The sequence below is a fragment of the Cohnella sp. 56 genome, from assembly GCF_037963805.1.
Lineage (GTDB): Bacteria > Bacillota > Bacilli > Paenibacillales > Paenibacillaceae > Cohnella.
The window spans coordinates 115,344-173,014 of sequence record NZ_JAZDQE010000006.1 but is presented as its reverse complement, the minus strand read 5'-3'; the positions used below and the strand labels follow the sequence as shown (position 1 = coordinate 173,014).

Sequence of the window (57,671 nt, the reverse complement as noted above, 5' to 3'; positions counted from 1 at the left end):
ACGTTTTTATTGCCTCGATCAAGGTAAGCCGGATAGCGCCAAAGTCAACAAAGCCGGATTCGGATGCCGAAGCTTGCCGCCCAGGTTTGTGCTTGGAGTTATACGATTGTTCAACCCTGTTTCTGCGGCGATCAAGGTACGTTTGCCTATGCCGGGCATAGGATGAGGTATCTGAGCGTGGAGGGATGAATTCTGATGCAAGCCCGGCCTCAAGCTTTTCCGAACCCAATGTATTCTCAATATGTATGGCAGCTGTACCAGCAGCAGCAACCGTATCGCAACTGCAGCTACCCTTATTACCAAACCCTGTATCCCCTCCCTTCCAGCTATGAGCGGTTCAGCTCGAAGCCCGATGCCGGGATGGCCATCAAGGATTATGGCAAACAACCGCTGGTCATCAACATCGAAAAGGCGGCGGAGCAGAACGACACGTTCCGTACCGCCATATGGACAGGGGAGCACTTCCAAGTCACCGTGATGAGCATTCCCGTCGGCGGCGATATCGGTCTGGAGGTGCATCCGCATACGGATCAATTCACCCGGATCGAAGAGGGACAGGGCCTGGTTCAGATGGGGAAAACGAGAGACGCGCTGGATTACGAGGTTAGTGCCGCTGCGGGCGACGCCATCATGACCCCTGCCGGCACATGGCACAATGTGACCAATACCGGCGATAAGCCGTTGAAAGTATATGTGATCTACGCGCCTCCCCAGCATCCGTTCGGTACGGTTCATCCGACGAAGGCGGCTGCGGAGGCGGCCGAGGGCAACTAAGCGTATCAACCTTACGAGACGGTACAAGAGAATCCCCTCACGCGGTATACGCCGTTTGAGGGGATTGTTGTTTTGGGAAATTGTTATTCGCGAGGTCGTCCTTGGTCAGAATGGGATACCCTCCTCCACGGCAAGGAGAGCAAGATCGTCTACCGCTCCAAAGGCGGCGATATCGAAGGGGATTACGAAGGTCTGCTGCCCAAGCTCACCCGTCTGTACTTGAAGCGGGACAGCAGCGAAATGTCGGATGCGAAGCGAGAGATGATTGACCTTTTTCTATCGTATCGTGCGTGCAGCCTGTGCGGAGGCAGCCGTCTGAATCAGGCGGCCCTGAACTGCCGGATTAACGGCTACAACATTGCGGAGTGCGCGGCGATGGAGATCGGCGAGCTCATCCGTATGCTCGAAGCGGTCCGGGATCCCGTGGCCGGGCCGATGCTTGACGGGCTCCTGCTCCGGTTGAACCATCTGGTCGAGATCGGGCTGACCTATCTGAGCCTGGATCGTCCCACCGCGACCTTGTCGGGCGGAGAGTCGCAGCGCATCAAGATGGTCCGGCATCTGAGCAGCAGTCTGACCGACATGATCTACATTTTCGACGAACCGAGCGTCGGGCTGCATCCGCGGGATGTCCATCGTCTGAACGGCATGCTGCGCCGGCTCAGGTACAAAGGGAACACCGTACTCGTCGTCGAGCATGACCGCGAGGTGGTGGAGATCGCCGATCATATCGTCGATGTCGGACCGCATGCGGGTACCCGCGGCGGTGAGATCGTGTATGAAGGCGACTATGCGGGCCTCCTTCACTCGGATACGTTGACAGGACGGTGCCTGAAGGAAAGTCTGTTTTTGAAGACGTCAACCCGGATACCCAAGGGCTGGATGACCGTAGCCGGCGCCAGTCTGCACAATCTAAAGGAGGTGACAGTCGATATCCCCGTCGGCGTGCTGACCGTGGTCACAGGCGTCGCCGGATCAGGCAAAAGTACGCTCATTAACGGCGCCTTCCTGCCGGCGCATCCGGAGGCGATCGTCATCGATCAGTCGGCCGTGGACACGTCCATTCGCTCGAATCCGGCGACCTATACAGGCATGATGGACGATCCGCCGGTTGTTCGCAGCCGCCAACAAGGTGAGCGCGTCCCTGTTCAGCTTCAACTCCAAGGGCGCTTGTCCCAACTGTCAAGGGACGGGGATGATCTACACGGATCTGGCCTTTCTCGAGCCGGTAAGGACGATCTGCGAGGTGTGCGGGGGCAAGCGGTTCAGTGACGAGGTGCTGCAATATAAGTGGAACGGAAAGTCCATCAGCGATGTCCTCGCGATGACGGTACGGGATGCTGCAGCGTTTTTCATCGGGAAGGAGCTGCTCCGTCAGATGCAGATGCTCGAAGATGTGGGACTCGGGTACGTGACGCTGGGCCAGCCTCTCAGCACCCAGTCGTGCGGCGAATGCCAGCGCATCAAGCTGGCCGGAGAGCTTCACAAGGAAGGCAGTTTCTATGTGATGAACGAACCGACGACCGGACTGTATATGTCCGATATCTCGCGTCTCATGCACATCATGAACCGCTTGGTCGACGGGGGCAACACCGTGGTCGTCATCGAACACAACCTGGACGTGATCAAGAGCGCCGACTGGATCATCTACATGGGCCCCGAGGGCGGTCACCGGGGCGGGTAGATCGTCTTCGAGGGCACACCGGTCCAGCTGGCAGCCGCCGAACACTCAATTACGGGTGCGTATTTGCGCAAGCTATAATATATGAATACAGGCGTTCAAAGAGAGGAGCAACAAGGATGACAAGAAGAATTATTTTAGATCTGGCCGTTACATTGGATGGGTATATCGAAGGGAAAAACGGAGAAACCGATTGGTGCATCATGGACCCCGAGATGGGCTTCAATCAATTCTTGGATCAGATTGATACGATTATATATGGAAGACAGAGCTATGATCAATGGGGACAATATGTGCCAGGGAACGATCAATCTTATGATGGAGCGAGTCTGATTACAAGCTTTATCAATGCAGGACTTGTCGATGAATTCAGGCTATCCGTTCACCCGGTTGTGTTGGGAGAAGGAAAGCCGCTGTTTATTGATATTAGGCAGAGATTGAATTTGGAATTGGTTCGTGCGAGAACGTTTTCTTCTGGGGTTGTGCAGGTTGTTTATCGTTATGATGAGATCGAAATAGTGAACTGAGGATAGAAACCTTAGGATGATCGCTGGTTCTTACTCCGACGAGCTCGCATTCGCCATATGCCTTCACATTTCATCATAGGGGATGTGCATGAAACTCTATGAGAAATATGGGTTCGAAATGAAGGAAATGATGGTGCGGCGTGCGGAGCAGTAATACAGGAGTAAATGCCTGGTAGGTGGAGTTGTAATGACTGTTCCTTAGGTTGTGCTAATAAATGCATCCCTTTGATTTCATCGGCAAACTGCCTGACTATCGGCTGCGGTGTGGCGAACAACAAAACCGAGACAAGCGTGGTTAGTCAGCTGATGTGAGCCGACACAAACCCTATTGGACGGATACGTCCGGCAGTTTGACGCCATCAGCCTCGGTCGCGGTGGGGACTTCTAACGCCGAATAAGAATGGTTGATCCCAAGGGCAGCTACAAATATATTTTGCGGTAAGGACATAAAGCCATACTAACAAATAAATATATTTTTTGAGACTCGCTTTCGATTAGGAGCGCTTCGATACTTACTTTGTTATTACTCCTTCTGAGGAAAGGGGTCAGTATCTAAAATATTGGCAGGAAACGTGGTCTATGATATATTTGATTAAAAGAACTGTTTTTTAAAAATGGTTGCTCGAGACCTCCATTTTTAAAAGCAGTTTCTTTTTGTTAGTGATTCTCCAATCAAATTCCCTTAAGGTGGTTTATTTTCAACAATCCATCAGTAGATCGTTCAAGTACAATAGTATCTCCTGCCCTTAGACCATACAAATTGAAGTATTCATTCATTGGTGTCAATCTATACTCATCTCTTGTTCCGCCGAAATACACATTATTATAGTAAATGAAATCAAAAGTCCACATCCTTCCGGACGCATCTTGGAAGGAATGGGTAGATCGTGGATTTAGTGTATCATATCCTAATCTGGGGAAAAAGGAGATTGACTTCTTAAGAATATACATACCTGCTTGATGGGCGTCGGTTTCACTAACATCGTTTTTACTTAAAGTTTTTCTTAGAGTGTTTAACATCTATTAGACCTCCTTATCTTTAATATATATCGGCAAGAGTGTTGAAATTGTTTATTATGGATGATTGCTTATTTTTTGGGAAGATGTATTTACTGTTTGCGAAAATATGTTCTTATATGCTATTCTTATGTCAAAAACGTTCCCCCGGGGAATGCTTTTGACATGGAGGCTTTTGAATGAGAATTTTTAAAGATACTCAATTTGCGTATTTAAGAGAAATAACAGGATATTCTGTAAAAGAGGTTGCAAATTTACTGGGTAAAAGCGAACGAACTATTTACCGTTGGGAACGTGGTGAGGCAATTCCGGATGAAGATGTACTTATGGAGCTCAAGTCAATATATAATGTCCGATCCGGGCAGGGGAATAGTAATTTTAGCTTTAAGTTTATAGATTTATTTGCTGGAATAGGTGGTTTGCGAAAAGCATTTGAGTCAATTGGTGGAAGATGTGTTTTTACAAGTGAATGGGATTTGGCCTGTAGAAAAACATACCAAGCAAACTTCGAATGTGATCATCCAGTGAATGGTGATATACGTGATGTAGATTTAGACAGTGTACCTGAATATGACGTTTTGATTGCTGGATTTCCTTGTCAGCCTTTCTCAATAGCTGGTGTATCTAAAAAGAACTCTTTAGGACGACCGCACGGCTTTCATGACGTAACCCAAGGGACACTTTTTTTTGATGTAGCACAAATGATTGAGCGACACCGACCTAAAGCATTTCTATTGGAAAATGTTAAAAATCTGATTAGTCATGACAAGGGAAATACTTTTAAAATAATTATTAAAACCCTATGTGAAGAGTTAGGGTATAAAGTTGATTTCCGTGTAATTGATGCAAAAAAATTTGTTCCGCAACATAGAGAACGTATTTTTATTGTGGGGTTTAGAGAAGATGTTGGCTTTTCATTTGATGACTTGATACTTCCCCAGGCAGGCCCCAATCTAGGTTCAATTTTACACAAATCTGACGGTACAGAAGCTATTGAGCCTCCATACACAAACGAACCAAGTGGACTAGTTTCTGAAAAGTATACTTTGAGTGATAGACTTTGGGAATACCTGCAAAACTACGCAGAGAAACATAGAGCAAAAGGTAATGGATTCGGATATGGTCTATTTGGGCCAGAGGATATAGCTAGGACATTATCTGCTCGTTACTATAAAGACGGCTCTGAAATTCTTATTGAGCAAAAGGGCAAAAACCCCAGACGTTTAACACCCCGTGAATGCGCCAGACTTATGGGTTTTGATAAACCTGGTGAGAATTCTTTTAGGATACCTGTATCTGACACTCAGGCATATAAACAATTCGGAAATTCCGTTGCTGTTCCTGTAGTTGAAGCTGTGGCAGCACATATGTTGCCTCATATATTTAGAGCTATGAGATCACATAGGGAATCTGATCAGATGAAATTTATGTTTGAACAGGTTGAATCCTATGTCTGATATCGTGTCGTCCGAAAAACGAAGTCGTATGATGTCAAATATACGAGCCAAAGATACCAAACCAGAATTAATTTTAAGAAAGGGTTTATATAGACTTGGATTCAGATATCGCATTCATGACAAAAAATTACCGGGAAAGCCCGACATTGTCTTTCCACGTTACAAAGCTGTAATCTTTGCAAATGGTTGTTTTTGGCATGGGCATTCTTGTCATTTATTTAAATGGCCTTCGTCTAATGAAGAATTCTGGCACAAAAAAATTAACCGTAATAAAGAGGTAGACAAAGCAAATATAGAGCAATTAAAAAAAATGGGTTGGAGAGTCGGTTTAGTATGGGAATGTTCATTAAAAGGAAAACATCGCCTCGATAGCGAAGAAGTAATTGAACTGTGCGCACAGTGGCTTCAGACAACGGACATGCTATCTATAGAAATCGGTGGACAGTGTTAAATAACATGTTGCGAGGTATCTATCACATGCGGAGAGGCTTTCTTTCGCAATACTTTGTCGATCTAGCGAATAAGCGACTTAGTGCGGTTGAAGTCGACAAATCAGTTTCAAATCAGCATGAGTTTAACGGCAGCAAGCCTCTTAGAAACTTGTTTGGAGATAATCGTACATCACATGAAGCTCGTTTTCTCTGGATGGCAGGAGAAAACGAGGGGCTTTCGTGCAAAGGACAATTAACTTGGTATGACGCTCGTGAAAATCATCCAACGCGTTCTGAGTACAGACTATATTTTAAAAGTAATCTAGTCATGGATCAAGCAAGGGAAGCTGATTTGCTTATTGTAGCCAAGCGACCCGACGAAGAGGTTTTTATGATAGTTGTGCCCTCTGGCAGTACAATGGAGAGTCAATTACTATGGCTATTTGGTATTGAGCATGATAGTTTTGAATTCAGTTTTCAGTCTATTGAAAATGACAATGACCATGAAGTAGACTTTGCAGTAAGATACATTCTTGAAGAAATGGGTATAGAAATCCAAGAGACTGACAGCGAATATCTTGACAGCATTCTTGCACCATTTTTAAATACTGGTTTCCCAAGTACTTCTGTATTTTCATCTTTGGCCAGAAGAACATTTCATGGGACGTCTCCCTATGAAGAGCCTGATCAAACGTTATTAGGGTGGATCGAACATGAAGAAAGGCTCTTCAAGCGTCTTGAGAGACACTTAGTGGCACAAAAGCTTGAAGAGGGATTCAAAGATGATGAGGCCACAGATGTTGAAGGGTTTATCCAATTCTCACTTAGTGTACATAATCGAAGAAAATCTCGAGTCGGTTATGCACTGGAAAATCATTTGGAAGAAATTTTTAAAGTCCAAGGTATCACCTATTCCCGTACACCTATGACAGAAAACAAGTCTAAACCTGACTTTGTATTTCCTCATATTTCGAATTATCGTGATTTGAGTTTCCCTACGTCAAAACTCACAATGTTAGGAGTAAAGTCAACTTGTAAGGATAGATGGCGTCAAGTTTTGTCTGAAGCACATCGGATTGAAAACAAGCATCTGCTCACATTAGAACCGGGTATTAGCGAAAATCAGACTGATGAAATGGAATCAAACAACCTTCAACTTGTTTTACCAAAGCGTATCCATGAAACTTATAGGCCTCGACAACAAAAATGGCTGATGGACTTAAATTCTTTTATTCTATTGACTAGAGAGAAGCAGTTGAATTAAACGGCAAATGAGCCAGCTAGCTTTTTTAGACTTAACTATTGCATTTACGAGATGAGAGTAAATGCCTCAACCACGATGATGTTATAAATTAATAAAGATCGGCCAACTCGGCTAAGAGGCCTCGGTTGGCGATCTTTTTATTTTGCTTGATTAGCATCATTCCAGAGAGGCTCTTCTATCTATACTTATTTGATGGGCCGCCTGCTTAATGAGCGCTTTTACAAGAAATGAATCCACTTTTCGCTGCCACTGCTGCAAATCACCGGGCTTGGTGGGCAAACGATATTACGCATTCACAGGCAAAGTCATGGCTGTTAGCCGAATGCGAAGTACATGCTGTGTCTCTTCCTTTGATAACGTTTAGAAAGATAAGTAATTGACGTAGTCGTTATTATACAATGCTGAGACGAATAAGTCGTTTCAGGATTAATTTTGTTTCTCTGCGTATTCCCCTTCAATCATTTTGAAAAAGTCGGATGGCCTAATTTTTAGCCCCTTGCAAAGATCGAATATTTTTGTGACTGAAGGCTCGTTTCTACCTACCTCAATCATGGATATATAGGAGCGATCCACATCACATTCCTGCGCTAAATCCTCTTGGCTCATGCCTTGCTTTATCCTGAGTGCTTTCACGGTCTTACCGATAATTTGCTTGATGATAACGGGCTGATCGTTCAAGGAAAATACTCCTTTTCTGTCCATTATCAATTTGCTATACTAACCACAACAGATAAAGTATTAAACAAAAAGTAATTAAATTACATTTATCAGAAATTGCATTCATTATCCGAACGGTAGGGAGGGCCAACCATGCTCCACTTACTCCATCAGTATGAGGAGGAAAAGCGAAAGTTAAACGAGCTGGGGCGCCGGTCTTTGGAGCAGGGGATACCGTTGTATAGGAATGAGGCGGTACAGGCGCAGAGTCGGAAGGTGGACGAGCTGGTCGTTCAGTTGCATAAGAGGAAGACCGGACGCAAAGAGCGGCTGCGCAAATAAATGGAGGCTCGGAAAGGAAGACGGGGATGGAGGTTCCGGCATGGTTCCGAAATGCCATGCAGCAGCGGCTCGATGAGGTCGCTGCCCGCAGCGATGCAGACCCTGAGCTGCAGCAGGCGCGCGCCGAGGAACAGCAGGCATTCGCGTCGCTCTACGGCGGCATGGATACGGTGCAGTTTGCCAGATACATGGCTTGGGAAGACAGGCATCTGTTCAGGCGGGCGCTTGAACATGAACGTCTGTATATGGAAGGCGTTAAGGACGGTATGCAGCTCGCGGCAGCGCTGATGATCGATCCCGACAAATTGAACGAGGCATGATTCGTGCCCAGCCGCTTCAAGCTCGCGCCTATGAATTCAATTGAGGCTGTCCGCTTCATTGCATATAATGAAGGTACCGCCCTTCGGGGAGATCTTTAAGGGAGGCCGCGATGAACGAGACCGCCGCATTTGACGAACCTTTATTTGCAAGCTTGAAGCCGGGCTTAACCTCGTTCTGTTACCGAATGCTAGGCTCCATGGACGATGCGGACGATGCTGTCCAGGAGACGAGTATTCGGGTCTGGCAGAGCGGGAGTACGTTCAGACAGGAGTCTTCGTTCAAAACTTGGGTCTATCGGATTGCGTCCAACCTGTGCCTGGACAAGCTGAGACAATCCAAGCGCCGCGCGCTTCCCGTCGACCTGTTCGATCCGGCTGCCGCCATCGTAGAGCCGCGCGACACGCAACCGGAATCCTCCTGGATCTGGCCGTCCCCCGACTTTGGGGGCAATCCGGAGGATCGGCTCGTCCGCAGAGATACGCTTCAACTGTGCTTCATCGCGCTTCTGCAGACCTTGCCTCCGCGTCAACGCGCGGTTCTCGTTTTGAAGGATGTATTCGAATGGCCGTCCAAGCAGATCGCGGACACGCTCGCGATGTCGCCCGCAGCGGTGAACAGCGCCTTGCAGCGAGCCCGAGAGACGATGGACCGGGCGCAGCTTCGCTCCGATCAGCTTAGCAGCATGGACGTTCAGCCGGAGCAGGAGCTGCTGTCCCGGTATGTCGCAGCCTTCGAGCGATTCGATATTGCTGCGCTCGTCGCGTTGTTCCACGAGGAGGGCTGCATGTCGATGCCTCCGTTCGAGATGTGGATTCGTGGCAAGGAAGATTTGTCCGCCTTTTATTCGCTTACGCGCTGGCATTGCGAGGGCTCACGATTTGTGCCCGTTACGGTGAATGGCGGTTATCCGGCATTGGCCCAGTATATGCCGGGCAAGGAAGACGCCGGCCTGGTTCCCTGGGGCATCCACGTCATCGAAACCAAAGATAATCAAATTCTGCACGTTCAAAACTTCATCAGCGCCAAATTATTTGCGCGATTTGGGCTGCCTGCGCGACTCGACCGATGAATTGTGTCATTGGTTTACGTCTATACCATTGAGAGTAACCAAAGAACGATTATCATGAAAGAGGTGTCCATTTAAATGGAAACGAGTCAACCGACGAAGATAACCGTGCAAGTTGTCATTCAAGCCCCTGTCGAGAAGGTGTGGCGCTATTGGTCCGAGCCGGACCATATTACGAAGTGGAATCAAGCGTCCGAGGACTGGCATGCGCCGAGAGCCGAAAACGATCTGCGGATCGGCGGCCAGTTCCTCACGCGGATGGAAGCGAAGGATGGCAGCATGGGCTTTGATTTTGGCGGCGTATACGACGTCGTGAATCTGCATGAGGCGATCGGCTACACGATTGGAGACGGGAGACGCGTGGATATTGCGTTCGTCGATCAAGGCAACGAGACGAAGGTCATTGAGACATTCGACGCGGAAAGCTCCAACCCCATTGAGATGCAGCAAGCAGGCTGGCAGGCGATCATGGACAACTTTAAAGCGTATACCGAACAAAACTAATCTCGCAAAAAAGACGCCGCGGAATGGATACCCGGCGTCTTTCATTTTGCATCCAAACACGAGCTGTGCTCTCCGTTACTCTTGGCCTTGAGCCGCCGCGTCCATGTTCATGTAGTTGATCGCCCACAGATGGCCGTCCAAGTCCACGAAGCCCCAATGATACATAAACCCATGATCCTCAGGCTCCGCGTGCAATTTCCCGCCCAGGGAGACCGCGGTATTCACGATTTCATCGACCTTTTCCCGGCTCTCGAAGGCGAGTGCGATCGTCATCTGCGCATACTTGCTCGTATCGACGATTTCCCTCTCCGTGAGCGTAGTAAAGAATGCTTGGTTGATCAGCATGACCTGCAGGTTGTCGCCGACCACGATGGCTGCCGAATTCTCGTTGTCAGGGTATTGCGGGTTGAGCTCGAATCCGAGTCCGGTGAAGAATGCCTTCGATTGCGCTACGTTTTTGACAGGCAGGTTGAAGCTCGTGAATGTGGACGTTAATGCCATTTTCATACACCCCATCGTTAAATGAATTTGGTTGTTACTGATGCCTTCGATTATTTAGACGACAACCGTTCCGGAAATTCATCGGTCTAGTTGCGCCGGCAACCCGAATCGTGTAAATAAATTGATGTGAATGAGGCGATAGGGGTACGTTTATGAAAAGTAAAATCGTTTGGACGGGGATCATCGGTGCGATTGCAGCTTCCTTGTTCTTCATCACTTCCTCAGCCGAGAGCGTTGATCAGACGGATTCTATAAAAAAAGAACTTCTTGCTGATGGGGCTGATGTCCTGTCCGTCGAATTCGAAAATTCGAATTTAAAAGTTGAGCTGCATACAGAGAGCGATGGCTCCATGGCAACAAGCGAAGATATTAAAGGAATAAGAGCAACTCGGAATGTAGCAAGAATGGCGGCAAATGAAGACACCATTCATTCGATAACGGTAGCGTTGAAACGTGATGATGGAAACAGCTTTTACAAAGAAACGATGAATGACATTCGCAATATTCCGGCGTTTACAGCAGTACCCGAAGTGAAATTAGGAAACGATGAGTCGAAAAAACGGCTGGAGCAGGAGCTATCGGGTCATGCAGTCTTCCCGACTGCCGTCGAAGTTGCAGACTATGCTTTGAATGGGAAGCGCGCCTCAGTGTCGTTTATATCCGACGCAACGGCAGTGAATGCTCTCATCCCGCAAATCGAACAATGGATTACTCAATTAAACAAGGGACAGGGTACTGGCATTACCCAGTATGATTTGAATGTATATGATGATTCTAAAAAACTTCTCGTTTATTTGAGCGCTGATCTTGTTTATAAAGATACCTTGTGGTGGCAAAATCCGAGCTTGGGTTCGAGTACTTGGACGGGGCATGGTCCCAAGACCGCTGAAGATACTGCAACTAATACATGAACGATAAGCAGCGGATCCCAAATGGCGGGTCCGCTGCTGTATGTGAGCCTTCCGAACTAGCTCAGTAAGCCCCCCGAATATGCTCGCTGACCTGCTCCCGGTAGAACGCCCGCAGCCGCTCATGCTCTTCCGCAGTGAACGGCTTCGTCGTCAGCACGCCCAGGTTGTCCTCAACCTGACGAACGTTCTTGAACCCCGGGATCACGCAGGTGATCTCCTGGAAGTCCAGCAGCCAGCGGAGCGACGCGCGCGTCATGTTGTCGCGGCCTTCGGCGATCCAGCCGAGCTGCGACGCGAGCTCTACGCCTTTGGCGAAGGGGAGGCCGGCGAATGTCTCGCCTACGTTGAAGGCTTCGCCGTTCTGGTTGAAGCTGCGGTGGTCTTCGGCTTCGAACGAAGCATCCGCCGTGAACTTGCCGGTCAACAGACCGCTGGCGAGCGGCAGCCGGACGAGCAGGCCGACACCGCGCTCGGCGGCGCGGGGGAGGAGCTCAGCGATCGGCTTCTGCCGGAAGATGTTGAATATAATCTGCAGCGCCTGCACGCCCGACTTTTCCAGACAGAACAAGCCTTCCTCCACAGTCTCGACGCTGACGCCGTAGGCGCGGATCTTGCCTTCCTGCTGCAGCTTGTCCAGCACCTCGAACACGGCGCCCTGCTTCAGAATCTCGAACGGCGCACAGTGGATCTGATACAGATCGATCGTATCGCGCTCCAGTCGCTTCAGGCTGTCCTCGCACCACTGGCGCACCCGCTGCTCCGAATAGGTCTGCGGATCATGGATATCGCCCTGACGGCAGAACTTCGTGGCGATGTGGATCTTGTCCTCCTTGCCCTTGGTGGCGCGAGCGAGCAGCCGCTCGCTCTTGCCGTCGCCGTATACGTCTGCGGTGTCGAAGAAGTTGACGCCCTCATCCATCGCCTTGTCCAAGGCACGGAGCGACTCGGCGTCATCTGTCTGTCCCCAAGAGCCCCCGATCGCCCATGTGCCGAAGCTGACTTCGCTTACCTGCAAGCCCGATTTGCCCAGCGGACGTAAGTTCATATGCCCAACCTCCATCGTCGATCCGTGAATTTTCATCAACCGTATTGTAGCAGATGGGTGGTTGAATGCGCTATCACACTTGCCCGCTACATCAGTCCGGCTGCCTTCTTAATCCGCACGCGTTCGCTGACGATGATCGTCTTCAGCGCCTCGGTGCCATAGGCGCCCGCATTGAAGGCGTTCGCCTTTTCATAGTAGACCATCCGAAAGGACGTCCCGTCCTCCAGATGTACGCGCAGAAAGATGCCGTATTCGTTTTTCGTGTCCTTGTAGACCGTATCGAAGCCGACCAGCGTCAGCTGCGGCATCTCCCTGGCGAAGACGGCCGACGCTTCCGGCGCGAAGTCGCCGATCGGACTGCCGTCGATGCCGCTCTCCAAACTGATCTTTGCAATCTTCCCGTCGATGTCCCACAGGTCGCCGAGTGTCTTCGCATTCGGATTGCTATGGGCCTCATACACCTTGCCGCCCGCCATCAGGCGGTACGAGGGCTTGTAGCCGTTCATCGCATAGATCGCCGCGCCGATCGGCAGATAGGCGGCATCGCCGTTCTTCGCCTTATGGTCCGTACAGGCATGTTCGTTTAACGTATACGCGACCTCGCCGACCTTCTCGCCTTCCTGTCCGACTGCGATTTCCTTCGTTCCGTCTTGATTGGAGATATACATAATATCGTTCAGCATGAGAGAGTCGACCCATTCGATCTCGCCGAGGCATTTCCCCCAGATCGCGGCGATCGGATTATTCTTCAACTTGCATCCGGTCGCGGACAGCATCGTTGCCAGCACGAGCAAGGTCGCAGCCAGCCGTATCATCACCCGCATCATTGTTCACCTCATCTCCTAGACGTTTCCAAGTGAACCAAAGTTACATGCGATAATATTCGGTAACCTAGCTGTTCGTAAATTAGTCTAATCGTAAAGTGAAATTATTTCATTCTTGGAATTGTTGATCCTTATAGATTCCTCTTATTTATCTTATTAAATCTAGCAAATCTGCATCGGTATCCTCACCTTCATACACGCCCCGGGCCCCGCAACCGCCTCGATCGTCAGCCCGAAGTCGGCGCCGAAGATGAGTTTGATGCGTTCGTCGACGTGCTTGAGGCCGTAGCCGGCGGTCGGCGTGGAGAGCAGCTCCGACAGGCGCTGCGGCGCTATGCCCGGCCCATTGTCCCGCACGCTGAATTCGATCGTGTCTTCATGCAGTCGCGCCGAGATCTCGAGCAGACCCTTGCCGCCGTCCGTCTTGCGGTTGATGCCGTGCTTGACGGCATTCTCGACCAGCGGCTGCAGGATGAGATTGATCATGCCATAGGCGTAGATCTCCTCGTCGATGCTGTAGATCACGTCGAAGCTGTGCCCGCTCGTCGTCAGGATGATGTCCAGGTACGACTGCACGTTCACGATCTCGTCGCGGACGGAGATGATGTTGTCCCCGCGATTGAGCGCGGTGCGGTAGAATCTGGACAGGCTCGTCACCATATGGCTGATCTCCTGATCGTCGCTCTTGAGCGCCTTCCAATTGATGAAGGACAAGGTGTTGTAGAGGAAGTGCGGCGTGATCTGCGACTTCAACGCTTTGAGCTCGGCTTCCTTCTGGACGATCTTGTTCTTGTAGCCCTCGTTGATCAGCTCGTTGATCCGGTGCATCATATGACCGAACCGGTCGGTCAGCTCGCCGATCTCGTCCCTGGAGGTGTTCTGGATGCGCAGCTCGAGCTCGCCGCCTTCGGCCCGCTTCATCCAATTGTTCAGCCTGTACAGGCGCCGTATCATCGAATTGGCGAAGAGAGAGATGATCACGATCAGGATGAGCAGACAACTGCCGGCGATGATCAGCGTCGCGCTCACGATGCTGCCCGAGTCCTCGACGATGTCCCTGTAGGGCACGAGACAGTACAGCGTCCAGTCCGTGTGCGGGATCGCCTGCTTGAGCATCAGCATGTTCGTACCGCCGATATTCGTTTCGCCCATCCGACTGTTCTGTATTTGGCCCATCAGCGCGATCGTCCCGGTATCCATCACATGATTGGAATAGATGGACGCTCCCTGTCCATCCACCAGGAACACCCAATGCTGGCGCAAGGTATCGGGCAGATCGGCGAACAGCGTGCGGTTGTTCAACCGGATGTACAGCACATTGTCGTCGCTCACCGCTACGGCGGACCGGTCGGAGGCGTACAGCTTCGGGAACGGTCCGGCGAGGAACAGCTCATTGTTTTCGTGGTACCACTTCACGCCTTTGACCCGCTTCACGTCCGCGTACCAGGACTTGTCCTTGATCCGCTCGATCTTGTTGATATACTCGCCGTATTCGGGCAGCCGGCTGTTCGTGTAGATCGACAGCTGCGTCGTATCCTTGTTCAGATTCATCAGCATGTTCAGGTAAGGGTTGAGGAACTGGTTGAAGTCCAGGTACAGATTGTAAAGGTCCACATAGTGGTTGGACAGGATGCGCTGAATGACGTTGTTGTACAGAATCAGGCTGGACATCGTCTCGTAGTGATCCATGTTGGACTGGACGCTCTCCGAGATCACGTCCACGTTCCGCTGGAAGCTCTCCAGCGCCTGCTCGCGCAGGAAGGTTTTGGATTGATAATAGGAGTACATGCCCAGGATCAGAATCGGGATAATGCTGACGATCAGATACGTCAGAATGAGCTTCTGGCGGAACCGCAGCCGGTCGAGGAAGCGCCGGGCCAGCCGGATCATGGGAGATTCCCTTCCCGGATCTGTGTCGGCGTCTTGCCGTAGTAGTTTTTGAACAGCGTGCAGAAATAAGGGAAGTTCGAATAGCCTACGTCATGGCTGATATCGATAATCTTGCGGTTGGTCTCCTGCAGCAGCTCCTTGGCCTTCGCCAGCCGATGGATGGTCAAGTACTTGATCAGGCTAAGTCCGGTATGCTTGGCGAAAAGATGGCTGAGATAGCTGGGCGTCAGATACACCCGCTCGGCGATGAGCTCGACGGACAGATCCGACCGGTACTCCCGCTCGATGATCTGGATGACGTCCGCCACGACCTTGTGCACGGATTCCGAAGGGGGAGGCGAGGAGACGGGCGCCAGCCGCGCGCCGAACTGCTCGAAGATCGCGAGCATGACGTCCCGCAGATCCTTCAGTACCGCGGTCTTGTAGATCGTCTCCAGACTGTTTTTGAACAGCTCCTGGTCCTTGGTATTCGTAGACTTCAGGATCGAGCGCACGATCTCGGAGCAAATGTACTTCACGTAGATGACGGAAAAGCGATTGCTGTTTTTCAGATGATCGAACAGCGCCTCGAAGCGCATGCGGACGAGTCCGAATTCATGCCGCGCCAGAAGGCCGTTTATTTCCTCCAGCGTCTGCTCGATATACGGCGATTGCACGGCGCCCTGCTGCTCGTCCAGGGGCTCTGCGAAGCGGACGCCGCCTTCCTCATAGAAAAACCGGCTTTCCAGCACGGCCTCGACCTTCCGGTATGCGCTGCGCATGCTCTCCGCATCCTCGAACGTCTCGCTGACGATGACGCTCATCTCCTGCTGCGACCGCGCCTTGAACCAATCCATCGTCTCATGGCCGAGCGTGCCGAATCGCTCCGCGGGCTCTTCTGCCGGCACCTCGAGCAGGATGAGGCTCTGGTATTCGTTCATATTGATGATCGAGCTGGGATAGGGCAGCCAGTCGGTCAAGCGCTGCTCGAATTCGGGGTCCGCGGAGTCGAAGAACCGCTGTCTCGTATCCAGTATCATCATGCGGTAATGCCGTTCGCCGGCCAGATTGCCGCTGGGCAGCACCTGGTTCCATGGCGGCAGGGAGTGCCGGGGATCGCCTGCGGTCAGAGCGCCGGCATAGCCGCCGCTGCCCAGCAGATCGGCCACAATCCGATGCTTCTCCCATTGGATGCTCTTCTGATTGTCCTGGAGGAGCGACTGCTGCGCCTTCTCTTCCTCCTGGAGCATCCGGATCGCCTTCGTCAGCACGTCGAGGAAGTTCGTCACGTCAACAGGCTTCAGAATGTACTGAATGGCCTGCAGGTTGATCGCCTTCTGCGCATATTCGAACTCGCCGTAAGCGCTTAAGAAAATGATCTTGACGCCCGGCTGCACCGCGCGTACTTGCTCGGCCAGCTGCAGCCCGTCCATCTCCCGCATGCGGATATCCGTCAGCAGGATGTCGATCGGATGTTCCTTTATATATTGAAGCGCCTCTTCGCCGCTCGCCGCCTCCACGATCTCAAGTCCAAGGCCGTATTTGTCGATGAGAAACTTCACGCCGTCCCGCTCGAAGCGCTCGTCGTCTACGATCAGCATGCTGTACATGATGCGTGCCTCCCCCTGATTTCTATCCATCCGATGTGTTAATTCGATTATCAGGTTCAGCCGAAAGTCCCGTCAACATCGCCAAGGGAACATCGCAGTAAAGTGAAACGAATCTAAGATATGAGAAGAATACAGCGCTTCCAGTCCTATGCTACGATGAACCTGCGAACAAGAACGCCGTCACAGGCAGCCAGAGAGGAGGGGGACACGTGTCGGAAATCGGCACAGCGGTGGCGCACCGCGAGCTTAGGCCAGGACCAGGGCCAAGCGAACGATCCAAGCGCTTCATCAAGTATCGCGCGCTGCTGCTCATGCTCATACCCGGATTTATTTTTTTGATCGTCTTCAATTATATCCCGATGTACGGGGCGATCCTAGCCTTCAAGGAATTCAAGATCGTAGGCGGCATCGCGAACAGCCCCTGGGTGGGCATGAAGTACTTCGACAAAGCTTTTAATGACCCTCACTTCTACGTGGTGCTCAAAAATACGCTGATCATCAGCTTCTACAAGCTCCTGTTCGGCTTCCCGGTCCCGATCCTGTTCGCCGTGCTGCTAAGCGAGCTTGCGGGCCGCCGGTTCAAGCGATGGGTGCAGACGATCTCCTATTTGCCTCATTTTATTTCCTGGATCGTCTTGTCGGGCATCTTCATTACGATCTTCTCGCTGGAAGGCCCGGTCAACATGCTGCTGAAGGCGATGGGCAAGCTCCCGATTATCTTCATGGCGGATGAGCATTACTTCCGGTCGATTCTGGTCGGGACGTCCATCTACCAGAGCTTCGGCTGGGGCTCGATCATCTATCTCGCGGCGATCGCGGGGATCGACCCGCAGCTTCACGAGGCGGCCATCATCGACGGCGCGGGCAGGTTCAAGCGCATGCTCTACATCACACTGCCGATGCTGGTGCCGGTCATCTCGATCATGCTGATCCTGTCCATGGGGACCATTCTGGATGCCGGCTTCGATCAGATCTTTAATATGTACAATGCGCAGGTAATGGATGTCGCCGATATCATCGATACGTACGTGTACCGGATCGGATTAATCAACGCGAACTACAGCTATTCCACGGCGGTCGGCCTGTTCAAGTCGGTCGTGGCGCTCGTCCTCGTCCTCGGGGTGAACCGGATCGTGAAGGCGATCGGCGGGAACGAGCACACGCTGTGGTGAGGCCGCAGAGCAAGGAGGCAGGGCAATGGTGTATCGCAAAAGTGTTGCGGGGAAGCTGATCGATGTGCTGCTGTACGGCGGTATGGCAGTTCTGACGCTCGTCACGCTGTATCCCTTCTGGAGCCAGATCGTGCTGTCGCTCGAGGAAGGCGCTTCGGCCTACTCGACCGGCTTCATGCTCTATCCGCACAAGCTGTCGTTCGAAGCGTATCGGCTGGCCTTCCACTATACGCCGCTCTGGACGGGGTATCTCAATACGATCGTCCGCACGGTGCTGGGGGTCGTCCTGATTCTCGTATTCACGGCGCTGACCGCCTATCCTTTATCCAAAAAGGATCTGCCGTTCAACCGGACCTTCACCGGCTTCCTGCTGTTCACGATGCTGTTCAGCGGCGGCCTCATACCGAACTATCTGCTCATCAAAAACCTGGGGCTGCTGAACTCGGTATGGTCGCTTGTGCTGCCCGGCATGATCAGCGCATTTAACGTGCTCATCATGCGCAACTTCTTCCGGTCCATCCCGGAGAGTCTGGAGGAGTCGGCCCGGGTGGACGGCGCCGGATATGTCCGGATATTCGTCAGCCTGATCCTGCCGCTGTCCGCGCCGGTGCTGGCCACCGTCGCGCTGTGGGTCGGCGTCGGGCACTGGAATGCCTGGTTCGACAGCCTGATCTACATCTCGGACAGCCGAAGGCAGGTACTGCAGGTCGTGCTGCGGAAGATCGTCATCGAAAACGATACCTCGAACCTGAATGCGATGATTCTGAAGATGAGCACCCACAGCAAGTATACGGGCAGACAGCTGCAGTCGGCGGTCATCATTATCTCGATTATTCCGATGCTGGTCGTGTACCCGTTCGTGCAGAAGTACTTCGTCAAAGGCGTCATGGTCGGCGCTATTAAAGGCTAAGCCTTCAAATAGAGCTTCAAGCGGAACAATCGAACAGATCATAAAAAAGGGAGCGGTATCCGGATGTTTAAACGCATGAAATGGCTCGCGGCAGGTCTAAGTGTAATTCAGGTGGGACTCCTCGTCTCGGCTTGCGGCAACTCGAACAACAATGACGGCCCCTCGTCGGCAGCGGCTTCGGCTTCGGGTACGGCCGGCGCGTCGGCTGCCGCAAGCGCTTCAGGAGAAAAAATGAAGCTCATGGTGTGGAACTTCGACGCAGACAAGACCAATCTGAACGGCTACGCGATGAACGCCATCCGGGAGAAGCTGGGCGTGGACCTCGACTTCTATACGTCCACCAACGACCCTGACGCGATCCGCGAGAAGCTGCTGCTGCAGATCGCCTCGGGAGACATCCCGGACTGGTGGAAGGAAGTGCCCTTCGCCGATGCCGACAAGTTCGCGGATCAAGGCGCGGCCGCCGAGATCCCGCTGGACCTGCTGGAGAAGAATGCCCCGAACTATATGAAGTGGATGGAGAAAAATCTCGGCCCCGATCCGATGCGCTATGTGAGACGACCGGACGGCAAAATCTACAGCCTGCCTGTCCTGTGGACGCTCGCTTCCTCCTCCGAGGTGCTCGGTTACCGCAAGGACTGGCTGACCAAGGTCGGCATCGCCAAGACGCCGGAGACGATCGACGAGATGGGCGAGGCGCTGACCAAGTTCCGCAACGACGATCCGGACGGCAACGGCAAGAAGGACACCTACGGCATGACCGCTGTGACGACATCGGGGCAAGGACCCTCGATCGCCGCGATCTTCTCGCCGGTATTCGGCGCCTACGGGGTATATCCTGGCGCGACGGTCGATATCGACGGCAAGGCGGTACGCGGCGAGGTGGAGCCCGGCGCCAAGGCAGCGCTGACCACGCTCCATCAATGGTTCGAGAGCGATCTGATCGATCCCGAATTTTTCGTCAACAAAGATACCAATCTCGACGACAAGGTCATCTCCAGCAAGGTGGGCGTCGTGGCCAGATCGTGGTGGGAATTCATCCAGCCGGAAGCCTTCTTCAGCGGCAAGTATTACGTGAAGCTGCGCGAGCAGGTGCCGAATGCCGAGTGGGCGCTCAGCAGCGGACCGAAGGGGCCGGACGGCAGCTTCGGCATTACGGAAGGCAATCCGATGCTGGGCACCGGCATCCAATTCGGCATCCAGCTTGAGAAGGATCAGGCGAAGATGGCCAAGTACCTGCAAATGTTCGATGCCACCTCCTTCGACATGGATCTGTTTACCAAGATCAAATACGGGCAAGAGGGCGTCACGTACGAACGCAAGGAAGACGGCAGCTACGTCTACCTGCCGCCGTACGACAAGGAAGAGGAGCGGACGAAGTTCGGGATCGGCCCGTACTACCATGCGCCGGCCAGCTTCAACGATTATGACTTCCAGGCGCCGTTCATGACCCGCAAGGACCTGATGCCCGTGAAGGAAGATGCGGCGAGCAAAGGCATCGGCAAATATGACTTCATGACGCCGCTGGCGAAGCCGGTCTATACGGAATTCAAGGATGCGCTCGATCAGATGACGATCAAGAACTTCATCAGCTTCATCACAGGCAAGCGGCCGATCAGCGAGTTCGACGCCTTCGTCGCAGAGTGGAAGAAGGCAGGCGGCGAGCAGGTGCTGGCAGAGGCGCAGGCGAAGCTCGACGAATTGAACAAAAAATAAAACTGAACAAAGCTGGGCAACGGCTGAAGCGAAGATCGAGGCAATAGATGAGCCCTCCGGTTTTCGCTTCAGCTATGTCCACAGGTTCACAAGGAGCTGTTCATCCGATGACGCTTAAGGGTCAGGAGCATTCGATGGCGTATCAAGTGGAAATTGCAGGCGTGCCGCGGAAAAAAAGCTTGCTGAGGGCCGTCATCCGCGGACTCGGCGGCGTGATTGGCGCTGATGAAGCCGGAAACGAAGCCGCGACGGGAAACGGAACCAAGGAAATCTCCTATAGATGGTTCGACTCGGAGACGAAGGAGGGAACTTACAACCCGGTGGCAGGGGCGTATCGGGACACGCTGCCGCTAGCCGCCGACGTCGTCGGCCGCTATTACAAATGCGAGGCCACGGTACTTCGGGAAGATGCGCAAGGCACCGCACCGTCTTCGACGATGAGCGACGCGGTTGGCCCGATCGCGGACGCGGCGGGCAATCCGCACGCGGATTGGCTGCATCGCGCCAGATACGGCATTTCGCACCATCTGCTGGCCGAATTCATGAACCGCGTCGCCGCACAACCGGACGAGAGGTGGCAGCCGGACGAGTCCTGGGACGAGGTGATTCGCGGATTTGATGTGGACGCCTATGTGCAGCAGGTGTTGGAGACGGGCGCGGGCTTCGTCATCCTCACGCTCGGGCAGAACAGCGGGTATGTGCTGTCGCCGAACGCGACGTACGACCGCATCGCGGGCGTGAAGCCGGGCGAGCGGGCATCGACGAGGGATCTGCCGATGGAGATCGCCGATGCGCTGGCGAAGCATGGCATCCGGCTCATGCTGTATTCGCCCGCGAATCCGCCGAGCAAGGCGCACAAGGAAGAGGGAGACTTCGCGATCAGCCGGGCGTTCGATTATCCGGTGGAGACCGCGCCGTCCCAGGAGACGCAGGCCAAGTGGCAGGCGGTGATCCGGGAGTGGTCGGACCGGTACGGGGACAAGGCGGCCGGCTGGTGGTTCGACGGCATGTGGTTCCAGGAAGCCTACAATGATCTGACCTTGCCCTGCAACTGGTACAGCCTGGTGAATGCAGCGAAGTCGGGAAATGAATCGCGCGTCGTGGCGTTCAACTCCGGCATCGGCAGCAATATCCTCGTCAACTCCCCCTTTGAAGACTATACGGCGGGGGAGACCAACGAGATCGGACCGCTGCCGGCCGATGGACGCTGGGCTGACGAGGCGAACGGCGTACAGTGGTTCCACTGGACGTTCCTGGGCGAATTCGTGAAGGACCTGGCCGGATGGGGCAATACCGGCTTGAACTGGCCGACCTCGGATCTCGTATCCTGGGTGACGGAGGCGGTCGCGCGCGGCGGCGTCATCGCGCTGGACACGCATGTCAATCGGTTCGGCCGTCTGGATCGGCAGCAGATGGCGCAATTGATCGAATTGAAAGGAAGCTTGCCTCATATCGATGAAGGAGGATCATGATCATGACGATGGGTTTTCTCAAGAAAAACGCCTTGCTCCGAGCGCTGCTGGTCGCTGCGCTGCTGATCGGGCTCGCAATTCCCAGGCAGCAGGCGTCCGCGCAGACGTACAATGCCAATACCGACTGGTTCATGCAGGGAAAATACGGCCTCTTCGTTCAATGGCTCTACGGCGGCGGCGACTTGACGGGCGACTGGAACGATCTGGTCGATAACTTCGACGTGGACCGGTTCGCCGAGCAGGTGAACGAATCCGGGGCGAAGTACGTGACCTTTACGCTGGGGCAAAATTCCGGCTACTTCGCTTCTCCCAACGCCACTTACGATCTGCTGACGGGCAGGGATGCCACGACGAGCAAGATGTCGACGCGGGATCTGCCGATGGATCTGTACGACGCGCTGGCGCCGTACGGCATTAAGCTGATGCTCTACCTCCCCGCGCGCACGCCCTCCGACGATCCCGACGTCGGCGACATCCTCGGCGACCCTGCGCCGATCTACGATCACCTCGCCACCCAGGATTTCCAGGCCAAGTGGGAGAGCATCATCCAGGAGTGGTCGGACCGGTACGGCTCCAAGGTGGCCGGCTGGTGGTTCGACGGCACCTACAACAACGGCGCGGAGTACGGCAAGCCGGACATCTCGCAGGCGTACACCGACTATACGAAGGCGCATAACTTCCAGACGTTCGCGGCAGCGGCCAAGCACGGCAACGCCAATGCGATCGTCGCCTTCGATCCCGGGCTGGCCGTCGATCTGCCGATGACGACGCATGCCGATTATATTACGGGCGAGCAGAACCAGCTGTCCGTCCTCCCGTCTGCGGCCAATACGCCCCCCTACACAAGATGGATCGGCGGCATTCAGTGGAGCGAGACCGCCTACCAGGGCAACGACTGGAACAGCTTCGGGCTAAAATATACGACGCCCTACATCGTCGATTATCTCTCGAAGGTGACCAATCAGAACGGCGTGCTGTCGTTCGGTCCGCATGTGGACAAGACCGGGAATATCAACTCGGCGCAGCTCGCGCAGTTGGTGGCGATCAAGAACGGCTTGCTCGGCACAGGCCCGGGCGTCCAGGTGACGGACGATGCGGATGCCGCATTAACGTACACCGGAACCTGGGGGACGAGCATTCCTTCCGGTACGGGCTACTATAGCAATACCGGCCATTTCACGAAGACGCCGGGCAGCTATGCGCAGTACACGTTCAACGGCACCAATGTCGTCTGGTCGGGCGTGAAGGGGCCGGATCATGGCACGGCGGACGTCTATATCGACAATGTCCTGGACCAATCGGTCAATCTGTACGCAGCCAGCCGCTTCGTCGACACGGAGATTTATTCCAAGACGGGCCTGACGCCGGGCAGCCATACGATCAAGATCGTAGCTCGCAGCGACAAGGATGCTGCGTCCACCGACTACTATGTCGAGGTCGACCGCATGAACGTCGCGACCGGAACGCCGGCGGTCACGGATGACGCGGCGAGCGGCATCACCTATTCGGGCACATGGCCGACGAGCGTGCCGACCGGCACGGGCTATTACGGAGATACCGGCCATTTCTCGATAACTGCCGGCAGCTACGCACAGTATACGTTCACCGGGAAAAGCGTCGAGTGGTACGGCGTGATGGGGCCGGATCACGGGAAGGCCGACGTGTACATCGACGGTACGCTGGATCAGACCGTCGACCTGTACAACGCCGAGCGCTATATCGACAACTTGCTTTATACGAAGAACAACCTGTCCGCCGGCTCCCATACGATCAAGATCGTCGTCCGCAGCGACAGGAATGCCTCGGCGGTGGGCAACTATGTTGAAGTCGACCGCTTCAACATCTCTCAGGGCACGCCTGTCGTGACCCGAGACGATGCCAACACCGGCTGGAATTACTCCGGCACCTGGCTCACCAGCGTGTCCGGCATCGACTACTACAGGAACACGGGGCACTACGCCACAGCCGCAGACGCTTATGCGGAAGCGGTCTTTACAGGCACGAGCGTAGCGTGGGTCGGCAAGCTGGACGCGGACCACGGCCAAGCCGACGTGTACATCGACGGGACGCTGGACCAGACCGTGGATCTGTACAGCCCGAACCGCCATACGGGCGTCACGGTATACAGCAAGCAGGGGCTGTCCGGGGGCAGCCACACGATCAAGATCGTGGTCAAAGGGCAGAAGAACATGATTGCGACGAATGTGTATGTCGAGGTGGATGCGCTGATTTATCAGTAGTCGAGACGATTGCGGTCAATGAACGCCGGGGAGTCAAGCAGCCTCGGCGTTTTTGCGTGCGCTCAATTTTTTACGTGCTCTCCATTTATTGTTTTAGCCATCATTCTCAAAACCTGTTGACACGACACCAAAAAGTGTCCTATACTAAAAACGTCACCAAATGGTGTCCGATTAACGAATGACAAACAACCTGGGAGAGGGTGTTGTGAGCGAGAAGAACCCGTTGCGTGACGTGTTCGAAGCAATCGCGGATCCGACGAGGCGCCGGCTCATCCGTATGCTGGCGGAGGCGGAGGAGATACCGCTGCACGAGTTGACGGAGCAGTTTGCGATGGGCCGCACGGCGGTCTCCAAGCATCTGACCATCCTCAAGGAAGCCGGACTGGTCGCGGACCGCAAGGTCGGCAGAGAGACGCGATACCGGCTCAACGCCGCTCCGCTCAGAGAAGTTCAAGATTGGGTAGCTCATTACAGCAAATTCTGGAACGAGAATCTAAGGCGCTTAAGCCAAATACTGGAGGATAATGAACGATGAGTTTAGCCCTGACCCTGGATTTTGAGTACAAGACGTCGATCGAGAAGCTGTGGTCCGCCCTGACCGATTCGGGCAAGCTTGCCAAGTGGGTATGCAATATTCACAGCGGCGAGCCGATGGAGAACGATTTTGAGCCGGTCGTCGGCCATCGCTTCCACTTCCGTACGCAGCCGTCCGAGTATTGGGACGGTGTCATCGAGGGCGAGGTGCTCGTCGTAGAAGCGCCGAACCGGGTATCCTACACCTGGGCCAGCGGCAACGAGGAGCATACGGTCACCTGGACGCTGCAGGATCTGGGCGACGGCAAGGTGAACCTGCATCTCGAGCAGACGGGCTTCGCCAATGTGCACGGTCTCGAAGGCGCCCGGTACGGCTGGAGCAAATGGTGCGGCGAGCTGGAAAAGGTATTGGCGGTCTAAACGAAAAAGGGGAGGGGAATGCGCTATGAATATCGTTCTTATCGTATTGCAGAGCTTTCTGCTCGTCGCCATGACCTTCGGCGGCGCGAACAAGCTGCTCGGCACGAAGAACTTCGTGGAAATGTTCGATTCGCTGAGGCTGCCGCAATGGTTCCGGGTCGTGACGGGGATCGTCCAGCTCGTTGGCGCCGCCGGTCTGGTCATCGGATATTGGAAGCCGGAAGTCGCCGCGTGGGCGGGCATCTGGCTCGGCGTCACGATGCTGGTGGCCGTGCTGGCTCACTTCAGAGTGAAGCATCCTGCCGGCAGCGCGGTGCCGGCCTCGATCCTCACGCTGGTCGCCGCAGCTGTGTTCTTCGTACAGCAGGCTGCTTGATGAAGAACTGACGCTGCGGCGAGACCGCCGCCCGCCTGCATGGAGGCCGGCCGCCTGCTGTCCGCAGAAACCGGCCGGGAGGGTCCGGTGGGAGCGGCTGCGGCAGCGGCTGCCCGGGCCTGCCGTCGGCCGGGAGGGCCAGCTTCCGGAGTGGATGGACGATTACGAAGAGACCGAGCCGGGGCACCGGCACATTTCCCATCTGTTCGCCCTGCACCCAGGCATGCGGTTCACCGTGCGGGGCAACCGGAGCCCTGCCGCTAATCTCGAGAAGAATATGGTTGCAGAGGAAAGATGAGAAATTTCTCAAGCGCTTTTAATAAATAATAAAAATAATGATGCAGCGGCGTTTTTTTCTCTTCGTGGAAAAGTTTAGGCTGTTTGAATTGTGATATTGTGGGTTCCGAGGCATACATACATCTTGGGAGGTACTCACATGACTATCACGAAGCCTTTTCTGCGTCGAATGCTCGCTGTCGGCTTGTGCGCCGCGATCGGTCTGGGGGCCACTTCGGTGGGACAAGTTCCCCTCACGCCGAAGGCATCCGCCGCGACCGTCTACGAGACGAAGGTCACGTACGGCGTGAACCTGCGGGTCAGCGCGTCCGCAAGCTCGGGCGTCATCCGGATGATCCGCGCGGGAGAAAAAGTACATGTCGTCGGCCAGGCGAACAGCTATTGGCTGCATGTGATCGACCAGAAGGGCAACTCGGGTTACCTATCGTCCAGCAATCAATATACGAATTACGGCGGCGGCAGCAGCGGCGGTGCGGCATCCGCGCCGAGCGTCAGCGGATCGCGGGCCGATCAGGTCGTCTCGATTGCCAAGAGCTACATGGGCCGCGTCAGCTACGCTTATGGCACGCGCAATCCGTCCAAGCTCATCTTCGACTGCTCATCGTTCACGGAGTTCGTCTTCGCCAAGGTCGGGGTCGACCTGAAGTGGGGCACGTCGTCCCAGAAGTCCGCAGGCTCCTATGTGAGCAAGGGCAACCTCGCCAAGGGCGATCTCGTGTTCTTCGACACGATCGGCAGCAACAACGGCGTCATCAATCACGTCGGCATCTACATCGGCAACGGCCAGGTCATCCACGATACGCCTTCCGCGGGCGGACTCCTGATCAGCTCCGTAACGTCCGGCTATTGGTCGACCCACTACGTGACCGCACGCCGCGTCCTGTAGCCAGCGCGCTTGTGCCACAGCAAGGCCCTTCGGAGCATCACCGTTCCGAAGGGCCTTTCCGCGTTTACGGCGCCGCCCGCAGCATACCCCCCGGCTACTTCGTCCGGCCGTACTGCCTGGCATACGCCATAATCCGGCGATATACGGCCTTGTCCCCCCGCTTCAGCGGGTAGATCTGAGGTCTCGTGTTCACCTCGAGCACCCAGGGTCTGCCCGACCGGTCGAGCGCGACGTCCAGGCCCAGCTCCCGGAATCCCCGCTTGCGCCTGTCGAACAGCTTGCCTACGGATACGCCGAGCCGCTTGAGTTCGCGCTCCTTGCGCCGGATGGCGCTTGAGCCGAAGCCCGCGCCGGACAGCGTCTGCCGGAATTTGCCCAGTCTGCCGCCCTGATGGTAGTTCGTCGCCACTTTATTCGGAATGCCGATCTTCGCGAATACGGCCGTGCTCTGCCAGGCGCGAGCATTCGTTTTTTGGACCATGACCCGGATGTCGAAAGGTCTGCCTCTCGTCACCGCCAGGTTGATGCCCTTCTGCAAAAGGTAGGAGCGGCCCTTGGCCCGTTTGTTCAGATAGGCATAAAGTGCGTCGAACGTCGGATAGAAGGAACGGGAGGTGTTGTGCTGAAGCCGATAGCCTCGCCCGAGCTTGCGGATGCGATAAACATGGAAGCCGCCCGTCCCGCCGGTAGGCTTGAAGAAAACCGTATGGTGCCGGGAGAGCATGTGCCGGAGACTGTCGTGGCTGAACAGCTTCGTGTGAGGGACATATTTGCGTTCGTTCGCGCTTTGAAGCAGCCATTTCGTTTTGACCCACTTGCTCTTGATCGAGACGCTCCTGTAGCCCATAACGGCCTATCCCCCCTTCCCCTTAGCATATGAGCAGGAGGGACAGCCAGTTCGTGCTGTTGCCTAGCGCTTGATTAGCTTATACGCGTACGTCGATGCTGCCGCCCAGATGCGGCTGGGCAATGCTCTGCGACATCTGTATGATCGCCTGGCTGTTCTGCCGGGCGCTGTCGAGCGCTTTGCCGAGCACGGCAATGCTGGCCTGCTGCGTCAGCTTGCTCGTCGCCAGACCTGTTGATAGGGCTGCAATATCCATCATCCGCCTCCTCCCCTCTCTTTTTTTATATCGGCCGTGACGTTTTGAACATGCAGTGCCGGTCCCGCAGCGGCTTCTTAAGAAAAATTTAAAAGAAACGCCGGCAAAACGTTTAACAATTGGCGCTAAACTGCTCCTGACAGCTGCAAAGGGAGTGTGAACTACGATGAACGCCAAAATGAACGCCAAAATGAACGCCAAGTATTTGTCGCCTGTACTATGGCTCAAGCTCGGTGCTGCCGGGCTGTTTTTCGGTTATTTGTATGTGCTCGTCAAGATCATCCTGTTCAAGTTCGGCGACGTGAACGTCTCCTTGCTCGGGCGCCTGCTGCTGGAGAACGCCGAGCAGCCGCGGAACATCGCCTACAGATGGCAGATGGCCAACCTGACGCCGCTGTCATCGATTCGGGACAATATCGCATTGCTGCCGCGCGGGCACGATATGATCAACCTGTTCGGCAATATCGCACTGTTCATGCCGCTCGGCCTGTTCCTCGGCTTGCTCGTCGGCTGCCGCCTGCCAGCCGTGCTGTTCTATTCGCTGAGCGTCAGTCTCGCGCTTGAGAGTGCGCAGCTGATCCTCGCCATGGGCAGCTTCGACGTGGACGATCTGATTCTGAACACGCTTGGCGGGGCGCTCGGCTACGGGCTGTTCGCGGGCATGGGACTCGCGCGGTCCAGGCAGCCGGTGGCAGCCGGCGCGAAGGAGCGGGGCGGTGCCGCAGGCCCCGTCTGACATAGAGGTCGTCAATCGAATTTTGACGGCGGCACGTTATAGTATTTTTTGAACGCCTTCGAGAAGGTAAAAGGGTCCGGATAACCGAGGAAGCCGGCGATTTGCTGGACCGTGTACTTTTTCTGGTACAAATAATCGCGCGCCCGGTTCATTTTAATTTGATACACATATTGTCCCGGCGTGATGCCGACGGCTTTTTTGAAGTAGGAAATAAAATATTTCTCCGAGATGCCGGCAAGCGGGGCCAGCTCGTTCATTTTTATGGACTTGTGCAGGTGATCGTCAATATACCGGAATACCGGCTGCAAGATGTCCAGGTCCCGGCCGGATCGTCTCGTCGCAGTCCCGTTCTGAAAAGCGCCGCTGTACCGTCCTTGTCCGTGAAGCGCGATGATTCTGGCGATGACGGCCGTCAGACAAGCCTTCAGGTACAGACGATTGCCCGGCTTGCCGCCCGGCTGCTCCGATTGTGCGAAGGCTCTGACGAACAGGCCGGCCTCCTCCCGGATCAAACGGTTGTCTACAATGCCCGATAGCTGAAAATCCCCCAAAATTTGCTGCTGCTCGCCGATGCCGTAATCGAAATGAACATAAATAAATCGGCAGCCTTCCTCGCCGCAGGAAGCGATGTAAGGCACCCGGGGATAAAAGAAAACGACATCTCCCGGCTGGGCGGTATGCAGGATGCCGCCAATCGCAATGCTGACGGTTCCGGATTGAATCAGCCACAGATCGTAGTCGGCATGCGCCTTGTGCTCGATCCAGTCGCCGCCCGGTGCGATCGACCAGCACGACTTCAGGCGCAGCGCGATAAATTCGGAGAGCTCGTTAAAAATGTCCATGTCCGGCACGGCGCAACCCCCACTATTAGACATTCCGCAATTTAGATGATTATATCACTGGAACGATTGGCTGCTATAAATCTTACGATTTGACATGAATCCGGAACCGATGCATATTCCGCTTTTTGGCCGTTCTCCTATAATGAGGCTATCACCTACTAGGAGGCTGGATTTGTGAACGATTCGAGCGTGCATCGTCCGAAAGTCGTCGTGCTTGGCGCGGGCAGCTTGTTTTTTGGCCGACAGTCGATTTGGCAGATGGTTCATTCTCCTTACTTGAACAACGGTACGCTGGCCCTGGTCGATACGGATGCAGAACGCCTGGACAAAATGGTGAAGCTGGCCAGGGCGGTAGTAAAGGAAACCGGGGTGCCGCTCAAGGTGGAAGGTTCGACGAGCCGGAGAGAGGTATTGAAGGATGCCGATTTTGTTGTGCTCAGCTTCGCGGACAATACGGTTAAATATCGGGGCATCGACTGTCAGGTTTCCTTAAAGTATGGGATTCGCATGTGCTCGGGGGATACGATCGGACCCGGAGGCATTTTCAGAGCCATGAGAGAGCTGCCGGTCATATTGGCGTGCGCCAAGGATATCGAGGAGCTGTGTCCCGACGCCTGGGTAATCAACTATATCAATCCTTCCGCCGTTCATGGGATTGCGCTGAGCCGCTACGCGCCGAAGCTGAAGTCGTTCGCACTGTGCGACACCCATCATATGCCGCATATCAAGGCGTTTTATGCAGCGCTGGCGGGGATCGTCGCCGACAAGCAAGCATTCACCGCCGACATCGATCGGCGGTTCGACTTCCGGGTGGCCGGCGTCAATCACTTTACCTGGCTGCTCAAGGCGGAGTATGAGGGCGAGGATGTCACGGCTCCGATTGCCGAGGCGATTCGAAAAAAAGCGGAAGCGGAAACCGGAGCTGCAGACGCCAAAGCGCGCTATAACGATACGATCACCTGCCAGCTGTACGACGTATTCGGTTATATCCCGACCTGCACGGGTCATACCAAAGAATACGTCCGGTACTGGCAAGGGCTGGGGAAGACGGAGGATGTTGTCCCGCCGCTGGCGATCTGGGAGACGGAGGACCGGTACCGGCGTCACGAGGAGATGTGGAGGCAGGTGGACGGCTTCCTGTCCGGCGACCTGCCCATCGCCGATTATATGAAGTCGTTCGGCCCCGATCATGCGACGGATATCATCGAGAATATGGTAGGGAACCTGGGCAAGCGCTTCTTCATCAATACGCCCAACAACGGGGTGGTGACCAACATGAACAACGACGCGTTTCTGGAGCTGCTCAGCGAGGTTGGCATGGCTGGCGTGAAGCCGCTTCATGTAGGCGAGATGCCCCGAGGCATCCGAGGCATACAGGAGCTGGTGCTCGACACGCACGAACTTACCGCGGAGGCGGTCGCGGAGCGGAGCCTCGTCAAGCTGCGCAGAGCGATGATGACCGATCCGCTCGTCAATTCCATCCATGACGCTGACATGATCATACAAGAGTTGCTGGAGCTGGAAAAGGAGATTTTGTCGAAAGATTGGTACGCTTAAGGGCCCGCAGCCCGTAAATATAGCATAAAAAACCGCGAAGCCCGGGTGCTTGGCGGTTCTTTTTATGCGGATGCTTTGGCAGTCGAAAGGTCCGTGAAAATAATGGCGAATCATGTCGAGAAATGTCTTTACATAGTATGCAGGGCGGACTTAAACTATTAGATGATCCTAGCCTGTTTGCCATTAATTGCTTCATTTTAAAAGCTTCAGGTGTATGGATAGTTAAGACGACTTCAATTCTGTCATTCTACTAAATGAGGTGGACGGATGAACAAGCTTGGCAAGTTAATATGTGCGTTTGTCGTACTGATCGGTTCTCTGACGATCGGGACGAATGCTTCTTATGCGGCCGTCAGTTGGGAGAGCGTGGGGACGGTCGGATTTGGCGCGGGCACGCACAACAGTCTGGCGCTCGATCGCAATGGGGTTCCTTATGTTGCGTACGCCGCTTCATCGGCAATATTCGTACAGCGGTATGTCTCGGACAAGTGGGAGAATGTCCCCGCGACAGCCTCCTTTGCGATGCGCGCCAACGACATGGTCAAGCTTGCTTTTGATAATCAGAATGCACTTTATATGGTGTTTAACAATACGGGCAACGGCAATCAGGTTGAAGTCGACAAACTCGTAAACGGTGTCTGGGAGCATGTGGGGAATGCCAATATTTCCACGGCTAACGGTTACTACCAAAATCTTGTTTTCGATAGCCTGAATCGGCCTTATATTGCATTTACGGATTTTGGGCAGTCGACCAAGACGAGAGTGCTGACGCTGGACAACGGCACATGGAAAAATGTAGGGAGCTCACTTCCCTGGAACAATTCAACCACATCGGCATCGCTGGGGATTGCCCCCGACGATTCGCTGTATGTGGCCTTTGTCGACGCCAGCGACAGCAACAAGGTCAAAGTATATAAATATAGCGGCGGTGCCTGGTCCATGGTCGGATCGGCGCTCGGCATGGGCGTCAATTCCAACTATACGATCAAGCTGAAAATGGGCTCCGGCGGCATTCCGTATGTCGATTACATCGACGGCGCGCAATCAAGCAAGCTGACGGTCAAGCGCTTCATCAACGGGAGCTGGGAGACGCTGGGGAATGCGGGCTTTTCGCTGGCGGCGGACACGTTCATGTCCTTTGATCTCGATAGTGCGGATGTGCCTTATGTGGCTTTCGGCGCGGACAGCTACAAAGCGCATGTAATGCGGTTTGTGGACGGCGTCTGGGAGTACGTGGGAGGCTCGGGCTTCCTGAGCGATGTCAACCGGATTACAGTAGCTGCGGACCCGGCGAACAACGTCTACTTTCACTATAAATCGACGACTTCTACCAACTTGGGCGTCTACTACGCCAAGCTGCCCTTGACCGATGTGAAGGCGACGGGAGGAAATGGGGAAGCAACGCTGTCCTTCAGTCAGCCGACAGGGGCGACGAATGTCGTCGTAGAGCAATCGGGGGACGGCGGGGCGAGCTGGGCGGTGTCTACGACGAGCGGAGCAGTGACGGCGAGCGCGACGAGTGCGACCGTCACCGGACTTGCGAACAGTACGACGTACCGCTTGCGTCTGAATGTAACCGGCGGCCTGAAGCCGGGGATATCCAATTGGGCGGCGGCGACGCCGCATGCGCCGCTCGGCGATGTGGCTGCATCTGCCGGAGATGCGCAGGTCAATCTGACATTCAGTGCGCCGACCGGGGCGACGAGTGTCGTGGTGGAGCAGTCGAGCGACGGCGGCGGGAACTGGATGACGGCGACGACGAGCAGCTCGGTGACGGCCAGCTCGACGAGCGCGACGGTGACGGGACTCTCGAACGGTACGACATACCTGTTCAGATTAAAGGTCACGGACGGCTCCTACAGCGGGATATCGAATACGGCGACCGCCACGCCGTCCGGCCAGGTGGCCAATCTGGCGGCGACGGCGGGTGACGGGCAAGCGGAGTTGACGTTTAGCGCGCCGACAGGCGCGACGAGCGTCGTGGTGGAGCAGTCCAGCGACGGCGGAGACAACTGGGCGACGGCGACGACGAGCGGCGCGGTGACGGCCAGCTCGACGAGCGCCACGGTGACGGGGCTGGTTAACGGCACGACGTACAAGTTCCGCCTCGTCGTGACGGGCGGCCTGTCCGCAGGTCTGTCCAATGAAGCGACGGCGAAGCCGCTCGCTCCGCTGACCAATCTGGCGGCGACGGCGGGCGACGGCCAGGCGGCATTGACGTTCGGTGCGCCGACGGGCGCGACGAGCGTCGTGGTCGAACAATCGAGCGACGGCGGCGCGAACTGGGCGACGGCGACGACGAGCGGTGCGGTAACGGCAAGCTCGACGAGCGCGACGGTGACGGGATTGGTTAACGGTACGATGTACAAGTTCCGTCTTGCAGTGACAGGCGGTGCGCATGAGGGCAACTCGAACGTGGTCAGTGCGCTGCCTTCGCTGCCGATCGCTGATCTCGCGGCGACAGGCGGTACGGGCCAGGCGACGCTGACGTTCGGCGCACCGACAGGAGCGACGAGCGTCACGGTGGAGCAATCCGGCAACGGAGGCGCGAGCTGGACGACGGCGACGACGAGCGGTCCGGTCACGGCGAGCTCGACGAATGCGACGGTGACGGGGCTGGTTAACGGCACGGCGTACAAGTTCCGCCTGGTTGTGACGGGCGGAGCGAACAATGGCGTATCGAATGAAGCCTCCGCCATGCCCGCCGCGCCGTTGTCAGATCTGACGGCGACGCCAGGCAACGGAGAAGTGGAGCTGGCATTCGGGGCACCGACAGGCGCCACGCATGTTGTGGTAGAGCAATCGAGCAACGGCGGGACGAGCTGGGCGACGGCGACGACGAGCGGCGCAGTGACGGCCAGCTCGACGAGCGCGACCGTGACGGGATTGGTTAACGGCACGGCGTACAAGTTCCGCCTCGTCGTGACTGGCGGCGCACACGAAGGCAACTCGAACGCGGCCAGTGCGCTGCCCTCGCTGCCGATCGCCGATCTGGCGGCCGCAGGCAGCCCGGGACAGGCGACGCTGACGTTCAGTGCGCCGACCGGGGCGACGAGCGTCACGGTGGAGCAATCCAGCGATGGCGGCGCGAACTGGACTGCCGCGACGACGGGCGGTGCAGTCACGGCAAGCTCGACGAGTGCGACGGTGACAGGGCTGGTCAACGGCACGACGTACAAGTTCCGGCTTGTGGTGACAGGCGGCGCGAGCAACGGCGTATCGAACGAAGTCGCCGCCACGCCGACAGCGCCGCCTACGGATCTGGCGGCGACGGGCGGTGTAGGGCAGGCGACGCTGACATTCAGCGCGTCGGCGGGTGCGACGAGCGTCGCCGTGGAGCAGTCGAGCGACGGCGGCGCCAACTGGACGACGGCGACGACGAGCGGGACTGTGACGGCGAGCTCGACGAGCGCGACCGTGACGGGATTGGCAAACGGAACAACCTACAAGTTCCGGTTGAAGATCACGGGCGGTGCGTCCGCAGGTTTGTCCAACGTAGCGACGGCGAAGCCGCTCGCTCCGCTGACCGATCTGTCGGCAACGGCGGGCAACGGGCAGACGACGCTGACGTTCAGCGCGCCGACCGGCGCGACGAATGTCACGGTAGAGCAATCGAGCGACGGCGGGACGAACTGGACGACGGCGACGACGAGCGGCGCAGTGACGGCCAGCTCGACGAGCGCCACGGTAACAGGACTGGTTAACGGAACGACGTACAAGTTCCGTCTCGTCGTGACGGGCGGCGCACACGAAGGCAACTCGAACGCGGCCAGTGCGCTGCCTTCGCTGCCGATCGCCGATCTGGCGGCCGCAGGCAGCCCGGGACAGGCGACGCTGACGTTCAGTGCGCCGATCGGTGCGACGAACGTCACCCTGCAGCAATCGAGCGACGGCGGGACGAACTGGACGGCGACGAGCGTCGCGGTCACGGCGAGCTCGACGAGTGCGACGGTGACGGGACTGGTTAACGGCACGACCTACAAGTTCCGGCTCGTGGTGACAGGCGGCGCGAGCAACGGCGTATCGAACGAAGCCGCCGCCACGCCGACCGCGCCGCCTACGGATCTGGCGGCGACGGGCGGTGTCGGGCAGGCGACGCTGACATTCAGCGCGTCGGCGGGTGCGACGAGCGTCGTAGTGGAGCAGTCGAGCGACGGCGGTGCGAATTGGACGACGGCGACGACGAGCGGTGCTGTGACGGCGAGCTCGACGAGCGCGACCGTGACGGGATTGGCGAACGGAACAACCTACAAGTTCCGGTTGAAGATCACAGGCGGTGCGTCCGCAGGTTTGTCCAACGTAGCGACGGCGAAGCCGCTCGCTCCGCTGACCGATCTGTCGGCAACGGCGGGCAACGGGCAGACGACGCTGACGTTCAGCGCGCCGACCGGCGCGACGAATGTCACGGTAGAGCAATCGAGCGACGGCGGAGCGAACTGGACGACGGCGACGACGAGCGGCGCGGTGGCGGCCAGCTCGACGAGCGCCACGGTAACGGGCCTCGCCAACGGAACGACGTACAAATTCCGCCTCGTCGTGACGGGCGGTGCGCATGAAGGCAACTCGAACGCGGTCAGTACGCTGCCTTCGCTGCCGATCGCCGATCTGGCGGCCGCAGGCAGCCCGGGACAGGCGACGCTGACGTTCAGCGCGCCGACCGGGGCGACGAGCGTCATGGTGGAGCAATCGAGCGACGGAGGTGCGATCTGGACTGCCGCGACGACGGGCGGTGCAGTCACGGCAAGCTCGACGAGTGCGACGGTGACGGGGCTGATTAACGGCACGACCTACAAGTTCCGGCTTGTGGTGACAGGCGGCGCGAGCAACGGCGTATCGAACGAAGCCGCCGCCACGCCGACAGCGCCGCCTACGGATCTGGCGGCGACGGGCGGTGTCGGGCAGGCGACGCTGACATTCAGCGCGTCGGCGGGTGCGACGAGCATCGTGGTGGAGCAATCGAGTGACGGCGGTGTCAACTGGACGACGGCGACGACGAGCGGTGCTGTGACGGCGAGCTCGACGAGCGCGACGGTGACGGGCCTCGCGAACGGAACAACCTACAAGTTCCGGTTGAAGATCACGGGCGGTGCGTCCGCAGGTCTGTCCAACGTAGCGACGGCGAAGCCGCTCGCTCCGCTGACCGATCTGTCGGCGACCGCGGGCAACGGGCAGGCGACGCTGACGTTCAGCGCGCCGACCGGCGCGACGAATGTCACGGTAGAGCAATCGAGCGACGGCGGCACGAACTGGACGACGGCGACGACGAGCGGTGCGGTGACAGCGAGCACGACGAGCGCCACGGTAACGGGCCTCGCGAACGGAACGACCTACAAGTTCCGTCTAGCAGTGACTGGCGGCGCACACGAAGGCAACTCGAACGCGGTCAGTACGCTGCCTTCGCTGCCGATTGCCGATCTGGCGGCCGCAGGCAGCCCGGGACAAGCGACGCTGACGTTCAGTGCGCCGACCGGCGCGACGAGTCTCACGGTGGAGCAATCCAGCGACGGCGGCGCGAACTGGACGACGGCGACGACGGGCGGTGCAGTCACGGCAAGCTCGACGAGTGCGACGGTGACAGGTCTCGTGAACGGAACGACGTACAAGTTCCGTCTCGCGGTGTCCGGCGGTCCAAGCAACGGCGTATCGAACGAAGCCGCCGCCACGCCGACAGCGCCCCCTACGGACTTGACTGCAACGGCGAACGATGGACAAGTCAGCTTGAAGTTCAGCGCACCGACGGGCGCGACGAGCGTCACGGTGGAGCAATCGAGCGACGGCGGCGCCAACTGGACGCCGGCGACGACGAACGGTGCAGTGGCGGCCAGCGCGACGAGCGCGACCGTGACCGGACTCACGAACGGTAAGGCATACCGGTTCCGTCTCGTCATCGCGGGCGGAGCGCATGCCGGCATATCCAATACGGCGGACGCTACCCCGAGTACGGCGCCTGCGACAACGGAGCGCATCTCGCTCGTCGTAGACAACGGCAGCAGCGACATGCCGCTGGCTGCGGGTACGATCTGGCGGACGAGCAATCCGGACGGCACGAAGAACGATTTGGTCACCTATGAAGCAGCCCAAGCGTTGGATACATTAAACAAAGCCAAGCAAAAGGGCGCAAGCACGATCCGCCTGGTCATTCCGGATGCCAAGGACGAAGTTTCCAGGCTGGAAATCACGCTTCCCAAGGCAACGGTCGCTACGATTGCTTCCGGGAACGTTGGCTTTGAGATGTACACGGCAAATGTCCGCTTGATCTTGCCGCGTACGTCGATGAACAGCTTGGACGAGGAACTGTACTTCCGTCTTGTGCCGCTCAAAAAGGCAGAAGAGCAGCAAGCCGTGGAGCAGCGGGTACAAGCGGACGAGCAGGTTAAAAAAGCAGCCGGCAGCGGCGCGGCCCAGATTCTCGCGCGGCCGGTGACAATCGATACGAACCTTTCCAGCCGGACCGTTCAGCTGGTATTGCCGCTCCGAGGCATCGACCTGCCGGCCGGACAGGCTGCCCGCGATCGCTTCTTGTCCGCCCTGTTCGTCTATATCGAGCACAGCGACGGCCAGAAGGAACTGGTCAAGGCGAAGCCGCAGCTGTTCGAAGGCAATGTGTGGGGGTTGTCGTTTAACGTCACCAAATTCAGCACATTCACGATTGTTAAAGTGGCGCAGCATAACGACGGCAACGGACAAGCCGTGACGCATCAGGCGTATATCGAGGGCTATCCCGACCACACCTTCCGTCCCGCCAATCCGATCACGCGGGCGGAGATTGCGGCCTTGTTGTCCAGACTGCAGCTGGGAGCCGGCGGGCAAGAGAAGTCCATCGCCTACACGGACGTGCCGGGCAGCTATTGGGCGGCTGCCGCCATCGATTACGCTACCGTCAACGGGCTTATGCACGGCTATGATGGCGGCCGCTTCGGCCCGACTCGTCCGATCACCCGCGCGGAGCTGGCGGCGGTCATCGCACGCATGCTGGGACTTGCCGAGAGCGGCGCAGCGGCGGCGAACGATATCGACGGACACTGGGCGCAGGCGGATATCCGGAAGGTGATGGCAGCGGGATTCATGACTGCGGGTAAGGACGGCAGATTCAGACCCGACGACAAGCTGACCCGGGCCGAGACGGTGACCGTCTTGAACCGGATTCTGCATCGCGGTCCGCTGTACGGCGTATCCGCGCCGACCTGGCGCGACGCGCCGGCCGCCCACTGGGCGTTCGCAGACATCGAGGAGGCCTCGCGCACGCACGATGCCGAGATCGGCCCGGACGGCACAGAAATGATCAAGCCTTAACCGCAAATACGGATGAGCTCGCGAGAGAGCGTCCAAAAGCAATTCGGGATGAAGCAGCGTTCTTTGCTTCATCCCGTTTGCTTTTGATGGCCCTATCGATGATTTTCAGCGGACGGCGCACGTTCTTCAGGAACGTTCCGTTCCCTGCATGACAGGACGTATTGCCCGCACAATTAACCCCATACGGGGCAAACATCTTCCATGATGTTAAAAATATGGGGTTACATGTTTAATTTGTTCTGTTTTTATGAATTCGCTTACATTCTATAATTTGCATTGAGACAAGGAGGTGAGGATCGCACTTCACGTAGGGCATGGCGCACAATCGGTCATGTGAGGCAGCGAGAAGAAGCAGACAAGCAGAAGGCAGGCAAGCAAGATTAATCCCAATCGAATGAGGAGGCAACTTATGTTTAAGTTTAAGAAGAAAGCTCTGACGGTATTGCTGACGGCGGTAATGGGCACGAGCATGTTCGCGGCGACCTCGAGCGCGGCGACGGATTATTGGCAAAATTGGACGGACGGCGGCGGGACGGTGAACGCGGTCAACGGCTCCGGCGGCAACTATAGTGTAAACTGGTCGAATACGGGCAACTTCGTAGTCGGCAAAGGCTGGAACACCGGCTCCCCGAACCGGGTCATCAACTACAACGCCGGCGTGTGGGCGCCTTCGGGCAACGGGTATCTGACGCTTTACGGATGGACGAGAAACTCGCTCATCGAGTATTACGTCGTGGACAGCTGGGGCACGTACCGCCCGACCGGCACCTACAAGGGATCGGTGACGAGCGACGGCGGCACGTACGATATTTACACGACGACGCGGTACAATGCGCCTTCGATCGACGGCACGCAGACGTTCACCCAGTTCTGGAGCGTCCGGCAGTCCAAGCGGCCGACCGGCAGCAACGTGGCGATCACGTTCAGCAACCACGTCAACGCCTGGAAGAGCAAGGGCATGAATCTCGGCAGCAGCTGGGCGTATCAGGTGCTCGCGACCGAGGGCTACCAGAGCAGCGGCAGCTCCAACGTCACGGTGTGGTAATCGCGGCGCTCTCCCTTTATTAAGATAGTCCGGGCCTGCCGGCCTCGCAGCCGGCGGCCTTCTGCATTTTAACGCCGGATCCGCTCCGTATAAAAGGAGACACAACCATGAGGAAGCGACGCCTGATCCCGATTATCGCCATCCTGCTCGCGGCGGCCAGCGGATGCTCGCAGTCGCAGCAGCTCGCCAATCTTGAGCCGGCCGCGACAGCCGCGCAGTCGAAGCCAACCGCGAACGCAGACCTCGTGCTCATTAAAGGAGGAGCGTTCAAGAATACGAAGTCAGGCTACTACGGCACGGAGATCGCGGTCGCGGACTTCTATATCGGCCGCTTCGAAGTGACGCAGCAGGAATGGGCCTTCGTCATGGGCGACCGGCCCTCGGCGTTCCAAGGCGAACGTCTGCCGGTGGAAAATGTGAGCTGGTACGACGCCATCGAATATTGCAACCAGAGAAGCGTCAAAGAAGGACTCCAGCCGTACTACGACATCGATCGGAACCACAAGGACCCGGACAATCATAGCGACAACGATCCGCTCAGATGGACCGTCAAGATCCGCGCGGGAGCCGACGGGTACCGGCTGCCGACCGAGACGGAGTGGGAATATGCGGCGGGCGGCGGCGCGCTGAGCCGGAGCTTCGCGTACAGCGGGAGCGACGACGCGGACGAAGCCGCCTGGAACTGGCGGAACGCCGGCGACCGGCCGTTGTCCGGCACGTGGAACTGGCCCGCGATCGAGAACAATCGTACGCGCACCCATGCGGTCGGCGGCAAGAAGCCCAATGAGCTGGGGCTGTACGATATGTCGGGCAACGTCAGAGAATGGTGCTGGGACTGGTACAAGGACCCGAATCTCGGCAGCGGCCTGTTCCGCGCGGTCAGAGGCGGCGGGTGGATCGGCGATGTCGGCAGCATCGAGACCGCCTACCGCGGCAAGTTCGAAGCGAGCGGCTTCGGCCCGGACCAGGGCTTCCGCGTGAGCCGGGACGCCGAGACGGACAGATAAAGCATAAAGTGTCGGCCGCCTTGCCCGTCCGTATCGCGGGGACCGCTGGCCCCGCTGCGCCAGATCGCCCTCATTGTACCAGACCGCTCGTCCGCCGCCACCCCCGCGATCCTTCGATCGGCACCCAAAATGTTTAGATTTGCGCGAGACGGTGTGCGGCAGTACGGGGGCGGTGCGGGACAGCGGGCCCGGCATCGCGCGGTGCGAGGCCGAAGTGTACGGACGACAAAAAAATCTCCTTCCCTTGGAAAATCGGGAAAGGAGATTTTTTTGTTTGGGGTGTATGATCTTCCTTGGAGTTTTAACCCCGATACGCCTGCTCCAGCTTCGCGATATCGAACTTTTTCATCTTCATGAACGCCGCCGTCACCCGCTCGATCTGCTCGGGCGTACCGCCCGCCAGCATCTCGTCCATCACGGCGGGGGCAATCTGCCACGAGACTCCGAACTTGTCCTTCAGCCAGCCGCATTGCTCGGCCTCGGGGACGACGGACAGCTGTTCCCAATAGCGGTCGATCTGTGCCTGCGTCTCGCAGCGGACGAGCAGGGAGATCGCCTCGTTAAAGGTGAAGCCGTGATTGTGCGCGCTATCCATCGCGGTCAGCCAGGTGTTCTCCGCCATAAAATCGCTGAACATGACCGTGCCCTCCCGGTCCGGCGCCATGCCGGGACCGTAGCGCTGCAGCTGGCCCGGACGCGAACGCTCGAATACGGACAAGTACAACGCGCGCGCCTCCTCCGCTCTGCCTGCATTTTCCCCGGTGAACATCAGAGCAGGGATGATCGTCGGCCTGGGCTCTCCTTCCGGATTGGTCAGCATGAGCTGCCACGTCACGCCGTACTTGTCCCTGATCCAGCCGAAGCGCGCGCTGAACGGATATTCGCCCAGCGGCATGAGCGGGACGCCGCCTTCGGAGAGCTTGTCCCAGACCTCGTCCAGCTGTTCCCGCGCGCGGCTCTCGCGCGACGGATCGAAGTTGACCATGAACGAGATGGCAGGGTTGAACTTGAACAGCGGGCCCGCAGAGATCGCCATGAACGGCCTGCCCCAGATCGTGAACGAGACGATCTCGGAGTCGCCCGAAGGCGTATCGCCCAGCGTCACCCTGCTGGTGATGTCCGATTCCGGGAACACGGAGGTGTAAAACTGTGCGGCCTCCCCGGCCTCTTTGTCGAACCACAAATGCGGGACGATGCGGGGAGCGGAGCTGTCGAGGTTAACGTCATTCATTTCGGTAGCCTCCTTTTGCTACCATTTTAACATAACGTTCCGGGCGGCGTTTCTCGTGGATTGCTGTGTTGGCCGGCACCGTTCCCGATCAAAAAAGTACAAGCGCCGACGCAACATTTATCTATGGAAAAAAAGGAGAAGGTCGTTTAAACTATTCGATAATGAGAATCGTTTTCAATAACAGGAAAGGAGCTGGCAAGGCTTTGATCTACAGATTTTTTGCCTATTACCGGCCTTACAGGTCGTTGTTCCTGCTCGACTTCGGCTGCGCGATCGTGGCCGGGCTGCTGGAGCTAGCCTTCCCGATGGCCGTCAACGCCTTCGTCGACGATCTGCTGCCGGGCAGCAAGTGGAACCTGATCGTGTGGGCCTCGATCGGCCTGGTCGCGCTGTATGCGCTGAGCGCCGTGCTGATGTATATCGTCAACTACTGGGGCCATATGCTCGGCATCAATATCGAGACGGACATGCGCCGCAAGCTGTTCTCGCATATTCAGAAGCTGTCGTTCCGCTACTTCGACAATACGAAGACCGGCCACCTGATCGGGCGCCTGACGAACGACATGAACATGATCGGCGAGGTGGCCCATCACGGTCCCGAGGATCTGTTCATCGCCGTGATGACGCTTGCCGGCTCGTTCGCGCTGATGCTGTCGATCAATTGGCAGCTCGCGGTGCTGACGTTCATTGTCGTGCCGGGAATCGTGTGGGTCGTCGTTTATTTCAATCAGAAAATGACGCAGGCGATCCACCGCCTGTTCGGCGATATCGGCGACTTCAACGCGCGCATCGAGGACAGCGTGGGCGGCATCCGGGTCGTCAAGGCGTTCTCCAACGAGTCGTACGAGGATGCGCGGTTTGCGGACAACAACGGGCGCTTCCGCGCGACGAAGCTCGCCTCCTACAAGCTGATCGCCCGCAACGGCTCGATCAGCTTCATGATGATGCGGTTCGTGACGGTGTTCGTCATGGTATGTGGCACCTGGTTCGTCATCCGTGGCCGGCTCTCCTACGGCGAGTTTATCGGCTTCCTGCTGCTGACGAACGTGTTCTTCCGACCGATCGAGAAGATCAACGCCATCGTCGAAAGCTACCCGCAGGGCTTCGCCGGATTCAAGCGGTACACGGAGCTGCTCGATACGAATCCGGATGTGGAGGATGCGCCGGATGCGATCGAGATGAAGCCGTTCGAACGGGAGATCCGCTACGACCATGTCACCTTCGGCTACGAAGGAGAGAAGAAGGTGCTGAACCGGGTCGACCTCGTCATCCGCAAAGGAGAGACGATCGCCTTCGTCGGCCCGTCTGGCGCCGGCAAGACGACGCTGTGCAGCCTGCTGCCGAGGTTCTACGAGGTGGAGGGCGGCGCGATCCGCATCGACGGCGCGGACATCCGCAGCCTGAAGCAGGAATCGCTGCGCAGGCAGATCGGCATCGTGCAGCAGGACGTATTTCTGTTCGCGGGTACGATCCGCGAGAACATCCTGTACGGCAAGCTCGAAGCGAGCGAGACGGAGGTATGGGAGGCCGCACGCCGGGCGCGGCTGGACGACTTCATCCGCGCGCAGGAGCACGGGCTGGACACCGTCGTCGGCGAGCGCGGCGTGAAGCTGTCCGGCGGCCAGAAGCAGCGGCTCGCGATTGCCCGCATGTTCCTGAAAAATCCGCCGATTCTGATACTGGACGAGGCGACCTCGGCGCTGGATACGGAGACGGAGCTCGCGATCCAGCAGTCGCTGGCCGAGCTGTCGGCAGGCCGCACGACGCTCGTCATCGCGCATCGGCTCGCGACGATCAAGGAGGCGGACCGGATCGTTGTCGTCACCGATCGGGGCATCGCCGAGCAGGGGCGGCATCAGGAGCTGGTCGCCGCCGGAGGCGTCTACAGCCGCCTGCACCGGGCGCAATTCGGCGTCTGAGACGGGACGCATGCGGCGAGTGCGACGCAACATCATGGCAGGCGCACGGCAACGTATATTCGTGCCTGGCGTCGCGGAGGTAGAGACGTGAGTTCATTCGGTTATCATCTGACTGGACTCGTCCGCATGGCGGGCGGTCCCGAGCTGCGCTTGCCGCCGCGCGCAGAGCGGCATGCGCTCATATTCATAGCGGAGGGCAGCGGCCGGATCGCGATCGGCCGCTATGGCTCGTCGTTCGGACCAATGAAGCTGTATTGGTGCCGACCCGGCGACGAGCTCAAGCTTCATCCGGCGCCAGGGCAGCCGGTATGCCTGTACCGGATCTCCTTTGATATTATCCGCCTGCCTTCAAGCGAGGCGGGGCCGGCCGGGAGCGACGGCGATCCGACGGCGTCGTGGGGCGTGCGCGAGCTGACGCTTGTCCATCCGGGCAAGGTGTCGCGGCTTGTCCGCGCGCTCGATGCCGCACTTCGCGGAGGCGCCGCACATGTCTTTTTCCAGGTGCAGTCCCTGTTCTACGAGCTGCTGCACCTGGTGGTCCCCCGCCCCGGCGCTGGCGCAGGTTGCGAACCCGCCGCGCGGATGGAGGATGTCGTCGCTTATGCGCGCGAGCACTACGCCGACGAACTGCCGAGAGGCAAGCTGGCCGCCATGGCCGGCGTCCATCCCGATCACTTCACCCGCTTGTTCCGCAAGACGACCGGTAGCGGCTATGTGGACTTTATCGCGAATATCCGCATCGCCAAAGCCCATGAGCGGCTGCTGACCACCAAGGACAGCCTGCTTGAGATCGCCAGACATGTCGGGTACAAGGACGAATTCTACTTCAGCCGCAAGTTCAAGCAGATCGTCGGAACCGCGCCGGCCATCTACCGGAAAAAGCCCAAATCGATCTTCTCGCTGGCAAGCATCTATACGGCCGGCTTGCTCGCCGTCGGCCATGTGCCGCCCGTAGGCAGCATGACGCCCTGGCTCAGCCGGCGCTATGACGGGGCGCTGCGGCAGGGTGCGCTCAAGCCCTTTTACTGGGATACATGCGATATTGGACAGTTGAAGGAACAGCCGCGCCCGGACATCATCCTCTGCCACGACATGCAGTTCGACGAGGCGCAGATGGATCGTCTGCGCGGCATCGCGCCGACGATCGCCATCCCGTTCGACAGCATGGACTGGCGGGAACAGTTCGCGGCCGTCGCGGAGCTGGCGGGCGAAGCCGCCAATGCCAGAGACTGGCTGGACAGATATGATGCCCGGATCGAGTCCGCCAAGGTGCGCATCGCCCGGCAGGTCGACCGCCGCGAGACGGTGCTCATACTGGAGATCTGGTCGGACGAGCTGATGGTGTACGGCGATACGTACGGCAGAGCCGGCCATATTCTGTATCGTTCGTTCGGCCTAGCGGCGCCGCGCAATGTGAGGGAGCGGGTCATGGCAGGGACAGGTTATTTGCATATCGGCTTGGAGCAGCTTGGAGAATACGACGCCGACCTGCTGTTCCTGATCGTGCACGAGGACAAGGCGAGCCGGCGGACGGCCAGTCTGCTCAAGCGCAGCGAGGAATGGTCAGCGCTCCGGGCCGTCCAGGACGGGCGCGTTTATGAATTCGACGGCGGTCTGTTCTACGGCTGCGATCCGGTATCTACGGAAGCCCAGCTGCAGCAGATCGTGCGCAGCCTGTCAGAATCGTCCAGGTAGGTCTGTCGGAAAGTTGCATGTACAGTGCGGGCAAAGGTTGATATTCTTTTATTAAGTGATAATGATTCTCATTATCCGTCGCTGCAGCGAACGAACGGGAATCGATCAACCTTATTTTTGAATGGAGTGACCATAGGCATTATGCAACGTATCCGCTCTCTCACCATTTGTATTTTATTCACGGTCCTGTTCGCCGCGCTATTGAGCGCCTGCGCAGGCGGCAGAGACAACGCCGAGGGGAGCGCCGCGCCGACGCAGTCCCAATCCCAGTCGCAGTCTCCGCCGGCAGCTGCAAGCGGAGCTGAAGCCGACCCGCAGGAAGCGAAGCCGAAGACGGTCGTCGACGACGCCGGCCACCAGGTCGTGGTGCCCGCCCATCCGCAGCGCATCGTCGCGCCATACCTCGAGGATCCGTTGGCGGTACTGGGCCTCAAGCCGGTCGCTCAAGTGCTGTACGGCAACGTCGAGCAGAATTACTTGAAGGACGAGCTGGCGGGAGCGGAGATCATCGACACGACCGGGGGCGGACTGCCGCTGGAGAAGCTGGTCGAGCTGTCGCCCGATCTCATCGTTCTAGGCAAGGGGATGGCCGGTGACGGCGCCTATGAGCAATACGCCAAGATCGCGCCGACCTTCGTCGTCGACAATCTGACCAAGAGCTGGCGGGAGACGCTGCTCACCATGGCCGGATTGCTCGGACGGGAGCAGGCGGCGGCAGACCGGCTGGAGGCGTACGATCGGCAGGTGGAGCAGGCGAAGGGGCAGCTGCGCGAGGCAGTGGGGGACGGCACGGCGGCCGTGATCGTGCTGTCGGAGAAAGAGTTCTACACGATGGGGCATATACAGGGCGGCCGGATGCTGTTCGACGAGCTGGGCGTGAAGCCGCACAGCCTGACGCCCGACAAGGACGAATGGAATACGCTGTCGATGGAAAAATTGCCGGAGCTGGACGCGGACTACTTGTTCGTAATCAAGACGGAGCGTTACCAGGCCTCCGCGCTGGAGAGCAATTCGTTATGGAAGGGGCTGCCCGCCGTGAAGCAAGGCCATGTGCTGGAGGTCGAGTCCGGCATCTGGCAGTACTCGGGTCTGATCTGCAACGAGCGGGTGCTGGCGGACATCGTGGGCGCGATCGTCGGTTAATCGGGCTGTCCGTCACCGCCGGCGGTCGGACACTGCAGCTGGGCGGCGCCATCGGCGCGCCCGGTTTTTTTTATTGACAATACGGCAAGCTGCGGCTGGAGCGGGACAGACAGCGGCGCGGCGGCCGCTCTATTGACCGGTCGCGGGCGGTTCGGCTAGACTCGGTTTAGGTCAAAATATGAACAGCGGGATGTTGATGAGAAAAATGGACAGCTACGATATCGCCAGGTTGGCGGGTGTGTCGAGAAAGACAGTGCAGCGCGTGCTCAACAACGCCGCCAGCGTGAAGCCGGCGACGAGGGACAAGGTGCTGCGCGTCATGCAGGAGCATCACTACGAGCCCAATTCGGCCGCCCGGCAGTTGTCTTCACGCAAGGCGAATACGATGGGGCTGTTTATCGTGCAGGACAAGCCGCTGTACACGCTGCATACGGACGACCTGTTCTACGGCCCGATCATCGGCGCGATTATTAGCCGCTGCGCGGAGCTGGGCTACACGACGCTCGTGTCGGTGCTCGATCTGTCGGATATCGAGTCGCTGTTCAGCATGTACAGGCAGAAGAGCATCGACGGCGGCTTTATCGTGAGCTGGTCGGACCTGCGTCCGGTCATCGATCGGATGGCGGTGGCGGGCTTCAAGGTCGGCCTGTTCGACGAAGGCTTTTATCATGCGCCCGAGGTGCCTATTCCGCATCTGGACAATCGCCGCAGCGCGCGCGATGCCGCGCGTTATTTGCTCGAGCTCGGTCATCGCGATATCGGGATTCTGACGGGCGACATGAACAACTTCACCGCCCAGGAGCGGCTGAAGGGGTATACCGAAGCGCTGCGCGAACGGGGGATCGAGCCGGCGGAGTCGCGTATTTGCTACGGGCAGTTCACGGAGGAGGACGGCGTCCGCGCGGTGGAGCGGTGGCTGGCCGCGGGCGATCTGCCGAAGGCGCTGCTATGCTCCAACGACCTGATGGCTTACGGCGCGCTCAAGGCGCTGTCGGGCCGGGGTGTGTCCGTGCCGGACGACATATCCGTCGTCGGCTTCGACGATCTGCTCGTCTCGCAATATACATACCCGCCGCTCACGACGATGAAGGTGCCGCGCGTGGACATGGCCGTGCATGTCGCCGACTGTCTCGTCGCCCTCGTCGAAGAACGAGAGCCCCCGGCTCCGGAGCAGTTCGTCGCCAGCTTGACGGAACGTCAATCCTGCGCGCCTGCCCGGCCCGCTCGCGGCGATCGACAGATTGGGCATTGACAAACGGCAAACGGCGGAGCTATATTTTACTTGAAAATGTCCCACGGGGGTCAAAACGGAATTTCTTCGCCTTTCATCAGCGCAGATTCCCCTTTGTCGAAAAATGTCCCACGTAGGACATTTTTCTCTACCCAAGCTGTAAGCGATTACAAAAAGGAGGCTAAGTATGTCGAAGTTCAAATGGGGAAATACAGCCGCAACCGCAGTTTTGTCCGCAGCCCTGCTGCTTGGTCCGATGGGAGCGGCGGCCCAGCCGTTAGCCGGCGTCGCAGCCGTCACCGAGCAGTCCGCAGCGCACTGGGCGGACGCGCCGCTGGCGAGATGGCAGCGGGAGGGGATGCTGCAGGGGTATCCCGACGGCACGATGCAGCCGAACCGGCCGATGACGCGCGCCGAATTCGCGGCGTTCGTCAACCGGATGTTCGGCCTGAGCGCCGGCGCCGATATCGCCTTCGCCGATGCCCCGGCAGCCTGGGCCGCCAGAGAAATCTCGGCGGCGATCGCCGCCGGATATTTGACAGCTGGCAGCGGCTCACGGGCCGAGGCGAGCCGGCCGATCGCCAGGGAAGAGGCCGCGCTCGCGCTGGGCAGGCTGTTCGCGCTGGCGAAGCCGGCGGCCGCCGCGCCGTGGACCGATCTCGCCGGCCTGGACGCCGAGACCGCGGCTGCCGTGTCCGCTCTGACGGCGGGCGGCTATCTGAAGGGACGGCCGGACGGCAGCTTCGGCACCGGCCGAACGATCACGCGCGCGGAGGCGGCGACGCTCCTGGATCGTCTCGTGGCCTGGCGATCCGGCAAGGCGGGCGTCGGCAAGCCGGGCTCTGTCGGCGGCAATGCCGTCGTCGCCGCAGCCGGCGCCGAGCTCGAGGCGGCGCATATCGCAGGCAATCTTTATTTGACAGAAGGAATCGGCGAAGGCGAAGTCAAGCTGGCTGACAGCGCTGTCGGCGGCACGGCTTATGTGCGCGGCGGCGGCGAGCATAGCATCGAGCTGGCGGATACGACGCTGTCGGAGGTTGTCGTGAACAAAGCGGGCGGCAAGGTCAGACTGCATGCGACAGGCAAAACGAAAATAGCGTCCGTCAAGTTCGAGACGGGCGGCGCGCTGGAGGCGGACGGGCAAGCGGCGCCGAATATCGGGCCGATCGAGGTCGCGGCTGGCGCCGGCGAGGTTCATCTGACGGGCGACTTCAAGCAGGTCGCCACGGTGTCCGCTGCGGCGGGCGCGGGCAAGGTCAAGCTGATCGTGTCCGGGCATATCGCCGAGCTGAGCGTCGATAGCGACGCGGATATCGAATTGGCGAGCGGCGCAGTCATCGACAAGCTGAAGGTCGGATCGGACGCCAAGTCGTCCTCGGTGACGGGCCCGGGCAGAATCGGCTCCGTCGACGACCGGTCGGGCTCGCTCGTCAACAAGGCGAGCGGCGGCAGCGTGACATCGCCGGCGGGTACGCCGACCCCGACGCCGACATCCACCCCGACGTCAACGCCAACTTCGACGCCAACGGCCACGCCGACGCAGAAGCCGGACGATCCGGGCGAGGCGGACTGGCAGCTCGTCTGGAACGACGAGTTTGACGAGAGCCAGATCGATCGGAGCAAGTGGACGTTCGATACGACGAACGGCGAGTCGGTTGGCAATCCCGGCTGGGGCAACAACGAGCTGGAGTACTACACCGAGCGTACAGAGAATGCGAAGCTGCAGGACGGCAAGCTGATTGTGACCGCCCGCAAGGAGCAGTACGGCGGCAAGTCCTATACGTCCGCACGCCTCAAGACGCAGGGGCTGTTCAGCCAGACGTACGGCAAGTTCGAGGCGAGAATCAAGTCGCCGACGGGCAAGGGGCTGTGGCCGGCGTTCTGGATGATGCCGGAGAACAGCGCGTACGGCATATGGGCCGCCTCCGGAGAGATCGACATCATGGAGGGCTGGGGCAGCAAGCCCAACACGGTCGCGGGCACGATCCATTACGGCTCGACCTGGCCGAACAACGTCTATTCGAGCAGCAGCTACAATCTGCCGAACGGCGGCACGATCGACGATTTTCACACCTATGCGCTTGAATGGGAGCCAGGCGCGCTGCGCTGGTACGTAGACGGACAGCTGCTCTCCACCAAGAAGGACTGGTACAGCAAGGGAGACGGCCAGAGCGACAACTATTCCTATCCGGCGCCGTTCGACCAGCCGTTCCATATGCTCCTGAATCTGGCCGTAGGCGGCAACTTCGATGGAGATCCGGCCGCGGACACCGTATTCCCGAGTCAGATGGAGGTCGAATACGTCCGCGTCTACGCCAAGGATAAGTATCCCGAGGCCGTGCCTCCGACTTATCCGAAGGAAGATTACCTGCCGGGCTCGAAACTGCCGCAAGATCCGGACGGGGATCTCGTCTACAATGCGGACTTCACGCAGGATGTGAGCGGTGATGCAGGCATGGGCGTGGCCGGCACGGCGCACTGGGCGCTGTACAAGGATCCGGGCGCGATTGGCTCGGTCGCCATCGAGCAGATCGGCGGCAACAACTACGCGCATGTGACGATCGGCAACGCAGGCGGCAACTTCTACTCGATTCAGCCGCAGGCGATCGTCTCGCTTGCCAAAGGCCGCTACTACAAGCTGACGTTCGACGCGAAGACGGACACGTCCCGCAACATGACGGTGCGCCTGACCGGAGGCGAGTTGAGAGGGTTCGTGACCTATTCGCCCTCGCTGAACGTGAGCCTCGGCGACGGCCTTCAGCCGTATGAACTGTTGTTCCAGATGAAGGAAGATTCGGACACGGCCGCGCGGATCGAGTTCAATATGGGAACGGACGCGAAGCCGGTATGGTTCGGCAATGTCAAGCTGGTCGAGATCGACGGCATTCCGTTCGATCACGATTCGGCCAGACAGCCGCAGGGTGACGGCAATCATATTTACAACGGCACATTCGACCGGGGCGAGCCGAACCGGTTGAGCTACTGGCATCTCCTCACGTCCGGCGGCGCCGCGGCGACCGCATCCGTGCCGTCGAACCCGGTATCCGAGCGCCGGTTGAACCTGGACATCACGAACGGGGGAAGCGCGCCCGGCGATGTGAAGCTGGTGCAAAAGGGATTGTTCCTGCTGGCGGACAACGACTATCGTCTCACCTTCGATGCCAAGGCGACGCAGGCCAGGGACATTCAGGTCGGATTGTATCGCAAGGACGGCACGGAGATCGCCGTGCAGACCGTGCAGCTCGGCGCGACCGAGCAGCAAGTGAGCGCCACGTTCGAGCATCTGAGCGGCCCGTCCGACGCCGAAGGCCAGATCGTCTTCAAGCTGGGCGGCCAGGCGGACGCGCTGCGGATCGACAATGTGAAGCTGGTGCGCACGAGCGTGTACTATGACCCGGATACGGTATTTTATCCACTGCGCAACGGCAGCTTCGGCGATGGACTCGCCTATTGGGAGACGTCGGGCAACGACGACCAGGCGGGCTCCGCCGGCGCGGGCGCCATCTCGGCATCCGTCGACGGCGATGCGGTGAAGCTGGCCATCGGCAATCAGGGCGGACGGCCGTGGAATGCGCTGCTGTTCCAGAAGGATATCCCGGTCAAGCCGAACGTGACCTACCGGGTCAGCTTCGACGCCCGCGCTTCGGTCGCCCGGCCGATGGAGGTCGTCGTGGAAAACAGCGGACCGCGCCAGCTCGACCAGACCGTCGACCTGGGGACGGAGAAGAAGTCGTATTCGTTCGAGTTTACGTCGAACAAGGCGGACGGCGTCGGACTCAAGTTTTTGCTCGGGCTCATCCATGACGGAGACGCCCGTCTGGCGCCTCATGACGTATGGCTGTCCAATATCAAGCTGGAGGTCAAGGACGCGCCGGTCGCAGCGCCGCCGCAGCTGCGCAAAGATACGACCGGCAACAAGGCAGGGCAGACGATCGAGCTGGCCTTCGCGGACGATCCGCAATGGCGCGCGGCCGTGTCGTCCGTCTCGGTGGGCGGCCAGGCGCTGACGCCGGACCGGTATACGCTGACGGCCGGACTGCTGACGCTGGCCGGCAGCAGCTTCCCGGCGGCGGGCGGCTACACCATCAAGGTCGTCGCGGCCGGCTATGCCGACAGCGTCATCGTCCAGCTGATTCTGAGCGATGACGGCAACCTCGTCGTGAACGGGGACTTCGCATCGGGTACGGACAACTGGGTGCTATGGACAGGCGACAGTATCGGCGTCGGGGGCAGCGCTGCGCTGTCGGCGCAGGATGGGACCGGCATCGTCGCGATCGCATCGAAGGGCGATCCGAACTGGGCCGTCCAGCTGTTCCAGGAAGGCATCCCGATGGAGGCAGGCAAGACGTATGAGCTGAGCTTCGAAGCCTCCTCCACAGTGAATCGTCCGATCACGGTCGAATTCTCGAATACGACGGCAGCGTCGTCCCAGCAGTCTTTTCATCTGACGAACGCCAAGCAGACGTATACGGCCCGCTTCACCGTAGGGACGGCAGCGCCGCTCAAGCTGAACTATCTGATCGGCAACGTCACCGCTGACGGCGCTACGACGCCGGACGGCGCCCATACGCTGACGCTGGACAACATCTCCGTCAAGGAGGTGCCGCCGCTGACGGGGCACCCGCTGCTGAACGGCAGCTTCGACAGCGGCACGGACAACTGGGCCTTGTTCGCCAAGGGGGATGCAGACGCTGCCATCTCGGTCGTGAACGGCGCGCTGCAGGTCGCTTGGGGCCACTACGACGGCTTCGAGATATGGGGCACGCAGGTGTACCAGGACAACCTGCTGCTCGAGGCGGGCAAGACATATACGCTGTCGTTCCAAGCCAAGTCTACCATCGGCAAGGAGATGCTGATCTCGGTAGAGAACGGAGAGGACTACAACGTCAAGTATATGGACACCAAGTCGGAGACGTTGGTCAAAGATAGCGACTACAAGACGTTCACCTATGAATTCACGATGGGGCCGGATACGGTGCAGAACGGCAAGCTGGTGCTGCAGATGGGCGGCAACCATGAGGGCAGTCACAGCATCACGCTGGACGATATCGTATTGACCGAACATCAGTAATCGGCGCTGTCGCCCGGCAAGCCAAAATCCCCCGGCCCGCGATCGGCGGTTCGGGGGTGCGGCCAAACGGGATTCGGCAGACTCGCAGCCCAGTACCTGCAAATATGCAGCTAATTCTCACGGGACGCCGTACTTTTGGAGCGATAGCTGCAAATGTGCAGTTAATTAGTCAAAAAGCGGTGTCAATCCGGCGCATACCCGGAAATAGCTGCATAATCGCAGTTATCGCTGCCAAACGCTGCGGCTGAGAGGAAAATAACTGCCGATTTGCAGTTATTGGGATGGGCGTCAAGCTGAAGCTAACTGCCGGTCGCAGTTATCGGGATGGGCGTCAAGCTGAAGCTAACTGCCGGTCGCAGTTATCGGATGAACGCCAAGCTGAAGCTAACTTACGATTCGGATTCGTATTTATCGGATGAACGCCAGGTGTCAGGCCAGCTGCGGTGGGGCGGTCGAGCGGTCTGAAAGTCGGGAGGTGGGGAGGTCGGTCGGAAAGCCGGAATGTGGAGCGCTGGCGGCCAGTCGGTAATCGACCAGTCGGTGATCGGCCAGTCTGTGATCGGCCAGTCGGTGATCGGTCAGTCGGTGATCGGTCAGACGGTGATCGGTCAGACGGTGATCGGCCAGTCGGTGATCGGCCAGTCGGTGATCGGCCAGTCGGTGATCTGTCAGTCAGCGATCGGTTAGTCGGTGATCGGCCAGTCGGTGATCGGCCAGTCGGTGATCTGTCAGTCAGCGATTGGTCAGTCGATGGGGCGGTAGAGTAGTCGGGTGCGGTCGGCGGGCGGGGAGCGGTGGCATCAGCCCGGGCGGCTCCCCCTAGCCCGGCAGCAATGCGCCGCCGCGGCGGCGTTCAGCCGGAGCCGCGCACCATCAGTTCGGATTCGACGACGATTGCGGACGGATCGATCTGGTGGTTGATCATGTCGAACAGCATGAGCGCGGCCAGCCGGCCCATCTTTTCGGTATCCTGCCGCACCGTCGTCAGCGGCGGATCGGAGTACAGGCAGGCGTCGATATCGTCGCAGCCGACGAGCGCCATATCCTCCGGGATGCGCAGCCCGTGCTCCTTCAACGCCCGCATGGCGCCGAAGGCGAGCAGGTCGGTGACCGCGAACAATGCTCTCGGGAGCGGGCCGCCGGCGGCGATCAGCTCCTTCATGGCGCGGTAGCCGCCCTCCATGCTGTAGTCGGCGCTCAGGAGCCGCCATTCGGGTCTGAGCGCGAGACCGAACGATTTGAGCGACTCGACGAAGGCCGTCTCGCGGATCGACGTGACGCCGGATTGCCGGTCGATGCCGAGCAGTCCGATCTCTCTATGGCCCTGCATATAAAAATGCTCGACCACTTTGGCCGAAATTTTCGCATTGTCGGACATCAGGTAGGTCGAATTGCGGCCGCTCATCGCGATGTCGATGCCGATGCACGGGATATCGCTCTGGTCCAGGTCGGCGATGCTGGGCTCTACATTGTCGCCGGCGATGATGATGCAGCCGTCCACCTGGAAGTGGCGGCAGCGGGCCAGATAATCTTCCTTCGCTTCGAAAAAGTTTTCGTTGGAGAAAAGAAGCAGGTCGTAGCCGAGCAGTCCGATCTGCTTCTTAAAGGCGTTAATGACCTCGACGAAAATCGGATGGTTCAGGTCCGAATTCAGTTTGCCGGCAAACACGGCGCCGATGAGGCTCGATTTTTTGGTCGCCAGCGTTTTGGCGGAGGAGGAAGGCCTGTAGCCGGTTTCCTCCATAATTTTAAGCACCCGTCGCCGCGTTTCCTCGCCGACATCGCTGTAATTGTTGATGATTTTGGAGACGGTGGCGATCGATACGCCGGCCATGGCGGCTATCGTTTTAATGTTCATCGTATCGGTCCCTTCAGGTTCACTGTCCGAAACCGTTTTCGAATCAACAGCGAACAATTGTAATAAATATACTGTATGTTTTCCCTTCCGTAAAGGACGATCGACGAAGAAACGTCAATAAAGACTGTATTTTTAAGCGATATCTATAATAAAAATTCTATTTTAATAAAATAATTCAAAAAATGTATTTTATATCTTTACAAAAAGAAATGTCTGGTAAATAATAAAGGTGAAATTACGAAATCGCTTTCGTAAATGTCGAAAGCGAGGTCACCAACATCCGATTGGGGGAAAAGAAAATGCTTAAAAAGCTGTCCACGCTCGGCCTGAGCCTCGCCGTCGTCTCCGCGCTCGCCGCTTGCGGCGGCAACAACGACAACTCGGGAAGCGCATCCGGCGACAACGGCGGAGCGCCCAGCTCCCAAGCCGCATCCAAGGATACGGGAAAGTCGGGCGACAAGGTCACGCTCAAGATCATTCACTGGATCAACGAGCCGGTCAACAAGTACTACGAGGAATTCAACAAGAAATTCATGGAGAAGTATCCGAACATCAAGGTCGACTATGTGACCGTGCCGTCCGACGCGACCTACGATCAGCTGCAGCAGACGCGTATCAACGCCAACGACACCGACCTGCTGGCGCTCAAGAGCGGCTTCGCGCCGATCCCGCAGGACTGGGCCAAGGGTGCCGAGTCGCCGACCTGGAAGCAGTGGATCGACGCCGGCCTGATCGCCGACCTGTCCGACCAGGAATTCGTCAAAAACTACAATCCGACCGACGTCGCCAACTCCACCACCTACAACGGTAAAGTATACGGCATCAACATGGGCAAAGTATCGTTCACCGGCCTTTATTACAACAAAAAAATATTCGCGGACAACGGCCTGCAGGTGCCGACGACATGGGACGAATTCACGAAGGTCGTCGATACGCTGAAGTCCAAGAAGATCGCGCCGCTCGGCTTCGCCGGCAAGGACATCTGGCCGTTCAACCTGGCTGTCCAAGGACTGTCCGCCTCGATCCAGCAGGACCAGGCCGCCTTCATCAAGGGGCTGTGGGACGGCTCCACCAAGTTCACGGACCCGGTGCAGATCGAGATTCTGAAGAAGTCGCAGTACCTGCTGGAGAATGCGGTAGACGGCACGATGGGCGTCGACTACGGCTCGCTGCCGAGCCTGTTCGTGAGCGGCAAGGTCGCGATGATCGCCGACGGCACCTGGAACGCGCCGACGATCAAGTCCGCCGACCCGAATCTCGAATTCGGCTACTTCCCGATTCCGGGCAGCAACGACGCAGCGCAGAACGCTTCGCTCGCCGGCAAGTACGACATGTCCTGGATGGTCCTCGAGAAGTCCAAGAACAAGGACGCGGCGCTCAAATGGCTGGAGATGCAGTCCGAGCCGGACAACTACGCCGAGTTCGTCAAGGCCTCGGGCTTCCTCCCGAATGCCGACGTGCAGGTCGACGATCCGTTCATCAATGAGCTCAAGCCTTACCTGCAATCGTTCAAGCTGACCTGGGACCAACTGTTCATCAACCGTCCGAATGCGGGCGAGCATGTGGCGGGCTCCAGCGTTCACGCCGAATTCCTCGCGCCGGCAGGCAAGATCAAGACGCCGGAGGAACTCGCAGAGCTCTCGCAAAAGGAATGGGACGCAGCCGCGCCCAAGTAATCCAGCCTCAAGCAAGCAAGCCAGCTAACCGGGGAACGGGGTCTGAGCCTTCAGGATCAGCCCCGTTTCCGATTGTCCGACACCAACCCGTACAGGGAGTGACTGTATATGTATCCGTTTGGCAGAGGGTTCTCGAGACATATGCCGCTGGCGCTGCTTCTGCTGCCGCTGCTGCTGTATCTCGTTTTTGCGTTCGGGCCGTCGATGGCCACCGTCTTTTTCTCCTTTACGAACGCGACCGGCATACCCGGCACGCACTGGCACTTCATCGGCTTCGACAACTATCACAAGCTGCTGTTCTCCTCCGACCAGGCCGAGCGGCTGCGCTCGATCCGCAATTCGCTCAAGTTCGCCTTCCTCGTCGTCCTGATTCAGAACGCGCTGGGCCTGCTGATGGCGGTGCTGATCAACAGGAAGATGAAGGGAGACGCCTTCTACCGCGCCACGTTCTTCCTGCCGGTCGTGCTCGGCGTCACGGTCACCGGCCTCGTCTGGCGCATGATGCTCAATCCGATGAGCGGCCCGATGACCTCGCTGTTCAAGCAGTTCGGCACGAGCAGCAGCTTTTTGTCCAGCTACGATGCGGCTTTTTACTGGATTATTTTCGTGCAAATCTGGATGTACATGGGCTACTCGATGACGATCTTCCTCGCAGGCCTGCAGTCGATCCCGAAGGATCTGTACGATTCCGGCTATATCGACGGCACGAACGCCTGGCAGTCGTTCCGCTACATTACATTTCCGATGATCGCTCCTTCGCTGACTGTGAATATGCTGCTGTCCATTATCGGCGCGCTGCAGACGTTCGACATCATCTACGTGCTCACCAATGGCGGCTTCAATACGCGTACGCTCGCGCTTGACGTCTACCGAGACGCGATCGCCAACAATACGACGGCGGATTACGGGCTGGCTTCGGCCGGCGCGATGGTGCTTTTCCTGTTCGTGTTTATTTTTACAATCATATTCATGTACCTGCTGCGCAGAAGAGAGGTCGATCTGTAATGGCCGAATCCAGGGCTTCCGTCAGTCTGCGATACGTGCTCGTGCTGCTCGCGCTGTGCGTCTACGTGCTGCCGCTGTTCTATTTGTTTAACGTGTCGATGAAGACGCAGATCGAATACTTGAAGGCGCCCAACGCCATCTTCGAGCAGCTGCGGTTCAACAACTTCGGTATCGCCTGGGAAAAAGGGGACTTCTCGCGCTATATCTGGAACAGCGTGCTGTATACGAGCGTGGCAACCGTAGCCTCGATCCTGCTGTCGCTGTTCGCCGCCTACCCGATTGCCCGCCGCTACGTGCGGTTTTCCAATCTGATCTATCTGTTCTTCACGATGTCGCTGTTCCTGCCGAGCCCGCTCGTGCCCCAGTTCTGGCTGGCCAGCGAGCTTGGCCTCTACAATACGCAGTGGGGCTACATTCTGCTGCGCACCGGCGGCA

At 57.7% G+C, this 57,671-nt stretch carries 44 protein-coding genes and 2 pseudogenes (1 of these 46 only partly in view); 34 read left to right on the top strand and 12 right to left on the bottom strand.

Annotated features, from left to right (window positions below; genetic code table 11):
* The first annotated feature begins 228 nt into the window (after window positions 1-228).
* The 3 genes and pseudogenes from VQ071_RS13215 (at window position 229) to VQ071_RS13205 (ending at window position 2,982) form a co-directional block, all read left to right on the top strand.
* Window positions 229-774, top strand: a complete 546-nt coding sequence (locus VQ071_RS13215; protein WP_340514477.1) for a cupin domain-containing protein — start codon at window positions 229-231, stop codon at window positions 772-774.
* Between the two features lie 108 nt (window positions 775-882).
* A pseudogene (locus VQ071_RS13210) lies at window positions 883-2,536 on the top strand (ATP-binding cassette domain-containing protein); the annotation flags it as partial.
* A gap of 38 nt (window positions 2,537-2,574) precedes the next feature.
* A complete protein-coding gene (locus VQ071_RS13205) occupies window positions 2,575-2,982 on the top strand; it encodes a dihydrofolate reductase family protein (RefSeq protein ID WP_340514476.1) in 408 nt (135 codons plus the stop codon).
* Window positions 2,983-3,654: 672 nt separating this feature from the next.
* Here the strand turns inward: VQ071_RS13205 and VQ071_RS13200 are convergent.
* Window positions 3,655-4,002 carry an EcoRII N-terminal effector-binding domain-containing protein gene (locus VQ071_RS13200; RefSeq protein WP_340514474.1) on the bottom strand — a complete coding sequence of 116 codons (348 nt, stop codon included), beginning with the start codon at window positions 4,000-4,002 and terminating at the stop codon, window positions 3,655-3,657.
* Window positions 4,003-4,178: 176 nt separating this feature from the next.
* On the opposite strand from VQ071_RS13200, the gene dcm reads away from it, so the two are divergent.
* The 3 genes from dcm to VQ071_RS13185 are packed head-to-tail and all read left to right on the top strand — an operon-like array spanning window position 4,179 to window position 7,151.
* Window positions 4,179-5,456, top strand: a complete 1,278-nt coding sequence (gene dcm / locus VQ071_RS13195) for a DNA (cytosine-5-)-methyltransferase (RefSeq protein WP_340514472.1) — start codon at window positions 4,179-4,181, stop codon at window positions 5,454-5,456.
* Window positions 5,449-5,907, top strand: a complete 459-nt coding sequence (locus VQ071_RS13190; RefSeq protein WP_340514471.1) for a very short patch repair endonuclease — start codon at window positions 5,449-5,451, stop codon at window positions 5,905-5,907. Before dcm ends, VQ071_RS13190 begins: the two co-directional genes overlap by 8 nt.
* A 26-nt stretch (window positions 5,908-5,933) precedes the next feature.
* Entirely contained in the window at window positions 5,934-7,151 is a 1,218-nt protein-coding gene (locus tag VQ071_RS13185; RefSeq protein WP_340514470.1) for a type II restriction endonuclease, read from the top strand.
* 426 nt (window positions 7,152-7,577) lie between these two features.
* Here the strand turns inward: VQ071_RS13185 and VQ071_RS13180 are convergent, their stop codons facing one another.
* Window positions 7,578-7,829 carry a helix-turn-helix domain-containing protein gene (locus VQ071_RS13180; protein ID WP_340514469.1) on the bottom strand — a complete coding sequence of 84 codons (252 nt, stop codon included), beginning with the start codon at window positions 7,827-7,829 and terminating at the stop codon, window positions 7,578-7,580.
* Window positions 7,830-8,176: 347 nt separating this feature from the next.
* Between VQ071_RS13180 and VQ071_RS13175 the strand changes: the two genes are divergently transcribed.
* The 3 genes from VQ071_RS13175 (at window position 8,177) to VQ071_RS13165 (ending at window position 10,041) form a co-directional block, all read left to right on the top strand.
* The gene (locus tag VQ071_RS13175; protein ID WP_340514468.1) at window positions 8,177-8,470 is read left to right on the top strand and encodes a hypothetical protein; all 294 of its coding nucleotides are present in this window, start codon (window positions 8,177-8,179) and stop codon (window positions 8,468-8,470) included.
* Window positions 8,471-8,580: 110 nt separating this feature from the next.
* A complete protein-coding gene (locus VQ071_RS13170; RefSeq protein WP_340514467.1) occupies window positions 8,581-9,540 on the top strand; it encodes a sigma-70 family RNA polymerase sigma factor in 960 nt (319 codons plus the stop codon).
* Between the two features lie 75 nt (window positions 9,541-9,615).
* On the top strand, window positions 9,616-10,041 hold the full coding sequence (locus VQ071_RS13165; RefSeq protein WP_340514466.1) for an SRPBCC family protein: 426 nt from the start codon (window positions 9,616-9,618) through the stop codon (window positions 10,039-10,041).
* Window positions 10,042-10,116: 75 nt separating this feature from the next.
* On the opposite strand, the gene VQ071_RS13160 is transcribed toward VQ071_RS13165, so the two are convergent.
* Window positions 10,117-10,542 (bottom strand): VOC family protein, encoded by a 426-nt coding sequence (locus tag VQ071_RS13160; protein ID WP_340514601.1) that lies wholly within the window; start codon window positions 10,540-10,542, stop codon window positions 10,117-10,119.
* 152 nt (window positions 10,543-10,694) lie between these two features.
* On the opposite strand from VQ071_RS13160, the gene VQ071_RS13155 reads away from it, so the two are divergent.
* On the top strand, window positions 10,695-11,453 hold the full coding sequence (locus VQ071_RS13155) for a hypothetical protein (RefSeq protein ID WP_340514465.1): 759 nt from the start codon (window positions 10,695-10,697) through the stop codon (window positions 11,451-11,453).
* 61 nt (window positions 11,454-11,514) lie between these two features.
* Here VQ071_RS13155 and VQ071_RS13150 read toward each other — a convergent pair whose 3' ends face one another.
* The 4 genes from VQ071_RS13150 to VQ071_RS13135 all read right to left on the bottom strand — a co-directional run bounded on the left by VQ071_RS13150 (window position 11,515) and on the right by VQ071_RS13135 (window position 16,801).
* A complete protein-coding gene (locus VQ071_RS13150) occupies window positions 11,515-12,498 on the bottom strand; it encodes an aldo/keto reductase (RefSeq protein ID WP_340514464.1) in 984 nt (327 codons plus the stop codon).
* A gap of 86 nt (window positions 12,499-12,584) precedes the next feature.
* Entirely contained in the window at window positions 12,585-13,325 is a 741-nt protein-coding gene (locus VQ071_RS13145) for a hypothetical protein (protein WP_340514463.1), read from the bottom strand.
* 159 nt (window positions 13,326-13,484) lie between these two features.
* Window positions 13,485-15,212 (bottom strand): sensor histidine kinase, encoded by a 1,728-nt coding sequence (locus tag VQ071_RS13140; protein WP_340514462.1) that lies wholly within the window; start codon window positions 15,210-15,212, stop codon window positions 13,485-13,487.
* Window positions 15,209-16,801 carry a response regulator transcription factor gene (locus tag VQ071_RS13135; RefSeq protein WP_340514461.1) on the bottom strand — a complete coding sequence of 531 codons (1,593 nt, stop codon included), beginning with the start codon at window positions 16,799-16,801 and terminating at the stop codon, window positions 15,209-15,211. The genes VQ071_RS13140 and VQ071_RS13135 overlap by 4 nt, the downstream gene beginning before the upstream one ends.
* A gap of 209 nt (window positions 16,802-17,010) precedes the next feature.
* On the opposite strand from VQ071_RS13135, the gene VQ071_RS13130 reads away from it, so the two are divergent.
* The 10 genes and pseudogenes from VQ071_RS13130 (at window position 17,011) to VQ071_RS13090 (ending at window position 26,824) form a co-directional block, all read left to right on the top strand.
* On the top strand, window positions 17,011-17,973 hold the full coding sequence (locus VQ071_RS13130) for an ABC transporter permease (protein WP_340514460.1): 963 nt from the start codon (window positions 17,011-17,013) through the stop codon (window positions 17,971-17,973).
* A gap of 25 nt (window positions 17,974-17,998) precedes the next feature.
* Entirely contained in the window at window positions 17,999-18,883 is an 885-nt protein-coding gene (locus tag VQ071_RS13125; RefSeq protein ID WP_340514459.1) for a carbohydrate ABC transporter permease, read from the top strand.
* 63 nt (window positions 18,884-18,946) lie between these two features.
* Window positions 18,947-20,599 (top strand): hypothetical protein, encoded by a 1,653-nt coding sequence (locus VQ071_RS13120; RefSeq protein ID WP_340514458.1) that lies wholly within the window; start codon window positions 18,947-18,949, stop codon window positions 20,597-20,599.
* Window positions 20,600-20,706: 107 nt separating this feature from the next.
* Entirely contained in the window at window positions 20,707-22,071 is a 1,365-nt protein-coding gene (locus tag VQ071_RS13115; RefSeq protein WP_340514457.1) for an alpha-L-fucosidase, read from the top strand.
* A gap of 2 nt (window positions 22,072-22,073) precedes the next feature.
* Window positions 22,074-24,311: an alpha-L-fucosidase gene (locus VQ071_RS13110; protein ID WP_340514456.1), complete on the top strand. Its 2,238-nt coding sequence runs from the start codon at window positions 22,074-22,076 to the stop codon at window positions 24,309-24,311.
* A 205-nt stretch (window positions 24,312-24,516) separates the two neighbouring features.
* The gene (locus tag VQ071_RS13105) at window positions 24,517-24,846 is read left to right on the top strand and encodes an ArsR/SmtB family transcription factor (RefSeq protein WP_340514455.1); all 330 of its coding nucleotides are present in this window, start codon (window positions 24,517-24,519) and stop codon (window positions 24,844-24,846) included.
* The gene (locus VQ071_RS13100) at window positions 24,843-25,265 is read left to right on the top strand and encodes an SRPBCC family protein (RefSeq protein WP_340514454.1); all 423 of its coding nucleotides are present in this window, start codon (window positions 24,843-24,845) and stop codon (window positions 25,263-25,265) included. The genes VQ071_RS13105 and VQ071_RS13100 overlap by 4 nt, the downstream gene beginning before the upstream one ends.
* 25 nt (window positions 25,266-25,290) lie before the next feature.
* On the top strand, window positions 25,291-25,641 hold the full coding sequence (locus VQ071_RS13095; RefSeq protein WP_340514453.1) for a DoxX family protein: 351 nt from the start codon (window positions 25,291-25,293) through the stop codon (window positions 25,639-25,641).
* A 79-nt stretch (window positions 25,642-25,720) separates the two neighbouring features.
* Window positions 25,721-25,900 (top strand): annotated as a pseudogene (locus VQ071_RS29315) (glycosyl hydrolase family 95 catalytic domain-containing protein); the annotation flags it as partial.
* A gap of 177 nt (window positions 25,901-26,077) precedes the next feature.
* Window positions 26,078-26,824, top strand: a complete 747-nt coding sequence (locus VQ071_RS13090) for a C40 family peptidase (protein ID WP_340514452.1) — start codon at window positions 26,078-26,080, stop codon at window positions 26,822-26,824.
* Window positions 26,825-26,918: 94 nt separating this feature from the next.
* On the opposite strand, the gene VQ071_RS13085 is transcribed toward VQ071_RS13090, so the two are convergent.
* Both VQ071_RS13085 and VQ071_RS13080 read right to left on the bottom strand, forming a co-directional pair.
* A complete protein-coding gene (locus VQ071_RS13085; RefSeq protein ID WP_340514451.1) occupies window positions 26,919-27,671 on the bottom strand; it encodes a YheC/YheD family protein in 753 nt (250 codons plus the stop codon).
* A gap of 79 nt (window positions 27,672-27,750) precedes the next feature.
* Window positions 27,751-27,927, bottom strand: coding sequence for a YjfB family protein (locus tag VQ071_RS13080; RefSeq protein ID WP_340514450.1), 177 nt, complete (start codon window positions 27,925-27,927; stop codon window positions 27,751-27,753).
* A gap of 166 nt (window positions 27,928-28,093) precedes the next feature.
* Here VQ071_RS13080 and VQ071_RS13075 point away from each other — a divergent pair, with 166 nt between their 5' ends.
* Window positions 28,094-28,663, top strand: coding sequence for a VanZ family protein (locus tag VQ071_RS13075; RefSeq protein WP_340514449.1), 570 nt, complete (start codon window positions 28,094-28,096; stop codon window positions 28,661-28,663).
* Window positions 28,664-28,674: 11 nt separating this feature from the next.
* Here VQ071_RS13075 and VQ071_RS13070 read toward each other — a convergent pair whose 3' ends face one another.
* A complete protein-coding gene (locus tag VQ071_RS13070; RefSeq protein ID WP_340514600.1) occupies window positions 28,675-29,505 on the bottom strand; it encodes an AraC family transcriptional regulator in 831 nt (276 codons plus the stop codon).
* 174 nt (window positions 29,506-29,679) lie between these two features.
* Between VQ071_RS13070 and VQ071_RS13065 the strand changes: the two genes are divergently transcribed.
* From VQ071_RS13065 to VQ071_RS13050, 4 genes are all read left to right on the top strand, one after another.
* Window positions 29,680-31,062: a family 4 glycosyl hydrolase gene (locus VQ071_RS13065; protein WP_340514448.1), complete on the top strand. Its 1,383-nt coding sequence runs from the start codon at window positions 29,680-29,682 to the stop codon at window positions 31,060-31,062.
* A gap of 267 nt (window positions 31,063-31,329) precedes the next feature.
* A complete protein-coding gene (locus VQ071_RS13060) occupies window positions 31,330-38,355 on the top strand; it encodes an S-layer homology domain-containing protein (protein ID WP_340514447.1) in 7,026 nt (2,341 codons plus the stop codon).
* 409 nt (window positions 38,356-38,764) lie between these two features.
* Window positions 38,765-39,400, top strand: a complete 636-nt coding sequence (locus VQ071_RS13055) for a glycoside hydrolase family 11 protein (protein ID WP_340514446.1) — start codon at window positions 38,765-38,767, stop codon at window positions 39,398-39,400.
* 107 nt (window positions 39,401-39,507) lie between these two features.
* On the top strand, window positions 39,508-40,407 hold the full coding sequence (locus VQ071_RS13050) for a formylglycine-generating enzyme family protein (protein ID WP_340514445.1): 900 nt from the start codon (window positions 39,508-39,510) through the stop codon (window positions 40,405-40,407).
* Between the two features lie 301 nt (window positions 40,408-40,708).
* On the opposite strand, the gene VQ071_RS13045 is transcribed toward VQ071_RS13050, so the two are convergent.
* Window positions 40,709-41,638 carry a VOC family protein gene (locus tag VQ071_RS13045; RefSeq protein ID WP_340514444.1) on the bottom strand — a complete coding sequence of 310 codons (930 nt, stop codon included), beginning with the start codon at window positions 41,636-41,638 and terminating at the stop codon, window positions 40,709-40,711.
* A 203-nt stretch (window positions 41,639-41,841) separates the two neighbouring features.
* Here VQ071_RS13045 and VQ071_RS13040 point away from each other — a divergent pair, with 203 nt between their 5' ends.
* The 6 genes from VQ071_RS13040 (at window position 41,842) to VQ071_RS13015 (ending at window position 53,384) form a co-directional block, all read left to right on the top strand.
* Window positions 41,842-43,557, top strand: a complete 1,716-nt coding sequence (locus VQ071_RS13040) for an ABC transporter ATP-binding protein (RefSeq protein WP_340514443.1) — start codon at window positions 41,842-41,844, stop codon at window positions 43,555-43,557.
* Window positions 43,558-43,644: 87 nt separating this feature from the next.
* Window positions 43,645-45,252, top strand: a complete 1,608-nt coding sequence (locus tag VQ071_RS13035; RefSeq protein WP_340514442.1) for an AraC family transcriptional regulator — start codon at window positions 43,645-43,647, stop codon at window positions 45,250-45,252.
* A gap of 141 nt (window positions 45,253-45,393) precedes the next feature.
* Window positions 45,394-46,395, top strand: a complete 1,002-nt coding sequence (locus VQ071_RS13030; RefSeq protein ID WP_340514441.1) for an ABC transporter substrate-binding protein — start codon at window positions 45,394-45,396, stop codon at window positions 46,393-46,395.
* A gap of 196 nt (window positions 46,396-46,591) precedes the next feature.
* Window positions 46,592-47,647 carry a LacI family DNA-binding transcriptional regulator gene (locus tag VQ071_RS13025; RefSeq protein ID WP_340514440.1) on the top strand — a complete coding sequence of 352 codons (1,056 nt, stop codon included), beginning with the start codon at window positions 46,592-46,594 and terminating at the stop codon, window positions 47,645-47,647.
* A gap of 166 nt (window positions 47,648-47,813) precedes the next feature.
* Complete coding sequence (locus VQ071_RS13020; protein ID WP_340514439.1) at window positions 47,814-52,697, top strand: carbohydrate binding domain-containing protein; 4,884 nt, start codon at window positions 47,814-47,816, stop codon at window positions 52,695-52,697.
* Between the two features lie 501 nt (window positions 52,698-53,198).
* Entirely contained in the window at window positions 53,199-53,384 is a 186-nt protein-coding gene (locus VQ071_RS13015; RefSeq protein WP_340514438.1) for a hypothetical protein, read from the top strand.
* 166 nt (window positions 53,385-53,550) lie between these two features.
* On the opposite strand, the gene VQ071_RS13010 is transcribed toward VQ071_RS13015, so the two are convergent.
* Window positions 53,551-54,555, bottom strand: a complete 1,005-nt coding sequence (locus VQ071_RS13010) for a LacI family DNA-binding transcriptional regulator (protein WP_340514437.1) — start codon at window positions 54,553-54,555, stop codon at window positions 53,551-53,553.
* 299 nt (window positions 54,556-54,854) lie between these two features.
* Here VQ071_RS13010 and VQ071_RS13005 point away from each other — a divergent pair, with 299 nt between their 5' ends.
* The 3 genes from VQ071_RS13005 to VQ071_RS12995 all read left to right on the top strand — a co-directional run.
* Window positions 54,855-56,231, top strand: a complete 1,377-nt coding sequence (locus VQ071_RS13005) for an ABC transporter substrate-binding protein (RefSeq protein WP_340514436.1) — start codon at window positions 54,855-54,857, stop codon at window positions 56,229-56,231.
* A gap of 108 nt (window positions 56,232-56,339) precedes the next feature.
* Window positions 56,340-57,236 carry a carbohydrate ABC transporter permease gene (locus VQ071_RS13000; RefSeq protein WP_340514435.1) on the top strand — a complete coding sequence of 299 codons (897 nt, stop codon included), beginning with the start codon at window positions 56,340-56,342 and terminating at the stop codon, window positions 57,234-57,236.
* Window positions 57,236-57,671, top strand: partial view of a carbohydrate ABC transporter permease gene (locus VQ071_RS12995; protein WP_340514434.1) — the 5' portion only. The gene runs 383 nt beyond the window's last position; 436 of the gene's 819 nt are visible here — the first part of the coding sequence; the start codon lies at window positions 57,236-57,238; its stop codon lies off the right edge, out of view. The genes VQ071_RS13000 and VQ071_RS12995 overlap by 1 nt, the downstream gene beginning before the upstream one ends.

Coding starts and splice junctions, on each gene's coding strand:
- VQ071_RS13215 (WP_340514477.1), top strand. CDS start 229: ATGTATTCTCAATATGTATGGCAGCTGTACCAGCAGCAGCAACCGTAT.
- VQ071_RS13205 (WP_340514476.1), top strand. CDS start 2,575: ATGACAAGAAGAATTATTTTAGATCTGGCCGTTACATTGGATGGGTAT.
- VQ071_RS13200 (WP_340514474.1), bottom strand. CDS start 4,002: ATGTTAAACACTCTAAGAAAAACTTTAAGTAAAAACGATGTTAGTGAA.
- dcm (WP_340514472.1), top strand. CDS start 4,179: ATGAGAATTTTTAAAGATACTCAATTTGCGTATTTAAGAGAAATAACA.
- VQ071_RS13190 (WP_340514471.1), top strand. CDS start 5,449: ATGTCTGATATCGTGTCGTCCGAAAAACGAAGTCGTATGATGTCAAAT.
- VQ071_RS13185 (WP_340514470.1), top strand. CDS start 5,934: ATGCGGAGAGGCTTTCTTTCGCAATACTTTGTCGATCTAGCGAATAAG.
- VQ071_RS13175 (WP_340514468.1), top strand. CDS start 8,177: ATGGAGGTTCCGGCATGGTTCCGAAATGCCATGCAGCAGCGGCTCGAT.
- VQ071_RS13170 (WP_340514467.1), top strand. CDS start 8,581: ATGAACGAGACCGCCGCATTTGACGAACCTTTATTTGCAAGCTTGAAG.
- VQ071_RS13165 (WP_340514466.1), top strand. CDS start 9,616: ATGGAAACGAGTCAACCGACGAAGATAACCGTGCAAGTTGTCATTCAA.
- VQ071_RS13160 (WP_340514601.1), bottom strand. CDS start 10,542: ATGGCATTAACGTCCACATTCACGAGCTTCAACCTGCCTGTCAAAAAC.
- VQ071_RS13155 (WP_340514465.1), top strand. CDS start 10,695: ATGAAAAGTAAAATCGTTTGGACGGGGATCATCGGTGCGATTGCAGCT.
- VQ071_RS13150 (WP_340514464.1), bottom strand. CDS start 12,498: ATGAACTTACGTCCGCTGGGCAAATCGGGCTTGCAGGTAAGCGAAGTC.
- VQ071_RS13145 (WP_340514463.1), bottom strand. CDS start 13,325: ATGATGCGGGTGATGATACGGCTGGCTGCGACCTTGCTCGTGCTGGCA.
- VQ071_RS13140 (WP_340514462.1), bottom strand. CDS start 15,212: ATGATCCGGCTGGCCCGGCGCTTCCTCGACCGGCTGCGGTTCCGCCAG.
- VQ071_RS13135 (WP_340514461.1), bottom strand. CDS start 16,801: ATGTACAGCATGCTGATCGTAGACGACGAGCGCTTCGAGCGGGACGGC.
- VQ071_RS13125 (WP_340514459.1), top strand. CDS start 17,999: ATGGTGTATCGCAAAAGTGTTGCGGGGAAGCTGATCGATGTGCTGCTG.
- VQ071_RS13120 (WP_340514458.1), top strand. CDS start 18,947: ATGTTTAAACGCATGAAATGGCTCGCGGCAGGTCTAAGTGTAATTCAG.
- VQ071_RS13115 (WP_340514457.1), top strand. CDS start 20,707: ATGACGCTTAAGGGTCAGGAGCATTCGATGGCGTATCAAGTGGAAATT.
- VQ071_RS13110 (WP_340514456.1), top strand. CDS start 22,074: ATGACGATGGGTTTTCTCAAGAAAAACGCCTTGCTCCGAGCGCTGCTG.
- VQ071_RS13100 (WP_340514454.1), top strand. CDS start 24,843: ATGAGTTTAGCCCTGACCCTGGATTTTGAGTACAAGACGTCGATCGAG.
- VQ071_RS13095 (WP_340514453.1), top strand. CDS start 25,291: ATGAATATCGTTCTTATCGTATTGCAGAGCTTTCTGCTCGTCGCCATG.
- VQ071_RS13090 (WP_340514452.1), top strand. CDS start 26,078: ATGACTATCACGAAGCCTTTTCTGCGTCGAATGCTCGCTGTCGGCTTG.
- VQ071_RS13085 (WP_340514451.1), bottom strand. CDS start 27,671: ATGGGCTACAGGAGCGTCTCGATCAAGAGCAAGTGGGTCAAAACGAAA.
- VQ071_RS13080 (WP_340514450.1), bottom strand. CDS start 27,927: ATGGATATTGCAGCCCTATCAACAGGTCTGGCGACGAGCAAGCTGACG.
- VQ071_RS13075 (WP_340514449.1), top strand. CDS start 28,094: ATGAACGCCAAAATGAACGCCAAAATGAACGCCAAGTATTTGTCGCCT.
- VQ071_RS13070 (WP_340514600.1), bottom strand. CDS start 29,505: ATGGACATTTTTAACGAGCTCTCCGAATTTATCGCGCTGCGCCTGAAG.
- VQ071_RS13060 (WP_340514447.1), top strand. CDS start 31,330: ATGAACAAGCTTGGCAAGTTAATATGTGCGTTTGTCGTACTGATCGGT.
- VQ071_RS13055 (WP_340514446.1), top strand. CDS start 38,765: ATGTTTAAGTTTAAGAAGAAAGCTCTGACGGTATTGCTGACGGCGGTA.
- VQ071_RS13050 (WP_340514445.1), top strand. CDS start 39,508: ATGAGGAAGCGACGCCTGATCCCGATTATCGCCATCCTGCTCGCGGCG.
- VQ071_RS13045 (WP_340514444.1), bottom strand. CDS start 41,638: ATGAATGACGTTAACCTCGACAGCTCCGCTCCCCGCATCGTCCCGCAT.
- VQ071_RS13030 (WP_340514441.1), top strand. CDS start 45,394: ATGCAACGTATCCGCTCTCTCACCATTTGTATTTTATTCACGGTCCTG.
- VQ071_RS13025 (WP_340514440.1), top strand. CDS start 46,592: ATGAGAAAAATGGACAGCTACGATATCGCCAGGTTGGCGGGTGTGTCG.
- VQ071_RS13020 (WP_340514439.1), top strand. CDS start 47,814: ATGTCGAAGTTCAAATGGGGAAATACAGCCGCAACCGCAGTTTTGTCC.
- VQ071_RS13015 (WP_340514438.1), top strand. CDS start 53,199: ATGTGGAGCGCTGGCGGCCAGTCGGTAATCGACCAGTCGGTGATCGGC.
- VQ071_RS13010 (WP_340514437.1), bottom strand. CDS start 54,555: ATGAACATTAAAACGATAGCCGCCATGGCCGGCGTATCGATCGCCACC.
- VQ071_RS13005 (WP_340514436.1), top strand. CDS start 54,855: ATGCTTAAAAAGCTGTCCACGCTCGGCCTGAGCCTCGCCGTCGTCTCC.
- VQ071_RS13000 (WP_340514435.1), top strand. CDS start 56,340: ATGTATCCGTTTGGCAGAGGGTTCTCGAGACATATGCCGCTGGCGCTG.